Annotated in this window: 46 protein-coding genes, 1 tRNA gene and 2 pseudogenes (1 of these 49 only partly in view); 28 read left to right on the top strand and 21 right to left on the bottom strand. The window is 63.1% G+C overall.

The window, feature by feature from the left end; translation table 11 throughout:
- Positions 1 to 144 precede the first annotated feature (144 nt).
- On the bottom strand, positions 145 to 1,425 hold the full coding sequence (gene fabF, locus CR492_RS07300) for a beta-ketoacyl-ACP synthase II (RefSeq protein ID WP_102843094.1): 1,281 nt from the start codon (positions 1,423 to 1,425) through the stop codon (positions 145 to 147).
- 351 nt (positions 1,426 to 1,776) lie between these two features.
- Positions 1,777 to 2,739 (bottom strand): alpha/beta fold hydrolase, encoded by a 963-nt coding sequence (locus tag CR492_RS07295; RefSeq protein WP_245412000.1) that lies wholly within the window; start codon positions 2,737 to 2,739, stop codon positions 1,777 to 1,779.
- A gap of 119 nt (positions 2,740 to 2,858) precedes the next feature.
- Here CR492_RS07295 and CR492_RS07290 point away from each other — a divergent pair, with 119 nt between their 5' ends.
- Entirely contained in the window at positions 2,859 to 3,431 is a 573-nt protein-coding gene (locus CR492_RS07290; protein ID WP_102843070.1) for a TetR/AcrR family transcriptional regulator, read from the top strand.
- Between the two features lie 703 nt (positions 3,432 to 4,134).
- Here CR492_RS07290 and CR492_RS07285 read toward each other — a convergent pair.
- The 9 genes from CR492_RS07285 to CR492_RS07245 all read right to left on the bottom strand — a co-directional run bounded on the left by CR492_RS07285 (position 4,135) and on the right by CR492_RS07245 (position 15,297).
- Positions 4,135 to 7,272 carry an efflux RND transporter permease subunit gene (locus CR492_RS07285; protein ID WP_102843069.1) on the bottom strand — a complete coding sequence of 1,046 codons (3,138 nt, stop codon included), beginning with the start codon at positions 7,270 to 7,272 and terminating at the stop codon, positions 4,135 to 4,137.
- Positions 7,269 to 8,351 (bottom strand): efflux RND transporter periplasmic adaptor subunit, encoded by a 1,083-nt coding sequence (locus tag CR492_RS07280; RefSeq protein WP_102843068.1) that lies wholly within the window; start codon positions 8,349 to 8,351, stop codon positions 7,269 to 7,271. Before CR492_RS07280 ends, CR492_RS07285 begins: the two co-directional genes overlap by 4 nt.
- Before the next feature lie 75 nt (positions 8,352 to 8,426).
- Positions 8,427 to 9,038 (bottom strand): TetR/AcrR family transcriptional regulator, encoded by a 612-nt coding sequence (locus CR492_RS07275; RefSeq protein WP_102843067.1) that lies wholly within the window; start codon positions 9,036 to 9,038, stop codon positions 8,427 to 8,429.
- A 245-nt stretch (positions 9,039 to 9,283) separates the two neighbouring features.
- The gene (locus CR492_RS20435) at positions 9,284 to 9,805 is read right to left on the bottom strand and encodes a hypothetical protein (protein ID WP_146030194.1); all 522 of its coding nucleotides are present in this window, start codon (positions 9,803 to 9,805) and stop codon (positions 9,284 to 9,286) included.
- A complete protein-coding gene (locus CR492_RS07265; protein ID WP_102843065.1) occupies positions 9,739 to 10,179 on the bottom strand; it encodes a hypothetical protein in 441 nt (146 codons plus the stop codon). The genes CR492_RS20435 and CR492_RS07265 overlap by 67 nt, the downstream gene beginning before the upstream one ends.
- Positions 10,180 to 10,304: 125 nt before the next feature.
- The gene (locus CR492_RS07260) at positions 10,305 to 10,793 is read right to left on the bottom strand and encodes a transposase (protein ID WP_180982461.1); all 489 of its coding nucleotides are present in this window, start codon (positions 10,791 to 10,793) and stop codon (positions 10,305 to 10,307) included.
- A 97-nt stretch (positions 10,794 to 10,890) separates the two neighbouring features.
- On the bottom strand, positions 10,891 to 11,883 hold the full coding sequence (locus CR492_RS07255) for an HlyD family secretion protein (protein ID WP_102843064.1): 993 nt from the start codon (positions 11,881 to 11,883) through the stop codon (positions 10,891 to 10,893).
- Entirely contained in the window at positions 11,873 to 14,215 is a 2,343-nt protein-coding gene (locus CR492_RS07250; RefSeq protein WP_102843063.1) for an ABC transporter permease, read from the bottom strand. Before CR492_RS07250 ends, CR492_RS07255 begins: the two co-directional genes overlap by 11 nt.
- A complete protein-coding gene (locus CR492_RS07245; RefSeq protein ID WP_102843062.1) occupies positions 14,212 to 15,297 on the bottom strand; it encodes an HlyD family secretion protein in 1,086 nt (361 codons plus the stop codon). The genes CR492_RS07250 and CR492_RS07245 overlap by 4 nt, the downstream gene beginning before the upstream one ends.
- A gap of 395 nt (positions 15,298 to 15,692) precedes the next feature.
- Between CR492_RS07245 and CR492_RS07235 the strand changes: the two genes are divergently transcribed.
- The 11 genes and pseudogenes from CR492_RS07235 to CR492_RS07185 form a co-directional block, all read left to right on the top strand.
- A complete protein-coding gene (locus tag CR492_RS07235) occupies positions 15,693 to 16,664 on the top strand; it encodes a LysR substrate-binding domain-containing protein (protein ID WP_102843060.1) in 972 nt (323 codons plus the stop codon).
- A gap of 564 nt (positions 16,665 to 17,228) precedes the next feature.
- The gene (locus tag CR492_RS07230; RefSeq protein WP_102843059.1) at positions 17,229 to 18,182 is read left to right on the top strand and encodes a phosphate acetyltransferase; all 954 of its coding nucleotides are present in this window, start codon (positions 17,229 to 17,231) and stop codon (positions 18,180 to 18,182) included.
- Between the two features lie 2 nt (positions 18,183 to 18,184).
- Positions 18,185 to 19,381 (top strand): acetate/propionate family kinase, encoded by a 1,197-nt coding sequence (locus CR492_RS07225; protein WP_102843058.1) that lies wholly within the window; start codon positions 18,185 to 18,187, stop codon positions 19,379 to 19,381.
- Positions 19,382 to 19,425: 44 nt separating this feature from the next.
- A complete protein-coding gene (gene pflB / locus CR492_RS07220; protein WP_102843057.1) occupies positions 19,426 to 21,684 on the top strand; it encodes a formate C-acetyltransferase in 2,259 nt (752 codons plus the stop codon).
- Positions 21,684 to 22,538: a pyruvate formate-lyase-activating protein gene (gene pflA, locus CR492_RS07215; RefSeq protein WP_102843056.1), complete on the top strand. Its 855-nt coding sequence runs from the start codon at positions 21,684 to 21,686 to the stop codon at positions 22,536 to 22,538. Before pflB ends, pflA begins: the two co-directional genes overlap by 1 nt.
- Positions 22,535 to 24,118, top strand: coding sequence for an aspartate:alanine exchanger family transporter (locus CR492_RS07210; RefSeq protein WP_102843055.1), 1,584 nt, complete (start codon positions 22,535 to 22,537; stop codon positions 24,116 to 24,118). The genes pflA and CR492_RS07210 overlap by 4 nt, the downstream gene beginning before the upstream one ends.
- Positions 24,119 to 24,250: 132 nt before the next feature.
- On the top strand, positions 24,251 to 24,724 hold the full coding sequence (locus CR492_RS07205; protein ID WP_102843054.1) for a hypothetical protein: 474 nt from the start codon (positions 24,251 to 24,253) through the stop codon (positions 24,722 to 24,724).
- 283 nt (positions 24,725 to 25,007) lie between these two features.
- Entirely contained in the window at positions 25,008 to 27,332 is a 2,325-nt protein-coding gene (locus tag CR492_RS07200; protein ID WP_102843092.1) for a DUF3141 domain-containing protein, read from the top strand.
- A 46-nt stretch (positions 27,333 to 27,378) separates the two neighbouring features.
- Complete coding sequence (fabI, locus tag CR492_RS07195) at positions 27,379 to 28,155, top strand: enoyl-ACP reductase FabI (protein WP_102843053.1); 777 nt, start codon at positions 27,379 to 27,381, stop codon at positions 28,153 to 28,155.
- A 184-nt stretch (positions 28,156 to 28,339) separates the two neighbouring features.
- Positions 28,340 to 29,422 carry an alpha/beta hydrolase gene (locus CR492_RS07190; RefSeq protein WP_180982460.1) on the top strand — a complete coding sequence of 361 codons (1,083 nt, stop codon included), beginning with the start codon at positions 28,340 to 28,342 and terminating at the stop codon, positions 29,420 to 29,422.
- A 257-nt stretch (positions 29,423 to 29,679) separates the two neighbouring features.
- Positions 29,680 to 29,961 (top strand): annotated as a pseudogene (locus tag CR492_RS07185) (transposase); the annotation flags it as partial.
- On the opposite strand, the pseudogene CR492_RS07180 reads toward CR492_RS07185, so the two are convergent.
- Positions 29,924 to 30,830 (bottom strand): annotated as a pseudogene (locus tag CR492_RS07180) (IS630 family transposase). The pseudogenes CR492_RS07185 and CR492_RS07180 sit on opposite strands and share 38 nt — an antisense overlap.
- Before the next feature lie 257 nt (positions 30,831 to 31,087).
- Positions 31,088 to 31,163 (bottom strand) — tRNA-Glu (locus tag CR492_RS07175).
- Positions 31,164 to 31,299: 136 nt separating this feature from the next.
- Here CR492_RS07175 and CR492_RS07170 point away from each other — a divergent pair.
- Positions 31,300 to 32,697 (top strand): cytochrome P450, encoded by a 1,398-nt coding sequence (locus tag CR492_RS07170; RefSeq protein ID WP_102843051.1) that lies wholly within the window; start codon positions 31,300 to 31,302, stop codon positions 32,695 to 32,697.
- Between the two features lie 200 nt (positions 32,698 to 32,897).
- Here CR492_RS07170 and CR492_RS07165 read toward each other — a convergent pair whose 3' ends face one another.
- Positions 32,898 to 33,725 carry an oxidoreductase gene (locus CR492_RS07165; RefSeq protein WP_102843050.1) on the bottom strand — a complete coding sequence of 276 codons (828 nt, stop codon included), beginning with the start codon at positions 33,723 to 33,725 and terminating at the stop codon, positions 32,898 to 32,900.
- Positions 33,726 to 33,831: 106 nt separating this feature from the next.
- Between CR492_RS07165 and CR492_RS07160 the strand changes: the two genes are divergently transcribed.
- Complete coding sequence (locus tag CR492_RS07160) at positions 33,832 to 34,740, top strand: LysR family transcriptional regulator (protein WP_102843049.1); 909 nt, start codon at positions 33,832 to 33,834, stop codon at positions 34,738 to 34,740.
- A gap of 297 nt (positions 34,741 to 35,037) precedes the next feature.
- Here CR492_RS07160 and CR492_RS07155 read toward each other — a convergent pair whose 3' ends face one another.
- The 3 genes from CR492_RS07155 to CR492_RS07145 all read right to left on the bottom strand — a co-directional run bounded on the left by CR492_RS07155 (position 35,038) and on the right by CR492_RS07145 (position 37,168).
- Positions 35,038 to 35,448: a phasin family protein gene (locus tag CR492_RS07155; protein ID WP_102843048.1), complete on the bottom strand. Its 411-nt coding sequence runs from the start codon at positions 35,446 to 35,448 to the stop codon at positions 35,038 to 35,040.
- 472 nt (positions 35,449 to 35,920) lie between these two features.
- Complete coding sequence (gene thpR / locus CR492_RS07150) at positions 35,921 to 36,454, bottom strand: RNA 2',3'-cyclic phosphodiesterase (protein ID WP_102843047.1); 534 nt, start codon at positions 36,452 to 36,454, stop codon at positions 35,921 to 35,923.
- 117 nt (positions 36,455 to 36,571) lie between these two features.
- Positions 36,572 to 37,168, bottom strand: coding sequence for an arylesterase (locus CR492_RS07145; protein ID WP_102843091.1), 597 nt, complete (start codon positions 37,166 to 37,168; stop codon positions 36,572 to 36,574).
- Positions 37,169 to 37,338: 170 nt separating this feature from the next.
- On the opposite strand from CR492_RS07145, the gene CR492_RS07140 reads away from it, so the two are divergent.
- A complete protein-coding gene (locus tag CR492_RS07140; protein ID WP_102843046.1) occupies positions 37,339 to 38,046 on the top strand; it encodes an ABC transporter ATP-binding protein in 708 nt (235 codons plus the stop codon).
- Here CR492_RS07140 and CR492_RS07135 read toward each other — a convergent pair.
- Together CR492_RS07135 and CR492_RS07130 are read right to left on the bottom strand one after the other, a co-directional pair.
- A complete protein-coding gene (locus CR492_RS07135) occupies positions 38,043 to 38,534 on the bottom strand; it encodes a DUF302 domain-containing protein (protein WP_102843090.1) in 492 nt (163 codons plus the stop codon). The two genes, CR492_RS07140 and CR492_RS07135, sit on opposite strands and share 4 nt — an antisense overlap.
- 86 nt (positions 38,535 to 38,620) lie before the next feature.
- Positions 38,621 to 39,601 (bottom strand): GlxA family transcriptional regulator, encoded by a 981-nt coding sequence (locus tag CR492_RS07130; RefSeq protein WP_102843045.1) that lies wholly within the window; start codon positions 39,599 to 39,601, stop codon positions 38,621 to 38,623.
- A gap of 114 nt (positions 39,602 to 39,715) precedes the next feature.
- Between CR492_RS07130 and CR492_RS07125 the strand changes: the two genes are divergently transcribed.
- The 6 genes from CR492_RS07125 to CR492_RS07100 all read left to right on the top strand — a co-directional run bounded on the left by CR492_RS07125 (position 39,716) and on the right by CR492_RS07100 (position 45,396).
- Positions 39,716 to 40,288: a cysteine hydrolase family protein gene (locus tag CR492_RS07125; RefSeq protein WP_102843044.1), complete on the top strand. Its 573-nt coding sequence runs from the start codon at positions 39,716 to 39,718 to the stop codon at positions 40,286 to 40,288.
- A gap of 160 nt (positions 40,289 to 40,448) precedes the next feature.
- The gene (locus CR492_RS07120; RefSeq protein WP_102843043.1) at positions 40,449 to 40,871 is read left to right on the top strand and encodes a YeeE/YedE family protein; all 423 of its coding nucleotides are present in this window, start codon (positions 40,449 to 40,451) and stop codon (positions 40,869 to 40,871) included.
- On the top strand, positions 40,868 to 41,359 hold the full coding sequence (locus CR492_RS07115) for a YeeE/YedE family protein (protein WP_102843042.1): 492 nt from the start codon (positions 40,868 to 40,870) through the stop codon (positions 41,357 to 41,359). Before CR492_RS07120 ends, CR492_RS07115 begins: the two co-directional genes overlap by 4 nt.
- Positions 41,360 to 41,377: 18 nt before the next feature.
- Positions 41,378 to 41,698, top strand: coding sequence for a cupin (locus tag CR492_RS07110; RefSeq protein WP_102843041.1), 321 nt, complete (start codon positions 41,378 to 41,380; stop codon positions 41,696 to 41,698).
- 44 nt (positions 41,699 to 41,742) lie between these two features.
- On the top strand, positions 41,743 to 44,364 hold the full coding sequence (locus CR492_RS07105) for an ABC transporter permease (RefSeq protein ID WP_102843089.1): 2,622 nt from the start codon (positions 41,743 to 41,745) through the stop codon (positions 44,362 to 44,364).
- A 246-nt stretch (positions 44,365 to 44,610) separates the two neighbouring features.
- The gene (locus tag CR492_RS07100; protein ID WP_102843040.1) at positions 44,611 to 45,396 is read left to right on the top strand and encodes a Bax inhibitor-1/YccA family protein; all 786 of its coding nucleotides are present in this window, start codon (positions 44,611 to 44,613) and stop codon (positions 45,394 to 45,396) included.
- Positions 45,397 to 45,462: 66 nt separating this feature from the next.
- Here CR492_RS07100 and CR492_RS07095 read toward each other — a convergent pair whose 3' ends face one another.
- Positions 45,463 to 45,852 (bottom strand): DUF2794 domain-containing protein, encoded by a 390-nt coding sequence (locus CR492_RS07095; protein ID WP_102843088.1) that lies wholly within the window; start codon positions 45,850 to 45,852, stop codon positions 45,463 to 45,465.
- A gap of 282 nt (positions 45,853 to 46,134) precedes the next feature.
- Here CR492_RS07095 and htpG point away from each other — a divergent pair, with 282 nt between their 5' ends.
- Both htpG and prmC read left to right on the top strand, forming a co-directional pair.
- Positions 46,135 to 48,087: a molecular chaperone HtpG gene (htpG, locus tag CR492_RS07090; protein WP_102843039.1), complete on the top strand. Its 1,953-nt coding sequence runs from the start codon at positions 46,135 to 46,137 to the stop codon at positions 48,085 to 48,087.
- A gap of 26 nt (positions 48,088 to 48,113) precedes the next feature.
- Complete coding sequence (gene prmC, locus CR492_RS07085; RefSeq protein ID WP_102843087.1) at positions 48,114 to 49,004, top strand: peptide chain release factor N(5)-glutamine methyltransferase; 891 nt, start codon at positions 48,114 to 48,116, stop codon at positions 49,002 to 49,004.
- Between the two features lie 80 nt (positions 49,005 to 49,084).
- Here the strand turns inward: prmC and CR492_RS07080 are convergent, their stop codons facing one another.
- Positions 49,085 to 49,351, bottom strand: coding sequence for a hypothetical protein (locus CR492_RS07080; RefSeq protein ID WP_102843038.1), 267 nt, complete (start codon positions 49,349 to 49,351; stop codon positions 49,085 to 49,087).
- A gap of 94 nt (positions 49,352 to 49,445) precedes the next feature.
- Here CR492_RS07080 and CR492_RS07075 point away from each other — a divergent pair, with 94 nt between their 5' ends.
- The 5 genes from CR492_RS07075 to msrB all read left to right on the top strand — a co-directional run.
- A complete protein-coding gene (locus tag CR492_RS07075; RefSeq protein ID WP_102843037.1) occupies positions 49,446 to 50,447 on the top strand; it encodes a DUF4167 domain-containing protein in 1,002 nt (333 codons plus the stop codon).
- A gap of 148 nt (positions 50,448 to 50,595) precedes the next feature.
- Positions 50,596 to 50,844: a GCG_CRPN prefix-to-repeats domain-containing protein gene (locus tag CR492_RS21490; RefSeq protein WP_102843086.1), complete on the top strand. Its 249-nt coding sequence runs from the start codon at positions 50,596 to 50,598 to the stop codon at positions 50,842 to 50,844.
- A 271-nt stretch (positions 50,845 to 51,115) separates the two neighbouring features.
- Entirely contained in the window at positions 51,116 to 53,710 is a 2,595-nt protein-coding gene (gene clpB / locus CR492_RS07065; RefSeq protein WP_102843036.1) for an ATP-dependent chaperone ClpB, read from the top strand.
- Between the two features lie 551 nt (positions 53,711 to 54,261).
- A complete protein-coding gene (gyrB, locus tag CR492_RS07060) occupies positions 54,262 to 56,727 on the top strand; it encodes a DNA topoisomerase (ATP-hydrolyzing) subunit B (protein ID WP_102843035.1) in 2,466 nt (821 codons plus the stop codon).
- Between the two features lie 100 nt (positions 56,728 to 56,827).
- Positions 56,828 to 57,169 carry the 5' portion of a peptide-methionine (R)-S-oxide reductase MsrB gene (gene msrB, locus CR492_RS07055; RefSeq protein ID WP_102843034.1) on the top strand. Its footprint extends 60 nt past the window's final position, so only the first 342 of its 402 coding nucleotides appear in the window; the start codon lies at positions 56,828 to 56,830; the stop codon falls past the right edge of the window.

Raw genomic sequence — 57,169 nt, 5'->3', positions numbered from 1 at the left:
GCTTCAGCGCAAACGCGATCTGCTCCTCGCTGTACCTCGACTTCTTCATTTCCCAGCTCCTCGCCCGAAGGCTCAAAAGACCGGAAAACTCTCACTCAAAATGGATGAAAAAACAGGGGGGACGTCAATTTGTAACTACACAGTTCATTGGGCGAGTTCGTCGGTCCAACGTTGGCAGAGAATGCTAGCGTTGACGCCGCCGAAACCAAAGCCATTCGAAATCGCGTAATTCGTCGATATCTGCCTTGCATGGCCGATTACGATATCGATGCCCTCGGCTTTTGGATCAGGCGCTGTCAGATTTAGAGTTGGCGGAGCAATCTGGTCCCGCAGCGCGAGAATCGTGAAGATTGTCTCTAGTCCACCGGCGGCGCCCAGTAAATGTCCGGTAGCAGATTTCGTCGCGCTGACAGCGACGCCGCCGCTGTTTCCAAAAACGGCTCTGATCGCAGCGAGCTCAGCTCGGTCGCCGACTTGTGTAGAAGTCGCGTGGGCGTTGAGATGACCTATATCGGAAGGTCGAATTCCCGCTTGATCGATGGCCAGCTCCATCGCGCGGCGAGCCCCTTCACCGTCTTCGGATCCAGACGTAATATGATACGCGTCTGCTGTTGTGCCGTACCCGATGATCTCGGCCAAGGGACGCGCGCCGCGTGCAAGGGCATGTTCGAGCTCCTCGATCACGATAATGCCCGCGCCTTCGCCCATGACAAATCCGTCACGCCTTATATCGAAAGGCCGCGACGACATTTCGGGAACGTCGTTGAAGTGCGAAGAAAGACTGCGCGCTGCGGCGAAGCTTCCAAGGCTGACGTTGTTGATGCAGGCTTCTGCGCCGCCGCAAATCGCGACATCGGCTTCATTCGATCGGATCAGCCGTGCCGCGTCCCCAATAGCCTGAATTCCGGCGGCGCATGCCGTCACCGGCGCGCCGATTGGTCCTTTGAAACCGTGGCGTATGGAAATATGGCCAGCAGCGAGATTAACAAGAAACGAAGGAACCGTGAAAGGCGATAAGCGTCGTGGGCCGCGCTGATCGGTTGTTCGAACGGCGTCGGTTATGGCCAGGAACCCGCCAATGCCAGATGCTATGATTGTCGCGGTACGTTGTTTTCGGTCTGGCGTGACTGGCTTCCATCCCGATTGTCGAATGGCCTCCTCGGCCGCCACAAGGCCCAAAAGAATGAAACGATCCATTTTGCGCTGATCTTTTCGCACAACAATGGAATCAGCGTCAAAGCCGGCCAAGGCGTCTTCCGCCAGGCTTGGCGCCACGCCACCGACCTTGCAGTCGATATCCGCGACTATTGCTGGCGGCAGTGATCGCAGGCCGGACCCTCCGCCGAGGAGTCTGCTCCAGCTCATCTCGACGCCTGAAGCGAGAGGGCTGACAGCTCCCATTCCCGTTACGACAACACGACGCATGAAAGTTTCCAAACCTTGGTACAACCATTGCTTTTTGCATAGGAAAAGCGGTCCTGATCAATCGTCTCTGGTCACGCTCGATACATCTCACAATGTCTCAAAATGACGTCTCGGAGGCTGGCGCGATTTCATTATCTGATGCTGCTGGCGCCGCACGGCAGTTCCTTGCGGGTCGAGACGATCTCGAAAGCAATCGGACTGAAACCACGCGCCGCGGTCCGATCTTTCCACGCTTTGGGAAGTGGAGGATCTGGTTTTAGATCTCGCATGTCGTGAGGACGAGGACGTCGGCGCCCGCTGCCAGTTTGCTTTCAGTATGCTCAAGCAGAAATTGCCTGCCACGGATTTGGATCAGCCGGCGCGCCCCTCTTTGAATTTGGTTTGACTCAAAATCTGTACAAATTCATCCGCACGCTCCAAAGACGTGAAATGTCCAGCATTTGGCAGCGTTATCATTTTAGCCTGATGAATCAGAGATCGGACCGCTTCGCGTTCAGATGGCCGCGACCAATCATGATCTCCATAAACAAGCGTCACCGGGCTCGTTATAGATGAGTAGCGCGAGCGCGCGGCTACGAAACTCGGTAGAGCTTTGTAGACTGCGCGAGCTGCTCGTGAGTAGCCCGCGCGCTTGCCAACTCTTGCGAGTTCATCCACGAAATCTGAAGGCAATTTGCGCGGATCAAAGAATCCTCCCTTGACGATGCCGTTTACAATGTCTCTGTTTTCAAGCGAGGCGAAAATCGACCCGATCACCGGAGCCCGTACAGATTTGATAATGATCGATGCGAGAAGATTGGCGCGCTCCAATCCTGGTAAGTAATCATATGTATTGAACGCAACGACCTGACGAACACGGCTGCCAAGTTCTGATGCAGCCGTCAGAGCAAGAGTCGCGCCGATCGATTCCCCAGCTAGCGTAATATCGTCGAGCTGCATTTTTTCAATGAAGGTCAAGACATGCCTGCGCAAGGCAGGCTCCCGATAATCGGCGTCAGGCACGATTTCTGACCAGCCGAAGCCGGGGTAGTCAAGTGCATAGACGCTGAAGTCATTTGCAAGTTTTGGTATGACGCGCTGGAACAAATCCAACTGTGTGCGAACTGTGTGCAACAAAACAAGGGCGGGTCCTTGTCCAATTTGAAGGTATCGAACCGTGGGGCCCTTGTCTCCCAGTGTTATGAATTGGGGTGAGACAGGGAGCCATTGGCTGGTGTAATCGGAACTCTTTTGGTCGAGCATTGGCATTAGTCCTTCAGGTTTCGATAGTAAAAACTCATTAAAGTCTCGGCGCTTCCAGGAAATGTGCGACATATGGCGAGCCGCTCGATGCCAAAGGCGAACAATCGCTTCTGGACTTAGAATAACGATCGGTATATAGCGAACGCTATCCTATGTGTTGAAAGCGGTCAAGCACATTCGAGAGGTCATGCATGAGATATCCGACAGATCAGAAGGCGAAGGCCAAGAAATCAATTTTACAGGCAGGAGCCAAAGCGCTGCGGACAAACGGCTTCAATGGGATTGGCGTGGATGGTCTCGCTTCAACCGCAGGCGTGACGTCCGGAGCGTTTTATTCGAATTTTTCAAGCAAGGAGGAGCTGCTCAAAGAAGTTATCGATGCGTTTCTGGGAAACCCATTTATTGACGTTGGGACCGGGACTGCCGCGGAGCGCCAGGAGCGCCTGATAGACTACTTAAAAATGTACATCAGCAGCGGTCACCGGTCCGATCCTGCAAATGGATGCGTCATGCCTTCCTTAAGTTCGGATGTCGCGCGGTCCAGCGATGCCGTCCGCGAGGTCTATGAGCGCAAAATGACCGAGCTCATGAAAAAAATGTCGTCAGTGATGGGGGGATTGCCTGCTGAGCGAGAGACGAAGGCATGGACAATATTGATCGTCATGATCGGGGCGGTTTCAATCGCGCGGGCATTGCCGGCTGGTAAAAGCGCCGAGAAAGTTCTGAAGACAGCGCTGAAGGCTGCGATCGAAATGGTAAAATGACGGATCCTGGAACGATATGTCTAAAGGGCCTCGAAGCTTGGCCGATTGGCGCGTCGCTCGCGTGCTTCGCGTCCAGATTAATCAACGCATGAACTTCGAAGCGCAAAGGCGACGATCCCGACTGTGTCGAACACAAGGCGTATCGCGCAACACCAAAGTGGCTTTGGCGCGAAACCCGAAATCGACATCGGCGCGGCGATCGACGCCATGGCGATCGTCGCCGAGGAATGCCGCTAGACCGGTTTTTGCGTGTGGCGTCAGGAAGCTTTCTGCTGGCATCCGTAGTATACCGGCACTGAGAGCCTGCGCGCCTGACGGCCGTTTCTCTGATTGCAAACCATCGATCTCACGCGTCGATCGGCCTATAGCGCCGGCCATCCGTCCCACGGTGGCGCCTCCTTAAATTGCTTTGCGAGCACTTGCAATTTGCAAGCGTCTTTCTGACCGCGCGGGCAGCACCTGCTTTTTGCAAGTGCTATCGGCCAGAGATCTCAATAAATGTCGCCCTCTCAAAGTTCAGCCGGAGCGTCGCGACGCGAAGCGAAGCCCCTCTGCGAGACGGCTACAAAGGCTGTCGGATCGGGCGCTGCTCTGCAGTGGGATGAGCACGCTATCTCGCCGCGCGCCATGAAGTCGGGCTGCAAAGTCGTCGAGGACCATCAGCCATGTAGTGAAGACTTGGTCTGCCACCGGGAGGATTGCGCTAAACCGGCGCCGGCTCGGGCGTCTTGATGTGCTCGCGATCGCCGCCGTCGTGCTCCGGCGCCTGCGTCGTGGCGGGATCCTCGCCGCGTGGCGGCCTGACCTTGAACCATATTGCGTAGAGCGCCGGGAGGAAGACCAGCACGAGAAGCGTGCCGGCCGCCGTGCCGCCGATCAGCGTGTAGGCGAGGGAGCCCCAAAACACCGACGCGGTGAGCGGCGTGAATGCCAGAACGGCGGCGAGCGCCGTCAGCGCGACCGGACGCGCCCGCTGCACCGTCGCCTCGACCACGGCGTGGAACGGATCGAGGCCATCGGCTTCATTGGCGTGAATCTGGCCGATCAGGATCAGCGTGTTGCGCATCAAAATGCCCGACAGGCCGATTAGCCCGAGAATACCATTGAAACCAAACGGCTGGTCGAAGACGAGCAGCGTCGGGACCACTCCGACGAGCCCAAGCGGCGCGGTGAGCAGCACCATGAACATCGCCGCAAATGTGCGGACCTGGACGATCAACACCACCATGATGAGGCCAAGCATGATTGGAAACACGGGAACCAGCGCGGCGTTCGCCTTGGCCGATTCCTCGGTGTTGCCGCCGGTCTCGATCCGGTATCCGGGCGGCAGCGCCGCAATCAGCGGCTGCAAGGCGGCATCGATTTCGGCGGCCACTTGCGGCGGCTGTAGACGCTCGTCAATATCGCTTTGCAGCGTGATTGTCGGCACACGGTCGCGGCGGCGCAAAATTGGATCCTCCGGCCTGATCTCCACCTCGCCGATCTGGCTGACCGGAATAAGGCGACCGTCGCGATTGGCGATGGTCATGTCGGCCAGCCGCGCCGGATCGAGACGCTCGGCGCCGGATGCGCGGGCGATCAGATCGACCGTGCGGATGTCCTCGCGCACCTGCGTCACCGGTGCGCCCGTCAACAGTGCCTGCAGCTGCGTCGCCGCTTCCGCCGGCGTCAGGCCGAGGAGTTGCAGCCGGCTCTGGTCGAGGCGGAAATGCGCTGTCGGGGTGCGCTCGCCCCAGTCGACATTGACGTCGCGCGTGTTGGGGTTGGCGCGCATCACATCGGCGACCTGACGTGCAATGCCGCGCAGCGTGTCTGCGTCCGGCCCCATCAACCGGAACGCGAGCGGGAAATGCGAGTAGGGGCCGAAGACCAGCTGGGTGACCCGCAGCCGCGCCTCTGGCGCAAGGCCATCGGCGATTCGCTCGCGCAGGCGCAGTTTCAGCGCGTCACGGTCCGCCTCGCTGGCGGTCAGCGTGATGATCTTGGCGAAGGACGGATCGGGCAGCTCCGGATTATAGGCGAGCCAGAAGCGCGGTGCGCCGCCGCCGACATAGCTCGTCACGACTTTGGCTTCGGGCTGGCGGCGCAGCCAATCCTCGACGCGCCCGGCGGCGGCGGCCGTCGCCTCTATGCTCGAGCCCTCCGGCATCTGGATCTCGGCGAAGACCTCTGGCCGGTCGGATTGCGGAAAAAACTGCTTGCGGACCGAGCCCATCCCGACGATCGACGCGACGAACAACGCCGCCACCGCGCCGGCAACGCGGAATTTGCGCCGCACCGACCATGCGACGAGGCGACGGAAGCGATTGTAGCCGGGCGTCGCGTAAATATGCTGATAAGCGCCTTCGATGCGTTTGATGTCGGGCAACATCTTGACGCCGAGATAGGGCGTGAAGACGACCGCGACGATCCACGAGGCGATCAGTGAGAAGCCGACGATCCAGAAGATGTTGCCGGCATATTCGCCGGCGGTCGATTTGGCGAAGCCGACCGGCGTGAAGCCGATGATGGTGACGAGCGTGCCGGCGAGCATCGGCGCCGCAGTATGCGCCCAGGCATAGGAGGCGGCGGAGACGCGGTCGAAGCCCTCCTCCAATTTCACGACCATGATCTCGATCGCGATGATGGCGTCGTCGACCAGCAGGCCGAGCGACAGAATCAGCGCGCCGAGCGTGATGCGGTCGAAAAAGCGGCCGGTGCCGAGCATGATGAGCAGCACGGCGGCGAGCGTCAGCGGCACGGCGGCGGCGACCACGATGCCGACGCGCCAGCCAAGGCTGATCAGGCAAACGATCATGACGACGCCGAGCGCGACGAAGAATTTGAGCATGAACTCGCCGATCGACTCGCGAATATTCACCGTCTGGTCGGTCACCTTGGCAAGCGCCACGCCGACCGGCAGATCCGCGCCGAAACTTTTCTCGGCGGCTTCAAGGGCGAGCCCGAGCTTCAGCCCATCATAGCGCTCCTGCATTACGACGTTCAAAAGCAGCGCCGGCTTGCCATTGTGGCGGATGAGATAGGTCGGCGGATCCTCATAGCCTCGTTCGACCTCGGCGAGATCGGAGAGCTTCAGGACGCGGCCGCCGGCGACGATCGGCGTGTCGCGGATCTTTTGCAGATCGTCGAGGGCGCCGTCGAGCCGGATGAACACCTGCGGCCCGCTGGTCTCGACGGAGCCGGCTGCGGTCACGGCGTTCTGGCGCTGAAGGGCTGCAAAAATATCGCTGGCGCCGACGCCGAGATTGGCGAGCCGCGCATAGGAGAAATTGACGAAGATTTTTTCCGGCCGCTCGCCGGAAATGTCGACCTTGCGGACGCCTGGCACATGCAAAAGCCTCTGGCGCACGGTCTCGGCCTGCCGCAACAGCAGACGTTCCGGCAAGCCTTCGCCCTCGATCGCGTAAATGGCGAAGACCACATCGGAATATTCATCGTTGACGAAAGGCCCGAGCGCGCCCTGCGGCAGATTGTGCGCCTCGTCGCCGAGCTTCTTGCGAGCTTGATAGAATTGCTCTGGAACTTCGGCCGGCGGGATCGTGTCGCGTAGCGTCAGCGTCATCAACGCAAGACCCGGCCGCGTGAAGGTTTCGACGCGATCGTACCAGCGCAGCTCCTGCAGCCGTTTTTCCAGCGGATCGGCGACGAGATCCTGCATCTCCTGCGCGCTCGCGCCAGGCCAGGCGGCGGAGACGGTCAGCACCTTGACGGTGAAATTCGGATCCTCGGCGCGCCCTAGATTCATATAGGCGAAGGCGCCAGATATTATGATGCCGATAATCAGAAACAGCGTGACGCCGCGTTCCCGAACCGCCAGCGCGGAAAGGTTGAAGCCGCTCATTGCATGGCCGCCTTTTCGCCGATTATGCGCACGCGCTCGCCTTCGTGCAGCAGCTGGCCCCCTGTCGCAATGATGGTTTCACCGGCCTCGACGCCGCCGGCGAGCGCCGCCATGTCACGACCGATGCGGGCGACTTCGACGCGCCGCAGCGAAACCGTCGAGTTCTGTTTGTCGAGCACCCAGACGCCAGGGCCGCCGCCGTCGTCATAGATCGCGCCGATCGGCGCCTGGGTCGCCGCGTCCGGCCTCGGCGTCGCGATGGCGACCTTGACGGTCGCTCCGAGCGGCGGCGGATCGCCATCGCCCAGCACATAGCGCGCCTCATAGGTCCGCGTGCGGGGATCGGCGGCGTCGGAGAGCTGTCGGAGACCGGCCGAAATCCGCCGGGCGTCGCCGTAGAGGCTCACCTGCGCCTGCGAACCAAGCTTCGGCCGCAGCGTTTCCGGCAAATCTACCGCGGCCTCGCGTCGTCCGGCATGGGCCAGACGGATCACCGTCTGCCCGCGCGCCACCACCTGCCCCGGCTCGGCCAGCGTTTCGACGATCGTGCCGTCGGAGTCGGCGACAAGCAGCGAATAGCCGCTTTCATTACGGGCGACCTGGGCATCGGCTTCGGCCGCGGCGAGTTGGGCGCTCGCCGAATCGAGGGCCGCTTTGGCGGACTCGTATTTCTGCTGCGTCGACCACCCCGACTTGCGAAGGGTCGCGTAGCGCGCCTCGTCGGCGACCGCCTGCACCGCAATGGCCTTCGCCGCCGCCGCAGCCTTTTCCCTTGCGGCCACGGCGAGGTCGAGATCGTTGCGGTCGATGCGCATCAGCGGCTGCCCCGCCTTTACGGCGTCGCCGAGATCAACCAGCCGCTCGACCACCTTGCCGGCTACGCGAAAGCCGAGATTGCTTTCAACCCTCGCGGCGATCAGGCCGGTGAAGATGCGCTCGCCGCCCTCGGCCGGCTGCACGGTGTAGATCTGGACGAAACGCTCGGACTGGCGCGGATCTGCCTCCGTCTCCGGCGTGCAAGCCGCAAGCGCCAGCGCCACTGCGGCAGCGGCAAGAAACAGGAAACGGCGGCTTGGCATCGTTAGGCTCCAGAGCAGTCACTGGACCAAAGATGCATACGAGTGACTATATTGTCAATTAGTCACAGCCCAAAATCATGGCGCAAGTCCGCGCAGAACCAGAGTGGCGATGACCATGGCGTCGCCGTCGAGCGTGTCAAGATTATGCAAGAGGAGTGCTGGATGCTGGAACGGTTGCAGGGCCAGCATCACCGCCCGGCTGCTCTCGGCGAGCGGCATCCTGCGGTCGAACTCGCCACTATCTCGGCCTTCGCGCAGTAGCTTCTCGATCATGGCGAGAAGCATCGTCTCGTGGCGACTGGCAGATCCCCAGCGTTCCGAGAAACTGGTGGTGGCAAGATCATGAATCTTGCGATCATTCAAAAACATCTCGGCGCTCTCATGCGCCAAGCATTTGATTATACGTCTTAATCTATCAGATGCAGGTTTTTCTTCGGCAGCGATTTCGCACAACTTCGCGGCGATCTTTCCAAGACAGCCGCTGCACACCGCCTCGCCGATGGCCTGTTTCGATTCGAAAAACTTGTAAACATAGGCCTTGGAAAGCCCGATCGCCTTGGCTAGATCGGCGACCGTGGTCTTCTCGTAGCCATAATGGCGAAAATGCCGATTTGCCGCGGCCACGATCTGCTCCCGGCGCTCATGCTCGGCGGGGCCGCGCTGGCCGGCGAGGGAGGTATAAGACATAGCTTGTTTCGATTCCTGAATGTGCGGCGCTACTATAGATAGCCGTTCTCGCGCTGACAAATGTGACCAAAAGATATAATAGTCACCAAGTCCGCGACCCGCAAGCGGGGAAGATCGACAGATAGATCTCTTGGTTCAAAACTGTGCGCATCCCTTTGACTCCCGGCGCCCGCGGATAAACACGTGCGCGATTTTGCGGATTGAAGAGGATCGGCGCGGGACAGACATTTCAACCGCTCCGCTAACTATTGCGACCTCAGCATCGCGCCATATTGCCGAGCGGCTTCGAATGAGGTTGCACGAATATAGTGAGCTTCCGTGACGCGCGGATCTTGATGCTGGAGCAAACCCGCGGCGAGTTCTGGCATCCCAGCGCCCATCCAGGCGGCGGTCGTAGCGGCTGCGTATCGAAAGCAGTGCGGAGAAAGCGCCACGCCGATGGCTTCGCGCGTGCCGCAGCTTATGGCGTGGTGGATGCCGGAATAGGTCATCTGTCGACCGTAGCATGACATCCATAATGGGCCAGTCAACTGAGCGAGCGCATCGGAAGCAGCGGCCGCCGAACTTGTATCGCCGTTGAGGGCAATCTCATCACCCCGGCGCAGCAGACGGAAGTTTTGGTGCGCTGCCGACAGTTCATCGTCTGGCGATTCCCTTGGCGGTAAGTTTTCCCCGCGCAGTTTTGTGGGGTCCTGGCGTCTCAGAAGAAACGGGCGCACGCGCCGCAAATAAGTGTCGATCGCGATATTGAGAAAAACCGGGACCATTCGGCAGTCGGGGCGCCGGTTCTTTGTCTCGCTGCCCGGCAAGTCGATCCACCAGCATCCTCCCGACTGTCGCATCGTGCCTCCAAGGGAAGTCCGATAAGGGTTTTGGCGCGGATCGGGCAGGAGGCGAGCAGGGCGACCATGAATCCATCGCGGATATTAATCGCCGCAGGCAAATTCATCGGCGCACCCGCAACCACATATTGCGCGACGAGCGAGAGGCCGGCGATCAGCAGTTCCGATGCGTCGACGGCAGGCTTGTGTTTAGCGGGCGCGCCGTCCGCCTTGAGGTCGCCTGCCAGTTGGGCCAGCCATTTGAAGTCTTGTAGCGGCGCGAGGCGGCGCGCGATCTGGGCGAGCTTCTCGAGGGTCATGAATAATGTCGTTGCTGACCACTCGTGGCGCATTCGGTCGACCACAGGTGCGATATTGGTCGGTTTCAAGAGCGTCGCACAACACGCCGAGTCGTCGGCCTATACCTTCTGAAAGTGATATGTGTTTAGGCAAAGCACTGGCTTTTGATTTCATGAAGCGCCCCATCAAGGTCGCGCGAGACGAATTCGGAGCCCTGATCAACCCGGATCGTTTTCGGATAGCCGACGCTCCTGCAGATCTGCTCCAGCGTCAAGACGACGTCCTCGCCCCGATAGCTGAAGCGGGGATCAACAGCCGGAGAGAAGCGAGAAAACGTGTCGACTATAGTAAACACCCGAAACTTCCGGCCTGTCGCCAGTTGGTCATGAACAAAGTCCATCGCCATGTCGAGCGACAGGTCAGCGACGATCCGTTTCAGTTTGGCGTTTTCTTCCTCAAGCTGCCGCAGCCGCTTCATCTCCGACGGCGTCAGGCCAGCGTATGCCTTGCGCCAGTTGTAAAAGGTCGCATCTGAAATGCCCGCCTTGCGACAGACCTCGGCGACGGCGGCGCCGTTCTCAGCTTGCTTCAAAATGAAGGCGATCTGCACCTCCGTGAACTTGCTTGCTTTCATGGAACTCTCCTTGCTCCCGATCTGGGATCATAAATGGAAAATTCTAGGTCAAACCGGCCGAGTTTAAGGGGAGCAGGTCACAGAAACTGGATCTCGATTAGCCCTCGCCGCGATCGAGCCACACCGTCATTCCGGGTTCGAGCCCGTCGGTCGCCGAGACCGGCTCGACGCGAAGAAGGAAGCTGTTGAGGTCATGGTCGCCCACCGCCCGCGCGGCGCGCCAGACCGCGAATTCGCCGAGCGGCCGCAATTCGACGACTTTCGTTTCGATCCGCTCGCCTTTGGCGTTACGCAGCCACAGGGGCGCGCCAATGGCGAGGCCGTCCAGCGCATCCTCGCGGATAGTGAAGGTAAACCAGCGCTCGCGCCCGGCCTCCAGAGTCATGATCGGCTGACCCGGCGCAATGACTTCGCCCGGCGTTGCGACGAGGAGCCGCACGGTCCCATCGACTGGCGCGAGAATCCTCGTTTTGGCCAGCCGGGCCTCGAGATCGGCGACGGTCGCCCCGGCAAGCGCCACCTTCGCGTCGGCAGAAACGCGCTCCTCGATCGTCGGGCCGGCCGTATCGACGGCGTGGATGGCCTGGCGCAGCGCGAGACCGGCCTGCGCCCTGCTGACCTCGGCGGCGCCCTCGTCGAATTTCTGCTGCGTCGCATAGTCCTTGCCGGCGAGCGCTTCGACGCGCGCGAATTGCTGCTGGGCGAGGGTCAGATTGGCCTTTGCAATGGCGACGCCTTCCGCCGAAATGTCCACCTGCTCCTTGCGCGCGCCGGAATAAACATTGTTGCGCTCCGCGCGGGCATTGTCCGCCGCCGCCCTCGCTTCCACGACCGAGGCTTCAAGCTCGGGATTGCTCAGCGCCGCCAGAAGATCGCCCTTTTCGACGCTTTGGCCTGCCGACACGCGAAGGAACGCAAGGCGTCCGTTGGTCTCGGGCGCGATGCGAATTTCCGTCTCGCGCACGATTCCCAGCGGCTCCACGGCGGATTTGGCGACCGGGCGGGCGCGATAGGCCAGATAAAAGGCCAGGCCGGCAAGAACGGCGAGGCCGAGCAGCAGGGCCGGCCGCAGAAACGATCTACCGCTCATCGCGCATGCGCTCCCTGTTCAGTATATGTGTCGCCGCGACGGTGAGCAGACCATAGACGGCGGCGAGGACCCAGAGCGTCATCCAGTCGCGCGACACGTCGCGCAGGCTTGCGCCCATCTGGTTGATGCGGACAAGCCCGTCGATCGCCGACGTGCTTGGAAACACCCGGCTCCCGATGCGAAGGGCGTCCGGAATAGCTTCCTGCGGCCATGAGACGCCGACCAGGAAAAAGAGAGGCAGGCTGGTTGCGACAAAAACCAGCACGGCGGTCTCTCGCCGCTTGAACCACAGCCCGGCAAATTGCGCGAGAAAGCTCACCGCCAGCAGGAAAGGCGCCGCGAAGAGGAAAAGAGCGAGTGGCTGGCCCAGCGTCGAAAAACCGTAAAAGCGCGGCAGGATGATGAGGTAGAGAACGACGCCGGGCATCGCGAGGCAAAGATGCGCGAGCGCCTGACCGAGGATGAAGCGCGCGCCGCCGCGCTGGCGCCTCGCCTCGCGTCCGCCGCGCGCGAAGGCGACGCCGCCGAGGGTTGCGACGCCCATCAGAAGCGTCTGCTGCAAAATCAGCACAAAGGCCGCGGGCACGACATAGCTTGCATAGCCGCCCGTCGGATTGAACAGCGGCTCCGACACGACCTCGACCGGGGAGCTTCGGATCAGCGCCGCATGGGCGAGGCTCCCGTCGGCGCGCGCGCCGCCCGAGGCGATTTGCTGGCTGACGGCGCCGGCGGCTTCGGAAACGCCCTGAAGCGTTCGGTTATAAAGGAGGAAATAGGCGGAATCGACATAAGCGGCGATGCGGGCCGGATTGCCTTTCAGGATCTCCCGCTGCGTGCCCTCCGGAATTTCGAGGATCGCGAAGACCTCGCGTTTCGCCAGCAGGGCCTGCGCATCGGCCAATGTGCCGGCGCGCGCCGCGACTTTTACCGCCTCGTCCGCGTTCAAGGTCGAGACAAGCTCCCGGCCGAGCTCGGTCCCGTCCTGATCGACGACCGCGATCGGTATGTTGCGCAGCACCTGCCCGAGATAGGGCTGTGGATAGAATAGACCGTAAATAATCGGCGCCAGCACGATGAGGCTGAAGGCGCCGCTGTCGCCGAGAATACGGCGGCCCTCGGCGACCATCGCGACGCCGACGCCGCTATGCGGATCGATTTCAATCGCGGGCGCCTCTTTGACGCGGCGCGGCGGCTCCTTGGCGATCGACCGCAGGCGCAGCCAGGCGAGCGTGAAAGCAACGCCGGCAATGCTGCCGAGGATGGCGAAGGATTGCGCCGAAACCGACGTCGGCAAGCCGCGCGCCGCCTGATCGAACAGGATCTGAATGTACCAGCGCAGCGGCAGCAACGATCCCCAGACGCGCGCAAAGTCGCCCATGCCGAACAAGGGAAAGCCGACGCCGGCAAAACCAAAAGCCGGAGAACAGAAAATAGCGGTGAGGCTCAACCCGACCGCAAGTTTGCGGACGAGCAGCTGGAGCAGCGCGCCGATCGAAAGATAGGCGATGACGAGAAGGCAGGCGGAGGCGCCCATCATCAGAGAATCGCCGCGGAAAGGGATCTGGTAAAGGCCGTGGATGATGACGGCGGCGAGGACCATCATCAAAATGAAAATGCCGAACAGCGGCGCGAGCTTGCCGACGAGGGCGGCGAGCGGGCTGCCTCCCGCCGCGCGGAGCCAAGCCCGCGAGCTGCGGGACGAAAACTCCGAGCCGACGGCGTAACCGCCGGCGATGGCGACGACGACATGCAGCACGGTGGGGAGAACGGCGCGCAGCAAAAATTGCGCGAAATTCAGCGCCGGATTGGTGAGCACATATTGTTCGGCGACGAGGGCTCCCGGCTTGTATCCGGCGGCGGGGCCCATCGCCGGCAAGAGCGTCACAGTGGCCGCGTCGATCGCCTTGGTGATTGCGCTCGCGGCATTGTTGCCCGGCGTAAAGAACTGCCTGTTGTAGAAAACGATGATCTGGGGACGCTTGCGCGCCAGAAAATCGCGCTCGAAATCCGGCGGGATGTAGACGGCGGCGATGGCGGCGCCGGAGCGTATCGCATGCATGGCGCTCGTCAGGTCGCCAGATCGCTCGGCCACGGTCACGACTGGCGCGGAGGTCACCGCCTGCACATAGATGCGCGACGTCGCCGTCCGATCGGCGTCGACGACGCTGACCCTGAGATCGCGGACGACGGCGTTGCTGAAGGTTGCAGCGAGCAGCGCGAAGGCGAATAAGGGAACGCCGATCACGAGGAAAAGCGCGACCTTGTCCCGCGCCATCCAGCGCAGTTCGCGCGTCGCGACGGCGAGTACGCCGGGCGCGGCGAGGTGCTTCATCGCCGCCCGGCCGGCGCTTCGGCGTAGACGCTCATGCCCGGCCGAAGCTCTGGAATCGGCGCGACGGGATAGGCGCGCACCTCGAAGGTGCGGAGGTCGAAATCGCCGGTCGCGCGCGTCGCCCGCCAACCCGCATATTCGCCCTTTGTGGCGATGACGCGGATTTCCGCTTCGATTTTGCGGTCTCCAAGCGCTGGCGCGCGCATCTCGAAGCGATCGCCGAGTTTGAGATTCTTTACAAGATCCTCGCGGAGGTCGAAACGCAGCCAGAGGTCGCCGAGGTCGACGAGGGACAGCAATGGCGCGCCGGGCGAGACATATTCGCCGAGCTCCGCTCCGATCTGATAGACCTGCGCCGCGATCGGAGCCTTGACGACGAGCTCGTCGACCTGCGCCTTGATCGTTTCGATCGACGCCTTGGCCTTTTCAACATTGGCGCGCGAGACGGCGCGCTCTTCCGCCGTATAACCGGCGACGGCTTCGTCATAGGCCAGTTTCGCCTGGTCGGAACCCCGCTGCGCGACCAGCAGCGAGTTGGTGACCTCGTCGAGACGCTGGAGCGGCGCGTTGCCGTGTCCGGCGAGCTCCTTCACGCGATCGTAAGTCCGCTGGGCGAGGGTCATGTCGGCGACGGCGCTGTCGACGGCGGCCTTGCGTTGTGCGACCACTTCGGCGCGGGTGCCAACCTCGATGCGCGCGAATTCGGCGTTGGCGACGGCCAAAGCGGCCTCGGCTTCCCGCAGCTTGGTCAAGAGCTGCGGATTGTCAATCTCGATCAGCAATTGTCCCGCCGCGACATTCTCGCCCCGCGAGACCGGACGGCTGGCGACCCTTCCGTCGACCCGGGCGGCGATGTCGATGCGCGTCGCCGCCGCCTCGCCCTGAATGACGAGCGGCCGCGGCTGCGCCAGATACCAGAGCGACAGGCCGACCACTGTCGCGACGATGAGAGCGACGATGATGGCCGGGCCCCGGGCGGCGGATTTTGCCGCAGCGCCAGCGCTCGCCTTGAGGCCGTCTGAGGGCGAAGTCGAAGTCCGCGGCGGCGCGAGCGCATCTGCATCAGGGGGAGGGACCGCCATTCAATGCCTTCCTTTGGTCGCCTTATGTTGAACCAAGCACGGAGACGCGTCGATCTCCCCATGTCCCATTGGTAGAGGCCTGAAGCGGAACTGAAGGCGGCTCACGCTCGTCTCATGTTGTATGCCGGGCGGCTTGTCAACAGTGGAGCAACACCGGTTGCGCGCGCTGCGCGCCTGATCTCGCCGCCACCCGATCAGGCGGCCCTGATCTCGCACAGGCGACGTCGCGACGGCGAGATCGTCGTCGCCCTGGCGCAACGCCATATGTGGCAGCCCCGTCAATATGCCGCACCTCATCAGAACCGCGGCAACACTGCGTGCGCCTGGCCAGGAAAACCGGTAGATTGAAGCGCCGCAGCGCCTGAGGGCCGGCGCCGGAGGAAGCCAGCGAGGACATGGTGAGACTACGAACGATCGATCTCAATCTCCTGCGCGTTTTTGAAGCCGTCATGCGCTGCCGCAGCGTGATCAAGGCAAGCCGCGAACTCGGCGTCACTGCCTCCGCGGTGAGCCACGCTTTATCACGTTTGCGGCAGTCGCTCGGCGACGAACTGTTTATTTCCGGCGAGGCCGGCATGGAGCCGACCGCGCGAGCGCTCGAACTCGCGCCCGCCATCCACGAGGGGCTGCAGCGCATCGATCATGCCGTCAGCGCGCCCTCCTTCGTTCCGGCGGAAGATTTTCGGACCTTCCGCATTGCCGCCACCGACTACGTCGCCGCCGCGATTCTTCCCCACCTCGTCGGCCGACTGGCCGAAGTCGCGCCGCAGATCGACCTGCGAATTTTTCCGTTCAACCGCACCGACGTCGTCCGGCATCTCGACGAGGGCCGCATCGATTTCGTCATGGGCTGGTTTGGCGATCTTCCTGACCGCATGCGCCGCGCCACAATCGTCGTCGAGAAAGAGGCGATGGTGGTGCGGACCGGGCATCCTTTGACCGAAGGCCCGCTCACCAAGGAGCGGCTTTTCTCTTTTCCGCATATTGTCGTCGAGCTGGTCGGAACTGAGGTGGCCGCGGTCGATGGATTTTTTGACGATCGCGGCGTGTGGCGGCGCGTCTGGATCGAACGTCTGCTGATCGAGGCCGACGCCGATCAAGGGGAGGTTGGCCGCGTGGCTGTGTCGGTCCCCCACTATGCAGCTGTCCCGCCCATGGTTCGGGTCAGCGATATGGTCGCCACTTTGCCCGGCGCGCTCGCCCGCGCGGCCGTCGAGCAAGGCTCGCTCGTCATGCTCGATCTTCCTTACGAACCTCTGGCGGTGCCGGTCGAGATGGTTTGGCATCAGCGGACCGAACGCGACGAGGGATCCCAGTGGCTGCTCGGCGAATTGATCAGCGCCGTCAAACCGGCGGCCGCCGGCTGAGCGCGTCCCACGGCCCCGCCCCGTCTCGGGGCGTAAACAATGCGGCGGCATGAAGCTTGTTCACGAGCCGCGTGAGAAAATATCATCGCATCGCCTCCTTGACCGCCCTTGTGGAAGCGGAGACTGTAGCGTGGCAGATGACGAGGGGGACATGTGATCGGGCTTGGTCAAGCGTTGACCTCGTCATCTCAATAAGAACGATCATTTGGAACGGCTGTTGTGTAATTGTAGCGCGTCGGCCAGCTGGCCCCGGCGCGCTCCAGGCATGCAATTTTTTATCCGCCCTGTGGTTTCCCGAACCATGCGGGCGGACCCGGCGTAGGGATAGGGTCTGATGCTTTCAACAATCCTCTGATTGTTATCAAAGTAACAGCTCTGTGACACCTCCGGCTTTGTCTGCGGCGCTCCGCATACATTGGACTGAATCGATCGAAGAGAAGCAAATTGACGCGATCTTTTCCGAGGGATCGCGCGAAATCATCTTCTGCTGCGGCCGCAGCTCGAACCGCCTCGCAGACCGACCGGCCCTGAGGACGCAGTGACAACATGCCTGACAGGACTACGATGGCGGAAACTCCCCCCAACAAGCACGAAAAATACGAAATTCTGATTGCGGCGGCAAAGAAGCTTCGGACGCCCAAAGTCGCCGTCGCGCATCCTTGCGATCAAACCTCGCTGGAAGGCGCGATCGACGGCGCTCGCCTTGGGCTGATCGATCCGATCCTGGTCGGGCCCGCGGCGCGCATCGCCAAAGCCGCCGCCGAAGCAGGTCTCGATATCGCGGGATTTGAGGTCGTCGCTACGGAGCACAGCCATGAATCGGCCAGTCGCGCCGTGGCGCTCGTGCGGGAGGGCAAGGCCGAGGCCCTGATGAAGGGGAGCCTCCATACCGACGAGTTGATGAGCGCCGTCGTCAAGGCCGACGGCGGGCTGCGCACATCCCGACGGCTAAGCCATTGCTTCGTCATGGACATTCCGGGCCACGCCGACCCCTTGATCATCACCGACGCGGCGGTCAATATCTTTCCGACGCTGGCCGATAAGGTCGACATTCTGCAAAATGCGATCGATCTCGCTCATGCGCTGGGTTTTCCTGAGGCGCGCGTCGCCATTCTCTCCGCCGTCGAGACGGTAAATCCCAAGATTCCTTCGACAATCGAAGCCGCCGCGCTTTGCAAGATGGCGGATCGCGGCCAGATCACCGGCGCCCTTCTCGAGGGCCCGCTGGCGCTCGACAACGCCATCAGTCCTGAGGCGGCGGCGATCAAGCATCTGTCGCCGCCGGTCGCCGGCCGCGCTAACATCCTCCTCGTGCCCGATCTGGAGGCGGGCAATATGCTGGCCAAGAGCCTCACCTTTCTCGCCGGGGCGGACGCGGCCGGGATCGTGCTCGGCGCCCGCGTGCCGATCATTCTGACGAGCCGAGCCGATTCCGTGCTCTCGCGCCTCGCCTCCTGCGCCGTGGCCGCGCTGATCGTCGAAAGCCGCCGGGCCGACGCCGGCAAGGCTATGGTCTGACCATGACTTCAGGCAACGCCATCGTCGTCGTCAACGCCGGTTCGTCGAGCATCAAATTCTCGCTGTTTCGCGAGGACGGGCCGGATCTCTCTGTTTTTCTCAAAGGCCAGATCGAAGGTCTCGGCGCGGACGGCGCGCATTTTTCCGCCCACGACATCGGCGGAGAGCTCGTCGCCGAGAAGCGCTGGACCGGCGAGGCTGTCACGCATGACGACGCGATGCGGCGTCTCCTCGATTTCGTGCACGGGCATCTTGGCGCCTACAGGGTCGACGCTGTCGCCCATCGCATCGTCCATGGCGGCGCTGAATTTTCCGGGCCGATCCGGCTCACGGCCGAAGCGCTCGCCAACCTCGAGCGGCTGACGCCGCTTGCGCCCTTGCACCAGCCGCATAATCTCGCGCCGGTGCGGACCCTGTTTTCCATCGCGCCGCAGATTTCGCAAGTCGGCTGTTTCGACACGGGCTTCCACGCCAGCCAGCCGCCGCTCGCCCAGGCCTTCGCCCTGCCGCCGGAAATCACCGACCGCGGCGTCCGCCGCTATGGCTTTCACGGCCTCTCCTACGAATATATCGCCTCCGTGCTGCCGCGCTATGATCCGGCCCTTGCGCAGGCGCGGGTGATCGTCGCCCATCTCGGCAATGGCGCGAGCCTTTGCGCGCTTAAGGCGGGGCGCAGCGTCGCCAGCACAATGGGCTTCACTGCGGTAGACGGATTGCCGATGGGAACACGCTCGGGCGCGCTCGACCCCGGCGTCATTCTCTACCTGATCGACGAAATGAAGATGGGGCCGCGCGAGCTCGAACAGCTGCTCTACAAGCAATCCGGCCTGCTCGGAGTCTCCGGCGTGTCAAGCGACATGCGCAGCCTCGAAGCGAGCAGCGACCCGCGCGCGCGCCTCGCCATCGACCTGTTCGTCTACCGGATCGGCCGCGAGATCGGCTCGCTCGCGGCGGCTCTCGGCGGCCTCGACGCGCTCGTCTTCACGGCGGGGATCGGCGAGCACAGCGCGTCGCTGCGCCGGGCGGTCTGTGAGGACGCGGCCTGGCTCGGACTCGTTCTGGCCGAGACCGCGAATGAGGCCGGCGCCGGCAAGATCAGCGCGCCGGGCAGCCGCGTCTCGGCGTTTGTCATTCCAACCGATGAGGAATTGATGATCGCCCGCCACGCCAGGAATCTGCTCGCCGGCGAAGAGCCGTAACCCACGCCGTAGCGGCGAGCGATGTCAGAAGGATCAAGCCAGTCATGCAAGCAGCACAGAGCCTTTCGCAGGCGCCCCTCGATCCGTGGCGCGCCTTCGAGCCCGGGATCTGGACGCACAGGATCGACGTCCGCGATTTTCTCGTCAAGAACGTCACGCCCTACGAAGGCGATGAAACATTTCTCGTCGGGACGACAGCGCGGACCCGCGCGGTCTGGGCGGCGTTGCAGCCGTATTTTCGCGCCGAAGCCAAATCCGGCGTGCTCGATGCAGACCCCAATACGCCCTCGACGCTGACGGCGCACGCGCCAGGCTACATAGACAAGGCAAACGAGGTGATCGTCGGCCTGCAGACCGACAAACCGTTTCGCCGCGCCATCATGCCCTGGGGCGGATTGCGTATGGTCGAAAACGGCCTGCGGTCGATTGGCACGGAGGTCAGCCCCGCGGTCGCCGAGACCTTCAGCAAATACCGCAAGACGCATAATGACGGCGTCTTCGACGTCTATACGCCCGAGATTCTGGCGTGCCGCAAATCGCACATCATCACCGGGTTGCCCGATTCTTATGGCCGGGGCCGGATCATCGGAGACTACCGTCGTGTGGCGCTCTACGGCGTCGCGCGGCTCCTCGAAGTCAAAGCGGGCGAGCGCGCCGAGATCAATGACGAATGGCCAAGCGATGACATCATCCGCCTGCGCGAAGAACTGGCCGACCAGATCCGGGCGCTGCACGATCTCGTGACCATGGCCAAGTCCTATGGCTTCGACCTGCTGAGGCCGGCGGAAACGGCGACCGAGGCCGTGCAATGGACCTATTTCGCCTATCTCGGCGCGATCAAGGAGGCCAATGGCGCGGCCATGTCGGTCGGCCGGATCTCGAGCTTTCTCGATATCTACATTGAACGCGACCTCAAAGAGGGTCGCCTCGACGAATCCGGCGCGCAGGAGCTGATCGACCAGCTTGTCCAGAAGCTGCGCATCGTGCGCTTCTTGCGCACGCCCGAATATGACAGCTTGTTTTCCGGCGACCCCTATTGGGCGACGGAGTCAATCGGCGGCATGGACCTCGACGGCCGCACCCTGGTCACGCGCAGCAGCTTTCGTATTTTGCAGACCTTGCGCAATCTTGGCGCGGCGCCCGAGCCAAATCTTACCGTGTTGTGGTCTAGGCGGCTGCCACAGCCGTTCAAGCGTTTCTGCATCGCGATTTCGCGCGACACCTCGTCGCTCCAATATGAGAACGACGATCTGATGCGCCCGTTTCATGGCGATGATTATGGCGTCGCCTGTTGCGTCTCGGCGATGCGCATCGGCAAGCAGATGCAGTTTTTCGGCGCCCGCGTAAACCTCGGGAAATGTCTGCTCTATGCAATCAACGGCGGCCGCGACGAGATGAGCGGCGAACAGATCGCGCCGCCGGCGCCGGCCGTCATCGGCGATTTTCTGGTCTTTGACGACGTCATGGCCAAATTCGACTCGATGATGGAATGGCTGGCCCGGACCTATGTCCACGCCATGAATTGCATCCACTACATGCATGACAAATATTTCTACGAGCGGCTCGAAATGGCGCTGCATGATCGCGACGTGCTGCGCACCATGGCTTTCGGCATTGCCGGCCTTTCCGTGGCCGCCGACAGTCTTTCGGCGATCAAATATGCGAAGGTCGCCATGGTCCGCAACGATAGCGGAATCGTCGAGGATTACCGCATCGAAGGGGCCTTCCCGAAATTTGGCAACAATGACGATCGCGTCGACGCGATCGCGGCCGATCTGGTCTCGCGCTTCATGGCGAAGCTGCGCAAGCATCCGACCTATCGCGGCGCGACGCATACCCAATCAGTCCTGACGATCACCTCCAACGTCGTCTACGGCAAGGCGACCGGCAACACGCCCGACGGAAGGCGCGCCGGCGAGCCCTTTGCGCCGGGCGCGAACCCGATGCATGGACGCGACCAGATCGGCTGGCTCGCCTCCTGCCTGTCGGTCGCCAAACTGCCTTATGCCGATGCGCAGGACGGCGTCAGCTACACGGTCTCGGTGGTTCCCACACTGACGCGCTTTAACGAACAGGAAGGATTAGACCGCGCCGCCGGGATTTTCGACCTGTATTTCGGCCAGGGCGGATATCACATGAATCTCAATGTGGTCAGTAAGGAAACCCTGCTCGATGCGATGGAGAATCCTGACAAATATCCGCAGCTGACCATTCGGGTCTCGGGATATGCGGTCAACTTCGTCCGCCTCACCAGAGAGCAGCAGCTCGACGTGATCCATCGCACCTTTCATCAGACCGTCTGATGGCGGCTCAGGATCAACAGCCTGGCGGGCAAGACGCGGGCTTTGACGTCGCGGGGAGCCGCCATGATCTTGGCGGCGTTCTTTCCCCGGACGCGCCTGAAACGGAGACCTTCGCCAATGACCTTGGCGCCTTCGGTTTCGTGCACTCGCTGGAGACCGGCTCGACGGTGGATGGGCCGGGCGTCCGCGCTACGCTGTTTCTCGCCGGCTGCCTGCTGCGCTGCCAATATTGCCATAATCCCGATAGCTGGCATCTGAAATATGGCGCGCGCGTCGAAATCGAGACGGCGATCGCCCGGATCGGCGATTTCGCGCCGGCCCTGCGCGCGATCGGCGGCGGCCTGACGCTGTCGGGGGGCGAGCCCCTTGTCCAGCGCGGCTTCTCCCGGCGGCTGTTTGCCGCCGCAAAAGAGCTTGGCCTGCACACAGCCCTCGATACATCGGGGTTTCTCGGCGCGCGGGCCGACGCCGCCTATCTCGAAACGGTAGATCTCATTCTGCTCGACATCAAATCCGGCGATCCTTCGCTCTATCACCGGCTGACCGGCGCGGAGCTTGCGCCGACGCTCCGTTTTGCCGAAAGGCTCGCCGCCACCGGCAAGCCGGTCTGGATCCGTTATGTTCTCGTCCCCGGCCTGACCGACGATCCGGCGCATATTGATGCTGTCGCGCGCTTTGTCGCGCCGATGCGCAATGTCGAATGGGTCGAGGTTCTGCCTTTCCACCAGATGGGCGCCTTCAAATGGCGCGCGCTTGGGCTTGACTATCAACTTGCCGATACGGCGGCTGCGCCCGCAGATCTCGTGGCGCGGGTCGTGGCGCAATTCCAGCAACAGGGCTGCCAGGCACGATGAGCGACAATCTGCGTCATTTTCTTGAGGGCTCCCAGATCCTCTCCCTGTTCCTGGTCATCGGAGCAGGCTATGCTTTCGGCCGCATCGCCATTTTCGGCTTTTCGCTCGGTATCGGGGCCGTGCTTTTTGCGGGTCTTGCGCTCGGCGCCTTCGCCCCGCATGCCGCGCCGCCGGCCCTTGTCGGAACGATCGGCCTGCTGATGTTCCTCTACGGCATTGGCGTGCAATATGGCGACCAGTTCTTCAAGGGTCTTGCGGGCGTCGGGCGCAAGCTCAACACGCTCGCGCTGTTCGGGGTCCTGGCCGGCCTTGCGGTCGCGGTTGGCGGCGGCATGCTGATCGACATTTCGCCGGGCACGGCGGTCGGCGTTTTCGCCGGATCGATGACGAGCACCGCCGCCCTTCAGGCCGCGCTTGAGGCGGCCGGCAACCGCGATCCGGCAATCGGCTATTCGGTGTCCTATCCCTTTGGCGTCGTCGGTCCGATGTTGTGTCTTTATCTGATGAACCGCATCGTCAAGCCGGTCGTCCCGGCGCCGCCTCCGCCCGTGATTGTCTCGGAAATCACCATCGACCATCCCCATCTGATCGGTGAGACAGCGACGAAACTGGCGGCTTTGCTGCCGGCGGACGTTCATCTCATGGCGATCCGCAGACAACATCAGAATTTTCTGCCGATGCCCGACGTCATTCTCGTGGAAGGCGACGCCATCATGATCGCCGGGGCGGAGGCGGCGGTCGCCGCCGTCAGCGAAGCGCTCGGCCATGTCGATCCCGGCCGTATCGCCAAGGACCGGCGGGATTTCAACGCGCGGGAGTTTTTTGTCTCCGACGCGTCGATGATCGGCGTGCCGCTCGATATGCTGCAATTGCCCGCGGCGTTTTCGATGCATATCGCCTTTATCCGGCGCGGCGACGCCATCGTCCTGCCAAGCCCGCACACAACGCTCGAATATGGCGACCGCGTGACCGCGCTCGCTCCCTCCACGCGGCTCAATGAAGTGCGCAAATTGTTTGGCGATTCGATCACCGCGACCGCCGAATTCAGTTATGTTTCGCTCGGCGCCGGCATGGTTTTGGGGGTGCTGCTCGGCCTCGTGCCGATCCCCCTGCCGGGCATTGGCTCCTTCAGCCTCGGGCTTGCCGGCGGTCCCGTGGTCGTCGCGCTCATTCTTGGCCGCATCGGTCGAACCGGCCGGATCAGCTGGCGCTTGCCGCTTTCCGCCAATCTCGTCATGCGAAATTTCGGCCTGACGATATTTCTCGCCGCCGTCGGCCTGGCGTCGGGGGCGCCCTTTGTCACGCAGATCGCCCTCAACGGCGTTCCACTGCTGCTGCTTGGCTTTGCAACCGTGCTGACAGTGGTGCTGACCGTGCTGAGCGTCGGCTGGCTTGTCCTGCGTCTGCCGTTCGATGAGCTTTTAGGCATCGCCGCCGGCGCTACAGGCAATCCGGCGATCCTCATGTTCGCCAACAAGCTCGTTCCGTCCGATCGGCCGAGTGTCGGCTATGCGATGATTTTTCCCAGCATGACGATCGTGAAGGTCATCGCGGTGCAGGTCATGCTCCGCCTTTTCTGATGAAAGGCGGAGATTATTTCCGTTATGCATGAAGGCGGTTCTCTATCGTTCGGCCGGCGCGCGCCGCCTCGACTTTCTCGGAAACCCCCTCCCGGGTTCCCCTTTATGAACCTGTAGTCAAGGAGCACATCCATGAGCGAAAAAACCAACCCGGCTGCGCGCGTCGTCGACGACGAGACCTTCATGTCGGTCGCCGATCTCAAAGCCTATATCGCAGAGGTGGAGACGGCTAAAACCTCTCAGTCCTTCACCGCGCAACAGGCGGCCGAGCTGGCCAAAAAACAGCTGATCGACACATTATTGCAGCCGATCGAAATCACGCACGAAAAACTTGAATCGTTGAAGCGGCGCATTGAACTCGCCGCCGAGCGGGACGAGCATGAACTCATGATCCTTCGCTTTCCTTCGGAACTTTGCACCGACCACGGAAGGTCGATCAATCTTCCCGAGGAGGATTGGCCGGACTCGCTCGTCGGCGCGCCGCGGCAGCTTTACGAGGTCTGGAAGGACAAGTTCCAGGGGCTCGGCTACGGCCTTAAGGCGATGATCATCGACTGGCCGCGCGGCTTTCCGGGCGATGTCGGCATGTTTTTGACCTGGAGATGAGGCCTGCCGCGGATAACTTCGTCGTCGACAGCTTTCTCTAGCGAACTCCAGACCGGAAAAGCAGAGAAGAGTCCGCCGGACCGCGCTATATTATGCCGCTTTCCCGCCAGATGGAGTCATCTGGTTGGTTAACAAACCGGTCCAGATTCCGGGCATTTTCGAACACAAAGCCAGGCGCCCGCCCTGGCAGAAAATGCGCCAGGCCGCGCGGCGCCATCGGCTCCGAACTTCCGAGGGCGGAAGCCCCCAGCTTTGCGGCGCTCGCACAGAAGAGGAAATCGCTATGGATGACACGACCAAGCATGCTCCCGCAGAGATCTTCAGCGCGTTTTCGCAATTCTGGTCTTCCGCCCTTCCGTCGGCCTTCTTGCCGCCAGCGGGCGGCGCAGCGGAGGCGTCGCGGGGCGGGGGCAAAGCCGGCGCAAGCGTGTTTGGTCCCGCCGCCGAATATTGGCTGGATGCGTGGCAGCGCTCCATCCTGTTTCTCGATGTGCTGCGCCAGCGTGGCGACACCTATCTCGAGCGCACTGAGGAAATCGCGCCGAACGTCCTCAGTTTCAAGGCGAGCCTCGTCATGGACGGCCGCAAACTGCCGCGTCCGGTCAATTACGGGCTCGTACGCATCACTCCGCCCGAGGGAGTCGCGACCGATCCGGCCAAGCGCCCTTTCATCGTCTTCGATCCGCGCGCCGGCCACGGGCCGGGGATTGGCGGCATGAAGGCGGAGAGTGAAATCGGGCAGGCGCTGGCCGCCGGCCACCCCTGCTATTTCGTCGGCTTTCTGCCAAAGCCTGAGCCGGGGCAGACGATCGAGGACGTTTGCGCGGCGGAAGCGAGCTTCATACGTGAGGTCGCGGCCCTTCACCCGCTGGCCGAAGGCAAGCCCTGTCTTATCGGCAATTGCCAGGCGGGATGGCAGATCGCCATGACCGCCGCGGTCGATCCCGACCCCGTCGGCGCGCTGATCCTTGCGGGGGCGCCGCTGTCCTACTGGGCCGGCGTCCATGGCAAGAATCCGCTACGTTATCTTGGCGGCCTCCTTGGCGGCACATGGCTGACGGCGCTCGCCGGCCATCTGGGCGCGGGCATTTTCGACGGCGCTTCGCTTGTCGAGAATTTCGAACGGATGAGCCCCGCGAACACCTATTGGAAAAAGCCCTACAACGTCTATTCGAAGGTCGATACGGAGGCCGGGCGTTTCCTCGACTTCGAGACGTGGTGGGGCAATCCCGTGCTGCTCAACGCCGGGGAGATGCAATGGATCGCCGACAATCTTTTCGTCGGCAACAGGCTGACTTCGGGCGAGATCCGAACCTCGAACGGCGTCGAGGTGGATCTTCGCAACATCCGTGCGCCGATCATCATCTTTTGCTCGTGGGGCGACGACATCACGCCGCCGCAGCAGGCGCTCGGCTGGATCACCGACATTTACGCGAGTGACACCGAACTCGCAGATGGCGGACAGACCATCGTTTATGCGCTGCATGAGTCGATCGGCCATCTCGGCATTTTCGTCTCCGGCAAGGTGGCGACGAAGGAGCACGACAAATTCGTTAACTGCATGGAGGCGATCGAGCTGCTGCCGCCCGGTCTCTTTCAGGCGGTCATCACCGAGGTCGACAAGACTGTCGCCAACCGCGATCTCGTCGAGGGCCGCTATCTGCTTCGTTTCGAACCCCGCACACTCGCCGATATCCGCGCGCTCGGCGGCAATGACGCCGAAGACGACAGGCGGTTCGAGACGGTCGCGCGCGTCTCCGAGGTCAATAAGGCGTTGTACCGGAGGTTCCTATCGCCCACGCTGCGCGCCCTGAGCAATGAGCGGACAGCGGAATTCTTGCGCAAAACCGAGCGCAACCGGCTCCAATTCTCGGCTTTTTCGTCGAAAAATCCTTTCATGCAGCCGATTGGTGCCCTCGCCGAGACGATCCGCGCCAATCGCGCGCCCGTCAGCGCCGATAATCCGTTCCTTGCCGGCGAGCGCGCTTTTTCTGAAGCCGTGACGAACGGCCTTGAGGCCTTCGGCAGGGCGCGCGACGCGCTGACAGAGAACATGTTCCTCACTGTTTATGGCGCGCCCCTCGTGCAGGCGATGGTCGGGCTCGATCCGGGCGAGATCAGGCCGCGCCAGGGGATCGCGCGCGACCTCGCACGCGAGGCCGCGACGGCGCGCCTGCGCGCAGAGTTGATCGAAGGGCTGGAGCATGGCGATCATCTGGACGCGGGGCTGCGCGCGCTGGTCTATGTCTATCGCGGCCAAAGCGCGATCGACGAGCGGGCTTTTGCGGCGCTGATGCAGCTGCGCGACAGCCAGCAGCCGCAGGCGCGCCCCAGCATGGCGCGGCTGAAGGAGATGCTGCGGCGGCAGGCGCTGATCGTGCGCATGGACGAGGAGCGCGCCGTCGCCGCGATCCCGAAGCTTCTGCCCGCGTCTGCCTCCGACCGGGCGACTGCGGTCGCCGCGATCCGCAAGATCGTACTCGCGGAAGGCGATCTCTCCGAGGAGACGGCGCGCCGCCTTGCCCGCATCGAGGCGATATTCGGTCAGTCGCCAGAAGCCATCGCCTTGGCGCCGCAGATCACCACTCCCCGCCTCGCGGCCCAATGAAATCAGGCGCCGCCGCGCCGCCGATCACGAACAAGAGACTTCTTTGATGACCGACATCCCTTTGGTCCTGCGTAACCAGAAAGCCCTTGTCGTTGGCGTCGCCAACAGCGATTCCATCGCCTATGGCTGCGCCAAAGCCTTTCACGCAGCCGGGGCGGACATCGCCCTCACTTATGTAAACGAAAAAACGCGCGGCTACGTCGCTCCACTTGCGGAAGAGCTCGATGCCGCGATCTTCAGGCTCCTCGACGTCACGGCCAATGGTCAGCTTGAGGCTCTGTTCGACGAGATCAGGGAGCGCTGGGGCCGGCTCGACATTCTCGTGCACTCCATCGCTTTCGCGCCGAAGGAGGACTTACAAGGCGGCCTTCTGAACTGCTCCGCGGAAGGGTTCGCGAAAGCGATGGACGTGTCCTGCCATTCGTTCATCCGTATGGCGAAACTGGCCGCGCCGCTGATGAGCGAGGGTGGAACGATGTTCGCGATGACCTATCTTGGGGCCAATTGCGTCGTTCCGAACTACAACGTGATGGGACCCGTAAAGGCCGCTCTCGAGGCGTCATGCCGCTACCTCGCCTATGAGCTTGGCCCCTCTGGCATTCGCGTGCATGCGATCTCGCCTGGCCCGCTCAAGACGCGCGCGGCCGGGGGACTGAAAGACTTCGATACGCTGCTGAACGAGGCGGCGCACAGGGCGCCGGTCGGCGAACTCATCGACATCATGGATGTCGGCTACGCCTGCACTTATCTCGCGACCCCATTCGCCCGGCGCGTCACTGGCGGCACCGTCTATGTCGACGGCGGCGCGCATATTGTGGTGTAACGGACGCTGTCTGCCGGCAGGGGGCGACATCAGGGGCAAATGGGATGCTGAGCGTAAAGTGACCCGTTCAAAGGCCGCAATTTCAACGGGGAGATCATCCGCGTCCGTGTGGGTTGGCAATTGTAGCCCTCCCGCAGAGTTCCGACACTGGCCCCCGCTGCTGTTTCGGATGCGCATCTTCTTTTTGATCGGCTGCGGCCTCATGGTTGCGGCATGCGCCAGCCATCCTTCGAACGTTCTCTTGCCCACAGCCGCAACGGCTAAAGGCGCAGCGACCGTAAATATGCTGGTCATGTCAACCCGCTCCCGCAGTTCGGCTCCCGGAGAGATTTATGATGGCGAGCGCGCCGAGGGGAGGTCGCTGCTCAATCTTGTCGTGTCGGTGCCGCAAGACGGCGTGCGCAGAATTGGAGAGATCCAATGGCCGCGGAGCCAGCAGCCCGACGCACAACATGAGTTTGCGACGCTGGCGATTAACGACATCGCGCCCGAACAAGTAGATAAATGGTTCCTCAACGTCGCCGCCAAGCGCAGGAAAGTCCTCGTCTTTGTGCACGGCTTCAACAACAGCTTCGAGGAGGCTGCCTATCGGCTTGCACAGATCGTCCATGATTCCGGAACGGACGCTGCTCCTATTCTTTTCACCTGGCCTTCGCGCGACCGCCCATTCGAGTATCTTTACGATAAAGAGAGCGCCACCAACTCCCGCGATGCGCTGGAATATCTTCTGGCGCGGGCGGCCTCCGACCCAAATGTATCCGATATTACGATTCTCGCCCATTCGATGGGTAACTGGATCGCCGTTGAAGCGCTCCGCCAGATCGCCATCCGGCACGGCGCCGTGCCCTCAAAGATCAAGAATGTGGTCATGGCTGCGCCGGACCTGGACGTCGACGTGTTCCGCTCCGAGTATTCGCAACTTGGGGAGCCAAAGCCCCGGTTCACCATTTTCCTGTCGCAGGATGATAATGCGCTCTCGCTTTCGCGCCTTCTTGCCGGCGACAAGGATCGGCTGGGCGGCATCGACCCGGACATGGAACCCTACCGCTCCAAGCTGAGCGCCTCGAATATCGTGGTGATCGACCTGACAAAGCTCGCCAGCAACGATCCCTTCCATCATGGAAAGTTCGCCGACAGCCCGGAAGTAGTCCGCCTGATCGGAGCTCGGCTGATCGAAGGCCAGGCGATCTCCGGAAAAGACGTCTCGCCCGGCGAGCGCCTGATCTCTTCGGCGCGAATGAACGCGGCTGCAACGGCGCGGAAGTAGTCCCGCCCGACACGCAAAATGGAAGACCTCTAGCCTCTGGCTGTAGAAGAACATAAACAAGAACAACAAGATAGCCGCGCCGGTAAAATCCGTGCTGCGCGATGCGCGGGACCGCGTTCGAGCAGTACAAGGCATCCGCCGACTGCGCGGAGCTCGCTCATCTGCAGTTTGAGCTGATCAAGCTCCAGGAATCTGGGTAGGCCTGCTGCCGGTTTCGTGGACACAGAGAAAAGGTGTTTCATGAAGCTGGAGGTGCGATGGCGAGGCGAATATTTGGTCGGGAGTTTAAGGTCGAGGCTGTTCGTCTGGTCCGCGAACGGGGCGTGAGCGTCGCGCAAGCATGTCGTGACCTGGATGTGCATGAAAACGTTCTGCGGCGATGGGTTCGCGAATTGGGCTCCGATCCGAAGCAGGCGTTCCCCGGGTAAGGTCAGCAAAAGCCGGAGCAGCTCGAGATCGAGCGTCTGAAGCGCGAAGTGACGAAGCTGAAGGCGCAGCGTCTTAATCCGGGTCATATCCAGCGGCGGCGAAGAAGTTTGCGAGAGATCGACGATGTGGCCGATTGCTCGCCATAGGCCGTCGACGGTTCGCTCGGCGGCCTTGCGCAGATGCGCTTTCAGCTTGGAGAAGGCGTTCTCGATCGGATTAAAGTCGGGGCTATAGGGCGGGAGATACAGAAGTGCGGCGCCCGCCGCCTCGATTGCCGCACGCACGCCGGCGCCTTTGTGGCTGCCGAGATTGTCCATGATCACGATGTCGCCTTGCCTCAGTTCGGGGATCAGGACCTGATCGACATAGGCCTGGAACCAGACGCCGTTGTTCGGTCCGTCGAGAACCATCGGCGCCGTCATGCCGGAAAGCCGCAGCGCACCGACGAAGGTCGTGGTTTTCCAGTGGCCATGCGGGATCGCGGCGCGCAGCCGCTCGCCTTTCAATGCGCGCCCGCGCAGGCGCGCCATGTTGGTTTAGGTCCACGTCTCGTCGATGAAGGCGCGTTTTTCCGGGTCGAGGTCGAGCTGGCCTTCGAACCAGTCCTCGCGCCGCTTCAGGATGTCCGGGCAGTCCTGCTCGCTCGCATGAGCGGACTTTTTTTGAACGTCAGGCCGCAGCGGTCGAGGAAGGTCCACAGCGTCGCCCGGCTCGCCATCGCGCCGCGTTCAGCCACAAGCCGCTCGACGAGCTCGCTGATGGTCAGGTCCGGGGTTTGCGCGATCAACTCGAGGAGATAGTCGCGGTGCGGATCGAGCTTCGAGCGGCGCGGCTGGCCCTGCTTGCGCGCCGCGCGTTCGTCGTTCTCGCGGGCCCGGCGCACCCACACGATCGCCGTCGCCAAGCCGACGCCGAACCGCGGCGCCGCCTGCCGCGCAGAAGTCCCCGTCAACGCGGCGTCGATCACCCGGTCAAGCAAATCCTGACTCTAAGCGCGCGCCATTTTTCCCTCCGTCATACGCATGACGCAAGGAATCAGCCTTTTAACGATTTGGGAATCCCGCTCGAATCGGAAAATGCGAAACAGGCTCAAGCTACGCAAACACCGCTGAGCGGATTGGCGATCAGCGCATGAATGACCATCGGCGAACGCCGAAGTTCGCACGCATACTTTCCGTATAATTTCCGTACGAACGCCGAGGCGCCCGGCTGAAATGGTTAACCGCCTGTTTTATTTGGCGCTCCCTAGGGGAATCGAACCCCTGTTTTCGCCGTGAGAGGGCGACGTCCTGGACCGCTAGACGAAGGGAGCGTTCAGTGAATGGCGGGTTCTAGCCCGGACCGGGCGAGCCTGCAAGCGGGTCGCTATCCCGATTTGAAGCCGGCGGCCGCCACGTGGGCGCGCTCTGCCGGCTTGCGTGTGGCGTGGCCCGGCCTAGATTGGCGCAATGACAAATTTTTCCCCTGCCGCCGCGGTTTTGCCCCGCCCTCCTGCGCCGGCGCCGCGCAAGGGCCCGCTCGGCCCGCTCCAGACCATGTGGGTTCTGCGCAAAAACCCGATCGAGACCTGGACCCGTGCGCATTTCGAACTGCCGATCCTCGTCGGACCCACAATTCTCGGGACCATCGCGGTGGTGAGCGAGCCGGCCGCCATCCGCCGATTCCTCGTTGACAACGCCGCCAACTATCGCAAGGACGCCCTGCAAAAGCGCGTGCTGGGGGAGGGACTGCGCGAGGGGCTCCTGTTGGTCGAGGGCGACGATTGGCGCGTCCAGCGCCGCACGCTGGCGCCCCTTTTTACGCCCAAAACGGTCGCCTCTTTTGCCCTGGCGATGAATGAGGCCGCTGAAAGACTCATCGCGCGCTGGACGAATTTCCGGGAGGGGCGGCTGTTCGACATCCAGCCGGAAATGGCGCGCGTCACCCTCGATGCGCTGGGCCGCACCCTGTTTTCCGACGGGCTTGGCCGCGATCCGGGCGAATTCACCACGGCCTTGACCCGCTATTTCCGGACGCTCGGAACGCTCGATCCGTTTGACCTTCTCGATTTCCCCGATTGGGCGCCCCGCTTCGGACGCAGCGGCGGCCGGAAGGCCCTCAGCTTTTTCGAGGATATCGTCAATACGCTCGTCGATCGGCGCAAACGGCTCATTGCTCAAAACGCGGGATCAGCGCCGCGCGATCTCCTGACCCTGCTGCTCGAGGCGCAGGATCCGGAGACGGGCGCGGGGCTGACGGGCGCTGAAGTCCGATCGAATATCGTCACCTTCATCGGCGCCGGCCATGAGACGACCTCGAATGCGCTGATCTGGGCGCTGTTTTTACTGTCGATGTCGCCTGAATGGCGGGTGCGCCTCGCTGCGGAAGCCGACGCCGTTCTGCCCGGCCCGGTCGAGCAATATGCCGAGCGCCTCGTTGAGACCCGCGCCGTGATCGAGGAGGCGATGCGGCTTTATCCGCCTGTCGCCAGCATTAGCCGCGAGGCGATCGATTTCGATACGCTGGCAGGCCGGCGCATCCGCAAGGGAACGCTGGTGATGGTGTCGCAATGGGTGCTGCACCGACACAGGTTGTTGTGGGATGAGCCGGACGCCTTCGATCCGCGCCGCTTCCTGCCGGGCGCGCGGGAAAAAATCGACCGCTTCGCCTATTTGCCGCTCGGCGCCGGGCCGCGCATCTGCATCGGCGGCGCCTTCGCGCTGCAGGAGGCGGCGATCATCCTCGCCCATATCATGCGCTCTTTTACGCTTGAGACGCGCAAAGGCTATGAAGTGAAGCCGGTGCAACACATCACGCTGCGGCCGGAAGGCGGCCTGCCGATGATCTTGCGGCGGCGGCGCGACTAAGCCCTCGGGAAACATTTGGCGCTCCGGGCGTGCGCCCCTCCTTGTGGGGCGCACGCGCCGTCACGCTGCGTATGATGCGCCGCGCCGACCGCACCTCTCCGGTTGCGAGGAAGCACCGACCGTTTCCACGGTTCGCGTTGCCTCAGGAATGCCGCCGTCCCGGCGCGCGCCGAACTGCGGGCGATCGCCGTGAGTCGATCTCACTTCGCGGGAAAGTCGGTGCTGCGCGTCAGTTTCTCCCACCGATCCATATCTTTGGCCGTGGCGTCCATCTGTTCCCGCGCGCGGCGGAGGGCGTCGGACCCAAGCAGAAGATGAAGCGGCGGGGAGTCCGCATCGACGACCTCGATCATCGCCCGCGCGGCGCGCGCCGGGTCGCCGGCTTGCGACCCCGCCATCGCGTCGAAGGCCGCGAAGGCGCGACCGACGGTCGGCGCGTAGGCGTCGCCGTCCAGCTCGCTTTTCCGGAGGGAATGGGTCGACAGGAAATCGGTTCGGAACGCGCCAGGCGCTACGGCCGTCACCTTGACGCCAAAGGGCGCCGCCTCCTGAGCTAACGACGCGGACAACCCTTCGAGCGCGAACTTGACCGCCGCGTAGAGCGCCGAGCCCGGTCCAGGCGCCCGACCCGCAATCGATGTGATGTTGAGGATGTGTCCGGATCTTTGCGTCCGCAGATGGGGCAGGGCGGCCCGAAGCAGACGGATAGGCCCGATGATATCGACGTCGAAGAGGCGCTCCACTTCGGCGTCGGTCGCCATTTCGAGCGGGCCGAGCTGGCCGTAGCCGGCATTGTTCACGATCACATCGATGCGCCCCGCCAGCGTGAACGCTTCTTCCACAGTCGTCTGGATCGCTGGCCCGTCCGTCATATCGAGCGTCAGGACGTGAAGCTGACCGGCGTCCGACGGTAGATCCGGCCGCCCCTGCCGCACGGTGCCGATGACGCGATCTCCCCTTTCGAGCGCCGCCCGGGCAAGCTCGAGGCCGAACCCTCGCGAAATGCCGGTAATAAACCATGTCTTCATGCTTGATCTCCTTCCGTCAGAGATATGGAGGAAGACGGGCTGGTTCATAATAGCGCCGTTTCTGATATCGGTTATAAGCTGAGCTAAAAACTGAGAGTCAAAACGAATGGATACCCTTCTCTCGGGCAGCGACTACAACCAGCTGCGGGCCTTCGTAGCGGTGGGCGAGTTTCTCAGCTTCAGCCGCGCGGCCGAGGCGCTGGGGGTGTCGCCGTCTGCCCTGAGCCAGACGGTGCGGGCCTTCGAGGAACGTGTCGGCGCCAGATTGCTCAACCGGACGACGCGTAGCGTCGCGCTGACCGATGCGGGGGAGATCCTGCTCAGTCGCGTCCGGCCTGCTGTGACCGAGTTGGGCGACGCGCTCGTCCAGACGCGCTGCTCGGGCGAGCGGCCGACCGGCCTCGTTCGCGTCCATTCTTTCCGTTTGGCGGGAGAACGATATCTGGAGCCGATACTGGGCCGGTTCGCAAAGGACTTTCCCCAGGTGGTGCTCGACCTCACTCTCGACGACGCTGTCGAGGACGTGGTCGCCGGCCGCTATGATATCGCCATCCGGATCGGGGAAGTGATCGAGCGCGATATGATCGCCGTGCAGCTTGGCCCCGCTCTACGCCAGATTGCGGTCGCCTCCCCGGCCTATCTTGAGCGCCACGGCAAGCCGGAGCACCCTCGCGACCTGCTCCAGCATCGATGCGTCCGCTGGCGCTGGCCGGGCCGGGCGACGCCTTATGCGTGGGAATTTTTCGAAAATGGCGCTTGGTTCGAGGTGGCGGTCGATGGGCCATTGATCGTCAATGACAAGAACCTGGCCGTTGCCGCCGCTCTGCAGGCCGCGGGAATCGCCTTCGCAGTGGAGGACGTCGTCAGGGAGCATGTCGGCTCCGGCGCCTTGATCTCCCTTTTCGACCCGTGGTGCGCCGACTTTCCGGGATACTTCCTCTGTTATTCCAGCCAGCGCCAAATGGCGTCGGCCGTGCGCGCCCTTATCGACACGGTTCGGAGCGCCGCCGTGTGACGCTGGAGGATGCGGGGCGGCGATCTGAGTTGCCGAGCCTTCGGCGTCGGCGCGCCGGAATCAAAGCGGCGGATGCCCGCGCGGTCGGTCGCTGAAGCCTGAACGAGTGACCGCTTCAGCATCCCGGCTCGGGCCGGGATACTCGTGACAAGCTGCGCGATCCGAGCGAGATGACGACTCTCAGCGTATTTGCCCGCGGCAATCGCGCTTTCGATGAAATCGTGGCGGGATCTCCGCGGAGATCCCACGCATGCGCAGCACGACACAGCATACTGCCTGTTTTGTCGCTCTAAACCTTTAATGGACTGCCGGTTCAAGTTGTTTGTCTTTGCTGGTTTGAACCTCGGCGACGACCTGAACGGGTTGCTTGTCCCTGCCTATTTGAGCCTTGGCGACCGCGGCCTCGATCGGCTTGAGAGCTTCTTTGGAGAGGTTGGAATAGAGTTCGCCGACTTTCGTCAGATATGCAATGAAGTCTACGAAAAATGTCTTGGTATATTCGGACTGGATATGCATAGCGCTCTCGAAAGACTTTGCGCTGCGCAGCTCTTCGATCAAGGTCGAGACCTTTGCGATTGATTGCGTGGAATAAGCTGTCGCTTCTTCAGAAATGGTCTTCAAGTTTTTGACAAAGGCGGACGACGAGGTGGTCGCGGCCTCGAGTTGCGCTTTGCTAAACTCTTGAAACTCCGGCGAGTTATTAGCCATCGAAGCCTCCAATGTCGAGAATAAGAATGGTCAGGCCTCTTGACTTGAGGCACCCAAGTACAAAATTTATCGCGTAATGCGAAGTAGGTCAAGTTTATATTAAGTTCAGTCTAAGTTTATTACAGGTTAATATCTGATTTATGCTAAATCTATATTTAGTTCATATTTCAATAAAGTTTGATCTGAAATAAATTTTCACCAAATTACGATGACGGCCTGTCACATCAATTAAGGCAACCACCATCACAAAGGAGTGACGCCTCAACCCCCATCATCGAGATCAACCTGCATCATTGAGACAAAGAGCGGCGAAATCAGCGAGGAACGCGGCGGTGCGCTTGGGCGCAACCATGCGAAAGCGGCCACGGCGTTGGAGCAGCGTGGCCATGCGACGTAGCGATCATGGCGGCCGGCGCCAGCGGCGCCGAGCGTTGGATCTATCCGCTGGCGCGCGGGCGCCCGCAGGATTGCGCTATCCCAGCGGGTAGGCCGCCTCCACGACATAGGGCCCGCCGCCCGTCGAGGCGCGCGAGGAGAACAGCACGAAGCGGCTGGCCTCGAAGCGGCGCGAGAAGAAAAACCCGCGCGTCGACAGATAATCGGCGACCGCCATGGATGAGGCCGCCCGGAGCCGCGCGAGCGTGACATGCGGCGTGAATTTGCGCGGCTCCGGCGCGATGCCGATCCGACGCAACAACCGCTCCTGTTGCGCCTGCAATTCGACGAGCGGGGCCGCGGGCTTTGCCTTGGCGACGATCGCGCGAGGCTTGTCGCCGCCAAAGGAGCCGAGCGCCTCGAGCGTCACCTCGAAGGGTTTTCGGCGGATCTGCTCCAGCGCCGTATGCACGTCATCGGCGGACGACTCGTCGATATCGCCGATGAAGCGCAGCGTGATGTGGTAGTTTTCGACGTCGATCCAGCGCGCGCCATAAATGCCGCCGCGCATCAGGGCCAGATCGGTCGCGACTTCCGGCGGAATTTCGATTCCGGTGAAGAGGCGAGGCATGGTTCCTCCCGTGTTGGAAGAAAAGAGCCGAATCGCGCGGCGAAACGCCGAACAGCCATTGTCTAGCAAATCTCTCTTGCGCCGGAAATGCGCCTTATGCTGCGGGCGCGAAAAAACTCACCCCGGACCCGGCTTGTCCCCAGAAGGCGCGGGCTGGCCGAGCTCGACCAACAAAGCGCGAACGCTCGGCAGAATATTGCGCACGATCTCATCAACGCCAATTGCATTGGGGTGCATTCCGTCAGCGAGCTTCAACTCGGGCCGCGGCGCGACCCCCTCTAGGAAAAACGGATATAGAATGGCGTCATATTTCTTGGCGAGGGCGGGATAGATCGCATTGAAATTTTCACGAAACGCCGCGTCGAGATTGGCGCTCGCCAGCATGCCGGCGAGCAGCGTCCTGACGTTCTTCGCCTTGAGCTTTACGAGGATCGCCTCGATCGCCGTTTTGGTAATGGTTGGGTCGATCCCGCGCAGCATGTCGTTCGCGCCAAGTTCGACGATCGCGCCGTCGGCGCCGTCTCCGAGAGACCAGTCGAGTCGGGCGAGGCCGCCCGAGGCGGTGTCGCCGGAAACGCCGGCGTTGACGATGCTGACCCGGTAGCCCTCTTTGCGCAGCGCCTTTTCGAGCACGGCGGGAAAGGCTGCGCTCGCCGGCAGCAGATAGCCCGCAGTAAGGCTGTCGCCGAGCGCGAGCAATTTTGTCTCTTTCATCTCTTCTTTCGGCGCTATGCCCGTCTCGAGCGCGAACCCGGCCGACGCGCTCAACGCCGCGCAGGCGAAAGCCAGACCTTGGAGAAAGGCCCGGCGCCCGCCATATCTCGAATAACCTGCCGCCCTTTGCGCATCGCTGCCGAGGGCGGCCGACTCCCTGGATATCGTCAATGTCTGAGCCCGCGATTAAATTGCAAAATATACATCTGAGCCTCGGGCGCGGCGCGGCGCGCGTTCACATTCTGAAGGGCGTTTCGCTCTCGATCGCGCGGGGTGAGAGCGTCGGCCTCGTCGGCCCTTCGGGCTCCGGCAAATCGACCTTGCTGATGGCGCTGGCCGGCTTGGAGCGGCCGGATTCCGGCTCGATCACCATCGCTGGCGAAAGCCTCGACGCCCTTGGCGAGGATGCTCTGGCGCGGTTTCGCGGCGCCAAGATCGGCATCGTGTTTCAATCGTTCCATCTGATCCCGACCATGACCGCGCTGGAAAATGTCGCCATCCCGCTGGAGCTCGCCGGCGCGCCAAACGCCTTCGCCCGCGCCGCCGATGAGCTTTTGGCGGTCGGCCTCAAAGATAGGGTCGCGCATTATCCGGCGCAATTGTCGGGCGGCGAGCAGCAGCGCGTCGCGCTGGCGCGGGCGCTGGCGCCGTGTCCCTCGATCCTGCTCGCCGACGAGCCGACCGGCAATCTCGATGCGGCCACGGGCGAAAGCATCATCGACCTCATTTTCGCGCTACGGCGGGACCGCGGCGCGACGCTGGTTCTCGTCACGCATGATCTTGGCCTCGCCGCGCGATGCGACCGCACGATCGCCTTCGAGTCCGGGCGGATAGTGTCTGGCGCGCGGGGTACTGAGGCGGCGCAGGCTGTTTCCTAGCCGGCGGCGCCGAGCAGGGCGGCTTCCAGCTCTTTGTCGAGATCGCGTCCAACGCCGGCGACGCGTTCGTCGCCGAATTGGCTGAAGAACGAGGACGGCCTGTCATATTCAAAGACGCCGCGGCCCTGTTCGTCCTCATAGAGAACGACGCGCAACGGCGCATAGAGCGCAGCGGCGAGCCGATGACGGGTCATCGTCGAGGCGGTCAGCGGATTGCCGATTTCATATTGGAGCGCGTTGCGGCGCTTGCCTGCAATCTGCAGCAGCGCGCCATGATTGCGCTGCGCGAAGATCGAGAGCTTTGGGCCATGCTCCCCATAGTCCTTGGCGCGGATCTGGTCGCCTTCGCTCAACGACGCCACGATTCCCGGATCAAGCTGCGGGACGCTCGCCTCCAATTTGCGGCGAACCTCGTCAAAGGATTGTGTTGACCGGATCGTGATATGATCGATTGCGATCACCGCAGACGTCGTCGCAGGCTCCGGCATGGCGGTCTCCCCGGTTTTCTTGAGTCGACGTCCCGCGGCGGCATAGGCGGCCGGCGATTCCGATCTGATCGGCTTGACCGATGAAGTCAACGGTTCGCTGGTCGCGCCGCGCTGAAACGCGTCCGATAGTGTCCGGGTGAAAGTCCCACCACTTTCACAAACACCTTGCGGAAGGCGCCGGGGTCGGCATAGCCCACCGCAAAAGCGATCTCCTCGACGGAGCGGCCCGTAAACTCAAGCATTTCGCGCGCCTTGCCGACGCGCAAATGCTGGCAGTATTCGACGGGCCGCAGCCCTGTCGCTTTGCTGAAGCGGCGCAAGAAGGTGCGCTGCTCGAGCCCCGCCCGGGCGGCCATGGCGGGCAGGCTTGTCTCGCGCGCGCCCTGCGCCTGCAGCCAATGCTGCACCTTCAAGATGGCTTCGTCGCCATGGCGCAGTTTTGGCGCGAAATGGCTGTAAAAGCGCTGTTCGCGTCCGGGCGGATCGACCAGAAGAAAACGCGCCGTTTCCGCCATGATCGTCGGACCGAGCAGGCGGTCGATCAGCTTCAGCCCGAGGTCGGTCCAGGCCATGAGGCCGCCCGCCGTGATGATGTCGCCGTCGTCGATGATGAGCTTGTCCGTATCGACGATGATCTGCGGATAGCGCTGCTGCAGCGTCTCGGCGTAGACCCAATGCGTCGTCGCCGCGCGCCCGGCGAGCAGTCCCGTCTCGGCGATGAGGAAGGCGCCGGCGCAGACCGAGCCGAGCGTCGCTCCGGCCGCATGCTGCGCCTTGAGCCAGAGGGCGAGCGGCGCCATCGCTTCGCGCGATTGCAATTCGCCAAGGCTCGGCGGCGCGATGAGGATCGCTGGCGCGCCCGGCGCATCCGGGTTTGTATCGAAAACGCGCGCGGCGCTCCCGGCGGGCTCCTCCAGCCGCCAGTGGCTGACCCGCAGGACGCAGGTAGAATTGCGCTCCCGCGCCAGCCGATTGGCGACTTCAAAGAGGTCGGTCAGGCCATGCACCGCGGCAAGCTGCGCGCCGGGATAAAGCAAAAGGCCGATCTCGATCAGCGCGCCGGCCATCTGTCAGTTTCGCCTCGGACTATGTCGGTTCCGCCAATCGGCAGCATAGGCCGGCCCCTGTATCAACGCCACAGGAAGGCGAGAGCTTCCGGCAACCAAACAGGAGAGACTGAAATGGCCAGGCGCGCGCTGATCGTCGTCGATCTTCAGAATGATTATTTTCCCGATGGCAAATTTCCCCTGGTCGGGATTGAGGCGGCCGCCGGCAACGCTGCGCGCGTGCTCGCCGCCGCCAGAGCTGCGGGCGATCTCGTCATCCATATCCGCCATGAATTCGCGAGCGCCGGCGCGCCCTTTTTCGAGCCGGGGTCGGCGGGGGCGCAGATTCATGAGAGCGTGTTGAATGAGCTGGGCGAGACGGTCATCGTCAAGAACCACATTAATTCCTTCCGGGAGACCGGCCTCAAGGCGGCGCTTGAGCGCGCTGGCGTCGAAGAAATCGTCATTGTCGGCGCGATGAGCCATATGTGCGTCGACGCCGTCACGCGCGCCGCAAACGACTTCGGCTATAAGGTCACGGTCGTGCACGACGCCTGCGCGACGCGCGATCTCGAATTCAACGGCGTGCGGATCGAGGCGGCCAAGGTGCATGCGGCCTTCATGGCGGCGCTTGGCTTTGCCTATGCGGCGACGCCCTCGACCGACGTCTATCTCGCCGCGGCCGCCAGCGAAAAGACCGCCGCCTGAGCGGCAAACGCGCCATCCTGGCCGTCGGGCGCAAAAGCCTCCTTGCGCAAAAGTGACTTGGGGCGGCGTGGCGCGCTCTGATAAGGAATCGGGCTCGCTCCGAAAATTTGCGGTTGGCGCGTAGCCTTAATGCCGAGCGCCGGCCTGGGATGTTTAATCGATGTGGCCGATCTATCTGCAATCGCTCGCCGGCGGCGCCTTCATCGGCCTCGCGGCGGCGCTCTATCTCATCCTCGACGGCCGCATCGCCGGCGTCAGCGGCATTCTTAGCGGGGGGCTGTCCTGGCCGGCGGCGGGGAGCCTGCGCAATCTCGCCTTCGCGCTCGGGATTTTCGGCGGCCCCTTTATCTACCGGCTGGCCTTCGGCGCCTGGCCGGCCTCGCATATTGACGCCTCGCTTGTCGTTCTGGCGCTGGCTGGGCTCCTCGTCGGCTTTGGCGCGCGGCTGGGATCGGGCTGCACCAGCGGCCATGGCGTCTGCGGCCTCGCCCGCCTGTCGCCGCGCTCCCTTGCGGCCGTCGCGACATTCATGACGACCGCCATTGCGACCGTCGCGCTGATGAACGCGCTGGGGCTGACATGAACGTCCGGCGCGAACTCTCGCAATTCTTGGCGGCGCTTGGCTGCGGCGCCCTCTTCGGCTTTGGCCTTGCGCTGTCCGGCATGATCGATCCTGCCCGCGTGCGCGGATTCCTCGATATTTTCGGCCGCTTCGACCCGAGCCTTGGCTTCGTGCTCGTTGGCGCGGTCGCGGTCTCGTTCTTCGGGGTCAGGCTGTCGCGTCGCCTGCGCCATCCGTTGCTTGCCGAAAGTTTTCATGTTCCGGCGGGCAAAACTATCGATGCGAAATTGCTTGGCGGCGCGGCCCTGTTCGGGATCGGCTGGGGCATGGCGGGATTATGTCCCGGCCCGGCGATCGCCGCGCTGGCGCTCGGCAATGGCGGCGTCTTTGTCTTCGCTTTGGCGATGGCCGCCGGGATTTTGATCCATGACCGCTGGCGCGGCGGGACCGCAGCAAAGCCGGTGGGGGCGCCGGGTCCGGCTGTAACAGCCGAGCCGGCCGATGCCTGACCGCGACGCCGGCCGCGCGTGAGCGAAAATCTGTTCGATATCGTCGGCGTCAATCCAGCCGCCGAAGAGTTTCGCTCCCTGCTGGAGGCGCCGGGCGTAAGAATCGAGCGCATCGTCTCGCATGGGCAGGCGAGCCCGCCCGGATTCTGGTACGAGCAGGCGCGCGCCGAATGGGTGCTGCTTCTTGTGGGAGCGGCGGGGCTTCGCTTCGCCGATGAGGACGAGGTCCGCCGCCTCGCTCCGGGCGATCATCTTTTCATTGCGGCGCTGCGCAAGCATCGCGTCGAATGGACCGCCGCCGGCGCGGCGACGATCTGGCTCGCCGTCCATTTCGGCTGAACAGGTTGCGCAAACATGCGCGCGCCGCGCAGAAAGTTGATTTGATGGAGCAACTCGACGTCGCCGCCGGCTCGGCCCCCGCGCAAACCCTGGCGCGGCGCGGCTGGCGCGCGCCGCTCGCCCTGAAATTCGCCTTGCGTGATCTGCGCGGCGGCCTGTCGGGCTTTGTTATTTTTCTCGGCTGCATCGCCGTCGGCGTCGCCGCAATCACCGGCGTCGGCTCGCTGTCGCTGTCGCTGAAGGACGGCCTCGCGCGCGAAGGCGGCGCGATCCTTGGCGGCGACGTCTCCTTCGATCTCGCCCAACGCGAGGCGAGCGGGGCTGAGCGCGCCTTTCTTGCCGGAGCGGGCCGCGTCTCCAGCGTCGTCCTGATGCGGGCCATGGCGCGTCCAGCCGGCCAGCCTGGCGGCGAAGCTGGCAATGTGGCGATGGTCGAAATCAAGGCGATCGATGGTCTTTATCCGCTTGCGGGGACGATCGGTCTTGAGCCGGCGACCCCGCTTGCCGACGCGCTGTCCGAGCGGGACGGCGTCTTTGGCGTCGCCGTCGATCAGGCCCTCGCGCCGCGTCTTGGCGTTTCGTCCGGGGAGGAAATCCGGATCGGGCAGGGCCGCTACCAGCTTCGCGCAATGCTGACGAAAGAGCCGGATCAACTTGCCGGGGGCGTTGGCTTCGGACCGCGCGTGCTGATGAGCGAAGCGGGACTGCGCGCGAGCGGCCTTTTGCAACCGGGCGCGCTCGCCCATTTCGTCTATCGCGTCGCGCTTGGACAGGCAGAGACGCCGGCGCCGGACGCCGCCGTCGAGGCTTTCGCCGACCGCGCCCGCGCGGAGGTTCCGGGCGCAGGCTGGGAAATTCGCACGCGCAAAAACATCTCGCCGCAGTTTTCCCGCAACCTCGATCGTTTCACGCAATTTCTGACGCTGGTCGGCCTCTCGTCGCTGATCGTCGGCGGCGTTGGCGTCGCCAATGCGGTCCGCACCTATGTCGCGCGCAAGCGCACGACGATTGCGATCCTGAAATCGCTCGGCGCCAGCGGGTCGCGCGTTTTCGCCGTGATGCTTATCGAGATCATGCTCGTCGCCTTGATCGGCGTCGCGCTGGGGGCCGTCGTCGGCGCTCTTCTGCCCTATGTCGCCGCCGCCGCCTTCGGCGATCTGCTGCCGTTCCCGCTCGCGCCCGCGATCCATCCAAGGCCAATGTTAGAGGGCGCGCTCTATGGGCTTTTGACCGCGCTCGCCTTCGCCGCCCTGCCGCTCGGGCTCGCCCATGACGTCCCCGCACAGGCGATTTTTCGCGACGCGATCGAGATCGTCGCAAGCCGGCCGCGCGCGCGCTATATCGCCATCGCTTTCGCGGCGGCCGCTGCGCTGCTCGCCTCGGCCCTGATCCTTGCCGGCGACCGCAAGCTCACGCTGATCTATGCCGGCGCGACGCTCGCCGCGCTGGCGGCGCTGCGGCTCGTCGCCTTCCTGATCATGCGGATCGCGCGCAAGCTGCCGCGCGCGCGATGGCTGCCGCTGCGCCTCGCCATCGCCAATATTTATCGCCCCGGCGCCCTGACGCCGTCCGTCGTATTGTCGCTTGGCCTTGGCCTCGCGCTGCTCGTCGCCCTGGTGCTGATTGACAATAATATCCGGGGCGAATTGAAAACGGCGGGCGCGGGCGAGGCGCCAAGCTTCTTCTTTCTCGATGTGCCGAGCGCGCGCGCCGATGAATTTTCGCAATTCGTCAAGCAGAAAGCGCCGGACGGCAAGCTTGCGCTCGTGCCGATGCTGCGCGGCCGCATCGTCGAACTGAAAGGCGTCGCGGCGGAAAAAGCGCAGCCGAAGGAGAGCGCCGCCTGGGCGCTCCAGGGCGATCGCGGGATCACCTTCGCCGATGCGCCGCCGCAGGGCTCGACGCTGGTCAAAGGCGAATGGTGGCCGAAGGATTACGCCGGAGCGCCCTTGATTTCCCTTGAAAGCCAGATCGCCGACGGCCTCGGGCTGAAAATCGGCGACGACATCGCCGTCAATGTGCTGGGCCGGATCATCACCGGCAAGGTGGCGAACATCCGCAAAGTCGACTGGCGGGTGATCGGCATCAATTTCGTGCTGGTGTTCTCTCCAAACACCTTTGCCGGCGCGCCCTATAATGATCTTGCGACGCTCTCGCTGCCGGGCGCCGGGCCGGCGCGCGAGATGGCTCTCGCCCGCGACGTCGCCGCGGCTTTTCCGGCGATCACCAGCGTGCGGGTCAAGGATGCGCTGGAATCGGCGGCCGCGATCGTGTCGCAGCTCGCCAGCGCGGTGCGCGGCGCCTCGAGCGTGGCGCTGGTGGCCGCCATCCTGGTGCTCGCCGGCGCCGTCGCGGCCGGGCAGCAGGCGCGCATCCATGACGCCGTCGTGCTGAAAACCCTCGGAGCGACACGCGGCCGGCTGCTGACCGCTTTTGTCGCCGAATATGCTCTCATCGGCTTCGCGACGGCGTTGTTTGGCGCCGCCGCCGGAACGGCGGCGGCCTATGGGATCGCCAAATCCGTGATGAGCATCGATTTCACCTTCTTCTGGCCGCAGGCGCTGGGAGCGGCGGCGGCGGCGCTGCTTTTCACCGTCCTGCTCGGATTGGTCGGAACCTGGCGCATTCTCGGCCGCAAGGCTGCGCCCTATCTGCGCGATTTATAGGGCGGCGCGGAATTTGCGAGAATGCTTGTCTTCTTGTTCTTTAAGTATTTTCCTATCGCGAACGTTTTGGTGAGGCGATCCAGGATTCTCGTGTCTGGCGCAGGCCCCGCATGGCGCAAACCTTAAGTATTGTTCATGTTACACTCTCTTGTACGCCCTTCGCCACTAGGCCATATTGCAGCTACGACCGCCTTCGTTGGCGGCAGCAGGAGGCGCCGTCGCCTCGCTAACTTTCAGAGGAATCTCATGTCCGACTTTGACCGCAACGCAAGCGCCCGCTGGGGTCAGGGCGTCGCGCGGGCCGGCCGCGCCGAAATTGATCAGGGCCTTCGCACCTATATGCTGGGCGTTTACAACAACATGATGGTCGGCCTCGCGCTGACCGGTCTTGTCGCGCTCGGCGTCAACATGCTTGCTGTTGCAGGCGATTCTTCGCAAGCGGTGGCCCAGATGGGCCGCATTCCGCTGACCGCCTTCGGCGCGACGCTTTACGGCAGCCCGCTCAAATATGTCGTGATGCTGGCCCCGCTGGCTTTCGTGCTGTTCTTCTCGTTCCGAATCAATCAGATGTCGGCGTCTTCGGCGCGCATCATGTTCTTCGCCTTCGCGGCGGCGATGGGCCTGTCGATGTCGTCGATCCTGCTGGTTTATACCGGCGCGTCGGTCACGCGGGCCTTCTTCGTCACCGCCGCAGCGTTCGGCGGATTGAGCCTTTACGGATATACGACCAAGCGCGACCTCTCGGCGATGGGTTCGTTCCTCGTGATGGGCCTCATCGGTCTCGTTATCGCGAGCGTCGTGAACATATTTGTCCAGAGCACGGCGTTCCAGTTTGGCCTGTCGATCCTCTCGGTTCTGATCTTCTCGGGTCTGACCGCCTGGGATACGCAGGCGATCAAGGAAATGTATTACGAGGGCGACGGCTACGAGGTCGCGACCAAGAAATCGATCAACGGCGCGCTGATGCTGTATCTCGATTTCATCAATATCTTCCAGTCGCTTCTCTTCCTCAGCGGCGACCGCAACAGCTAAGTATTCTGTGACATGATAGGGAGAAGGCTCCGCTCAGGCGGGGCCTTCTTTCATTTTGGCTTCCGCTCAGCTGGAGACCAGCCGCAGCCGCTTGTCGAGAACGGCAAGGACGCGGCGCAGATCGCCGCCGCGCTTCAGCACCAGTCCCCCGGTCGCGACGACCGCATAGGCGCCCTGCTTCCTGGCGAGCTTCGGCGTCTTCTCGATCCGGTAAAGGGCGCATTCGCAGGCGCGGCGGTAGACCGAGAATATCGCTTTCTGCGCGGTGAAATCGACCGCATAGTCGCGCCATTCGCCTTCGGCCACCTTGCGGCCGTAGAGGTTCAGGATCTCGCGCAATTCGGACCGGTCGAAGGAAACGGGCGCTTGAGTTTGCGGCGCCGCGCGGAACGCGAGCGCAGGAGCCCGCATCTCGGCTGCCGGATTTGCCTCTTCGGAGGTCTCCAAATCGCTCATGCCGTTTTCTGTTTTTCGCCCCGATGTGGCATCATTGCGCGCCGTTCCGCCTTCATCAAGGGCTTTTCTGACGGTTTCGCGACAGAGCGAGCGGTCTCTGTCGCCCTTGGCCGCTCTTGCGCGAGAGCTAAGCAAAGGCGATATCTGCGGCTTGGAGCGAGCCGCTAGCCTCTTGGCGAAGGAGCGGCGGGCGGGTCGTTCGCAAACGCATTTACAGCGCGTCGCGGGCCGGCGAGGATCGGCTCCGAAGCGCGCGAAAAATTCCTGGAGCATCCTGTTCAAATGACCGAAGCCGCTGGACAATCCCAAGCATTTCAAGCCGACGTCGCAAGGCTGCTGCACCTCATGGTGCATTCGATCTATTCCGATCGCGACATTTTCCTGCGCGAGCTTTTGTCCAACGCCGCCGACGCCTGCGAAAAGCTGCGCTACGAAGCCCTGGCGAATGCCGAATTCGCCGCGGCGCCGTTCAAAATCCTGATCGCGCTCGATAAGGAAGCCGGCGTCCTCAGCGTTGAGGACAATGGCGTCGGCATGACCCGCGAGGAGCTGGCCGATTCGCTTGGCACCATCGCGCGCTCGGGCACGCGGGCTTTTCTAGACCGGCTCGGCGCGCGGCCGGAGTCGGCGGAGGCCGGCGACGATGCGGAAGCGCCGGAGACGGAAGCCGGCGCGGAAAAAAATCCGCATGTCGATCTCATCGGCCAGTTCGGCATCGGCTTTTATTCGGCCTTCATGGTCGCCGACCGCGTCGACGTCTATTCGCGCCGCGCCGGCTCGAATGAAGCCTTTGTCTGGAGCTCCGATGGCAAGGGCGCTTTTACCATCGCGCCGCTCGTCCTCGATCAGGCGCCCGAGCACGGAACGCGCGTCGCGCTCCATATCAATGACGCTTCCAAGGAATACCTCGACCCTTACAAGATCGAGCAGATCGTGCGCGAACATTCGAGCGCGCTCGCGGCGCCGATCGATCTCGTCGAAAGCCCAGGCGCCGAGCCGCGCCGCCTCAGCGACGGGCAGGCGCTCTGGACCAAGCCGAAAAGCGCGATCAAGCCCGAAGAATACGCCGATTTCTACCACACGATTTCCGGCCAGTTCGACGAGCCCGCGCTGACCGTCCATTGGCGCGCGGAGGGACGGCACGAATATACGGTGCTGGCCTTCGTGCCTTCCTCCCGGCCGTTCGACCTGTTCAATCCCGAGCGCCATGGCCGCGGCAAGCTCTATGTGCGCCACGTCCTCATCAGCGATGACGCCGAGATCCTGCCGAGATGGCTGCGTTTCGTGCGCATTGTCGTCGATTCGGCCGATCTGCCCCTGAACGTCTCGCGCGAGATGATCCAGGAAAGCCCGGTGTTTGGCGCGATCAAGAAGGCGGTCGCCAATCGCCTCTTGCAGGAGTTGGTGAAGCTCTCGGAAAGCGATCCGGCAAAATTCGCCGAGGTGTGGGAACATTTCGGCGTCGTTCTCAAGGAGGGCCTCTATGAGAGCCCGGAGAAGCGCGCCGCCTTGTTTGATCTCGCGCGCTTTGCCAGCTCGACCCATCCCGAGGGCGCTCGCACGCTGAAGGAATACGTCGCCGGCCTCAAGGAAAACCAGACCGCGATCTATTATCTGCTGGGCGATGATCTGAAGCGCCTCGCGGCGAGCCCGCAGCTCGAGGGTTTTGCGGCGCGGGGCGTTGAGGTTTTGTTGCTGCCCGATCCGATCGACGCCTTCTGGGTTGGAACGGCGGCGGGCTATGACGGCAAGCCATTCAAATCAGTCACGCAGGGCGCGGCTGATATCGCTTCCATCCCGCGTCTTGACGCCAAGGCCGACGCCGAGCCGGAGACGAAGCAGCCGGCCAATCTCGCCGTTCTGTTCGCGCTGATGAAGCAGACGCTGGAAGGCGCCGTCGAGGAAGTGCGCGCCTCCGAGCGGTTGGCGCAAAGTCCGGCCTGCCTGATCGCGCCGGACCGCGGCCCCGACCGCCGGCTCGAACAATTGCTGGCCGAGCACGGCCAGCTCGGCGCGGCGACCAAGCCCATCCTCGAGATCAATCCAAAGCATCCCCTGATCGAGGCGCTCGCGGGGCTGATCGGATCGTCCGACAAGCAGAAGATCGAGGATATTACCTGGCTGATTTTCGACGAGGCGCGGCTGATGGAAGGCGAGAAGCCGCAGAATGCGTCGGATTTCGCCGCGCGGCTAACGCGCATCCTCATTGAGGCGGCGGCGCGGCCGGCGGCGTGAGCGGCGCGCGCGAGGCGCCTCAGCGTATGACGCGGCCGCCCGGCTTCGACGCAAGGACGCCGCGCGATCGGGCGCGACGCATCCTTGCCGGCGCCCTTGTCGAGGCGGGCGTTTCATCGGCCGATCTTGACGCCCGGCTGCTTGTTTGCGCCGCGAGCGGCATCGACCATGCCGGGCTGCTGCGCGATCCTGGCGCGCTGCTCGGCGCGTGCGGCGCGCAAGCGCTCGAACGCATGGCGGCGCGGCGGCTCGCCCGCGAGCCGGTCTCGCGCATCCTCGGCGCGCGTGAATTTTGGGGCGCGCGCTTTGATCTCGGCCCCGCGGCTCTCGACCCGAGGGCGGACACCGAAACGCTGGTCGAGGCCGTGCTCGACGTTGTCGGCGCCGATACGGGCAGGGACTGGCGCATCCTCGATCTTGGCGTCGGCTCCGGCGCACTTCTTTGCGCGCTGCTCGCCAGCCTGCCGAACGCTTTCGGGGTCGGCGTCGATCTCGCGCCGGCCGCTTGCGCGATCGCGGATAAGAATCTCGCTGCGCAGGGGCTGCAAGGCCGGGGCAAGCTCATCTGCGCAGATTGGGCCGCTCCGCTGGAGGGGCGGAGTTCGGCGCGCTTCGACATCATCGTCTCCAATCCGCCCTATATTTCGCGCGGGGATATTGCTCGTCTCGAGCCGGAGGTGCGCATCTACGATCCACTGCTTGCGCTCGATGGCGGCGAAGACGGTCTCGACGCCTATCGGGCGATCATTCCAGCCGCGGCGCGGCTGCTCGCGCCGGATGGCCTCGTCGCGCTTGAGATCGGTCAAGGGCAGGGCAAGGACGTCGACGCTCTGCTTCGGGAAGCTTCCTTTTCGGCGCGCAATTTCAGACTTGACCTCGGCGGCGTCGAACGTATTATCCTCGCCAAATTCGCCTGAGACCTGACTCGGCGCGCTGAGCGGGACGCTCCTTGGCGGAGATAATTTCCGGACCTATTTCTGCAAAAGCGCTTGGCGTTTCAGGCGAAAGCGGCTAGTTTCACCAAATAAGGATTGCCTTTTCGCTTATGTAAAGCTGCGGTCAGCGTCGAGATGTCGTCGTCTTCGCCCGATACGCGGTGTGTGAAATAGGTTAGTCCGTTTCCGGCAAAGCTGAGACGCTCGGCTAAACCGAGGTAAACGTCCCAAAGCTCCAAGATCCTGTTGCTCCAGGATCGAAGATTGATGCCGCGAAATTTCGCGAGTATCGCTACCGGCTGGAGAGCCAAGACATCAGCTTGCGCCATTGCTCTTTGGCTTAATGGTTCGATAAGGACCGAAAACGACGTTGCTTTGGCGACGGTCGGGGGTTGCGGCTACGGCGCCACTCAAGGATCATCGATGAGACCTGGACAGAACAACAAACAACGCATGCGTGGCCGGCCGAACAATAATCGCAAAGGTCCCAATCCGCTGACGCGCTCCTATGAGTCGAGCGGTCCCGACGTCAAGATTCGCGGCACCGCCCACCATATCGGCGAGAAATATCTGCAGCTTGCCCGCGACGCCCAATCGTCGGGCGACCCCGTCACTGCGGAAAGCTATCTGCAGCACGCCGAACATTATTTCCGCCTGATCGCGCTCGCTCAGGCGCAGCAGCAGGGATCTGGCTATCAACGGCAGCCCGGCGACGCCCTGGCGGAGGAGATCGACGGCGATGATGATTTCGCCGCCCTGCCGGATCGGTTCGCCTCGCCGATCGAGCGTTTCCCCGCGCCGCAGCCGGCATTTGCGCCGCAGCCGCCGCCGGGCGGTGGCCCGCAGCCCGTGGCCGACCGGCCTTTCTACCCGACCAACGGCCAGGATCGGCAGCCGCAAGGACCGCGCGTTGCGCCTTATCAGGAGAGACAGCAGCAAGAGCCGCGCGCCTATGCCGAACGCTCCCCTCAGGACCGCCAGGATCGCAGCGGCGGGCAGGAGCGATACAGCCAGCCGGAACAGCGCGGCCCGAGAGATCTGTCGCGCAACCAGCCCGGCTCGCCCGATCAGGACAATCGCACTTCCCGTCGCGGCCGCGAGTTTCGCAGCGATCTTCCCCGCGACTCACGGGCCGAACGGGCGCCCGTCGAAGAGGTTCAGCCGAACGGGCTGCCGGCCTTCATAACGGCCCCGGTGCGCCAGCCCTCCGAGACGCTGCCCGAATCGCTCGATCCGACCGTGGCGCTCGACAGTCTCGTTCCGATCAGCGAGGACCGCGTCGAGGTCGACCGCGAATCGAATGGATTTCACCTGCGTCCGCGCCGCCGCCGCCGCAGCAAGGCCGAAATGGCGATCGATCAGGCGAACGAGGCGCATGATTCCAACGACGAACAATCGAGCGCCAAGGATCCTGTCGGAGACTGAGGGCATCGGGTTTCTCGCTTTCGCCGCTATGCAACGTTTCGGTAGCGTCCCTGCCGCCTCGTTCAAATCGTCGGTGAACCCCGTCATCTGTCTTGCGTTGGACTACGCGCCGTTGTTTCGTCTGGCGCGAAGGCCAAACAGGTGAGTGATGAGAACAAGAATTGCGATTGCCGCTGCGGCGATTTCCATTTCGCTGACAGCTTTCGAGGCGCAGGCGTTTCCGGCTCCGCCGTCTCCTATGCCGTCGCTTTCCGAGGTGACGCAGGCGCGCGCCGGCTGCGGGCCGGGGTGGGCGCGGGACCGCTGGGGTCATTGCCGTCCGATCCGGCGGGTCGCGCCGGGGCCGCGCTGCTGGTGGCAGCATGGGCCGTGGGGATCGCGGCGCGTCTGCCGCTAGCGAACGCTCGGTCGGAGCCTCTTCGGGCGGCTCCGAATCGATCTGATCGTTCAGGTTGCGCCCAACAATGAATAGGTCGCGCGGCGCCCGGGCCAAACCGCTGCGCGGCAAATTTGTCTGGCCGAGTTTTAGCCGGGATAACGGGCAAAACCCTTCCGCCTACGCTTTTCTTTCCTACATTTGACAAAGAACACAGCCCCGGTCGCGGGGCCCAGTCAAGTCAAGCCGTGGGGTCGCCGACAGGGGCGTCACAGGCGGGGGAGATACAACAATGAATTTTGAAAAATATACGGAGAGGGCGCGCGGATTTGTCCAGAGCGCGCAATCCCTTGCGATGCGCGAGGGCAATCAGCAGTTCACGCCCGAGCATCTGCTGAAAGTGCTGCTCGATGACGAGCAGGGGCTGTCCGCTGGCCTGATCGACAAGGCGGGCGGACGTTCGCGCGACGCGCTCACCGCGACCGAACTGGCGCTCGCCAAATTGCCAAAGGTCGAGGGCTCCGGCGCGGGACAGGTCTATATCACGCCGACGCTGGCCCGGCTGTTCGACAATGCCGAGAAGATCGCCGAAAAGGCCGGCGATTCCTACGTCACCGTCGAGCGGTTGCTGCTCGCGCTGGCGATGGAGAAAAACTCTGAAGCCGGGAAGATTCTCGAGCGCGCCGGCGCTACCCCGCAAAATCTCAACAAGGCGATCGAGGAACTGCGCAAGGGCCGCACCGCCGACAATGCGACGGCCGAAAACGCCTATGACGCTTTGAAAAAATACACCCGCGACCTCACCGAGGCGGCGCGGGCAGGCAAGCTCGATCCGGTGATCGGCCGCGATGAGGAAATCCGTCGCACCATTCAGGTGCTCTCGCGGCGCACCAAGAACAATCCGGTGCTGATCGGCGAGCCCGGCGTCGGCAAGACGGCGATCGTCGAGGGTCTTGCGTTGCGCATTGTCAATGGCGACGTGCCGGAGAGCCTGCGCGACAAGAAACTGCTTGCGCTCGACATGGGCTCGCTCATCGCGGGCGCGAAATATCGCGGCGAGTTCGAGGAGCGGCTGAAGGGCATTTTGACCGAAGTCACCTCGGCGGCCGGCGGCATCATCCTGTTCATTGACGAGATGCACACGCTGGTCGGGGCCGGCAAGGCCGATGGCGCGATGGACGCCTCCAATCTCCTGAAGCCGGCGCTGGCGCGCGGCGAGCTGCATTGCGTCGGCGCGACGACGCTCGACGAATATCGCAAACATGTCGAGAAGGACGCCGCGCTGGCGCGACGCTTCCAGCCGGTCTTCGTCTCCGAGCCGACGGTCGCCGACACCATCTCGATCCTGCGCGGCCTCAAGGAGAAATATGAGCTGCACCATGGCGTGCGCATCACTGACGCGGCGATCGTCGCGGCGGCGACGCTGTCGCATCGCTATATCGCCGACCGTTTTCTGCCGGACAAGGCCATCGACCTGATCGACGAGGCGAGCGCGCGGCTGCGCATGGCGATCGATTCGAAGCCGGAAGAACTCGACGAGTTCGACCGCCGTATCATCCAGCTCAAGATCGAGCAGGAGGCGCTGAAGAAGGAGACCGATTCGGCGTCAAAGGACCGGCTGCTCAAGCTCGAAGGCGAACTCGCCGATCTCGAGGAGAAATCGGCCGCGCTTACCTCGCGCTGGCGCGCCGAGAAGGACAAGCTTGGCTCCGAGCAGAAATTCAAGGAGCAGCTTGAGGCGGCCCGTACCGAGCTGGCGCAGGCGCAGCGGCGCGGCGAATATCAGCGCGCCGGCGAACTGACCTATGGCGTCATTCCCGAGCTTGAGCGCAAGCTGGCCGAAGTTGAATCGAAGCGCGCCGGCGTTCTCGTCGAGGAGGCGGTGACGCCGGAGCATATCGCGCAGGTTGTCTCCCGCTGGACCGGCATCCCGGTCGACAAGATGCTGGAGGGCGAGCGCGAAAAGCTGCTCAACATGGAAACCTCCCTCTCCGCCCGCGTCGTCGGGCAGGAGGAGGCGGTCAAGGCCGTCTCAACGGCGGTCCGGCGCGCGCGCGCCGGATTGCAGGACCCCAATCGCCCGATTGGCTCCTTCATGTTCCTCGGGCCGACGGGCGTCGGCAAAACAGAACTCACCAAGGCGCTCGCCGCTTTCCTGTTTGACGACGAGAATGCGCTGCTGCGCATCGATATGTCCGAATATATGGAAAAGCACTCGGTCGCGCGGCTGATCGGCGCGCCTCCCGGCTATGTCGGCTATGAGGAGGGCGGCGCCCTGACCGAGGCGGTGCGGCGGCGGCCATACCAGGTCGTGCTGTTCGACGAGATCGAGAAGGCGCATCCGGATGTTTTCAACATCCTGCTCCAGGTGCTCGATGACGGGCGCCTCACGGACGGGCAGGGGCGGACGGTCGATTTCCGAAATGTGCTGATCATCATGACCTCGAACCTTGGCTCCGAATTCCTCGTGCTGCAAAAGGATGGAGAGGATTCGAGCGCCGTGCATTCGGAGGTGATGCAGGTGGTCAGGGCTCATTTCCGGCCGGAGTTTTTAAACCGCGTCGACGAGATCATTCTGTTCCACCGGCTGCGCCGGCAGGATATGGGCGCGATCGTCGACATCCAGCTGAAGCGGCTCGACAAGCTTCTTGAGGATCGCAAGATCACGCTCGAGCTGACGTCGCAGGCGCGCGACTGGCTGGCCGAAAAGGGCTATGACCCCGCCTATGGCGCGCGGCCGCTGAAGCGGGTGATCCAGAAGGCGCTGCAGGATCCGCTCGCCGAGGCGATTTTGTCCGGCAAAATCCATGACGGCGAGCAGGTGCGGATCGGCGCCGATGAGAAGGGGCTGCTCATCGGCGAGGACGCGATCCGGGCGGCGGCTTAGGAGCTGGCGGCCCGCGTTGTATCGCGGCCTTCATCCTTGAGGAGCGCCTTAACAGGCGCTCCTGGAAGGATGGGCTCAGCCGTGGCGGCAAACGCCTTCGTATCCTGAGTCCTGCCGAAGGCCGAGACGATCGCTGCGCGATCGCCTTGCCCATGAGGGCTTCACGCGGAGGCCCCGGTCGAAATCGATCAATTCCGCGCTAAAATAAGGCGTTGTTCAGCCTCAACGGCGGCGTCGAGCCAAACGTCGTGTTAACAATCATCCCCTGAAATTTACTTAAGCTTTGCCTTTCTAACTGGCGCGATCTTTCGGCTCAAGCCGCAAACCCGACGGGCCGGACGTTTCTCGTGTCGTTTTGGCCGTTTCCGCTCAAATTCGCTGCTCCAGATTTCGCGCGAAATCAAGATGTGGAGAGGGCGCTAAAATCGCCTAAAATCCATTAAAAAACATGACCTTCGCTGGCGCTTGGTCTATAAGAAAGCAACCGCTGCGCCCGGCTTTGGCGGGTCGCGTGAAATTCCTGCAAAATCAACGGAAAGTCTCTCTCATCCATGGTTGAACCCGCAGCCGCGTCGCCGGCCTTCATCCCCGCCGAGGCGGAAGCCTACTATGGCGCCGACTCGATCAAGGTTCTGCGCGGCCTCGACGCGGTCCGTAAACGCCCGGGCATGTATATCGGCGACACCGACGACGGTTCGGGCCTGCATCACATGGTCTATGAGGTCGTCGACAACGCCATCGACGAGGCGCTTGCCGGCCATGCGACCCGCGTCACGGTGACGCTCAACGCCGACGGCTCCGTCACCGTGACCGATGACGGCCGCGGCATCCCGACCGACATTCATAGCGAGGAAGGCGTTTCCGCCGCCGAGGTCATCATGACCCAGCTGCATGCGGGCGGAAAATTCGACCAGAACTCCTACAAAGTATCGGGCGGCCTGCATGGCGTCGGCGTTTCCGTCGTCAACGCCCTGTCAAGCTGGCTGAAGCTGCGCATCTGGCGCGACGGCAAGGAACATCTGATCGAATTTGCCCTTGGCGACGCGGTGACGCCGCTCAAGGTGACGGGGCCGGCGCCGACCCACGACGGCAAGCCGAAGCGCGGTACCGAGGTGACCTTTCAGGCCTCGCCCGAGACCTTCACCAAGATCGACTATGATTTCGCGACGATCGAGCACCGCTTGCGCGAACTCGCCTTCTTGAATTCGGGCGTGCGCATCGAGCTGACCGACGCGCGCGGCGCCGAGGTTCGCTCGGAGACGCTCTATTATGAAGGCGGGCTCGAGGCTTTCGTGCGCTATCTCGACCGCGCCAAAACGCCGCTCATCGCCAAGCCCATTCTGATCAAGGGCGAGCGGGAGGCCATCACCGTCGAAGTCGCGCTCTGGTGGAACGATTCCTACCATGAGAATGTGCTGCCCTTCACGAACAACATTCCACAGCGCGACGGCGGCACTCATCTTGCCGCCTTTCGCGGCGCGCTGACGCGGCAGATGACCGGCTATGCCGAGCGCTCCGGCCTCCTGAAACGCGAAAAGGTGGAGCTTACCGGCGACGACTGCCGCGAGGGCCTGACCTGCGTCCTCTCGGTCAAGGTGCCTGACCCAAAATTCTCCTCACAGACCAAGGAGAAGCTTGTGTCTTCGGAGGTGCGGCCTGCGGTCGAGGGGCTGGTCAATGAAATGCTCGGCTCCTGGCTCGAGGAGCATCCGCAGGAGGCCCGCACCGTTGTCGGCAAGGTCATCGAGGCTGGTCAGGCGCGAGAGGCGGCGCGCAAGGCGCGCGAGCTCACCCGCCGCAAGGGCGCGCTCGACATCTCGAACCTTCCCGGCAAGCTCGCCGACTGTCAGGAGCGCGATCCGGCCAAATCCGAACTGTTTCTCGTCGAGGGCGATTCCGCCGGCGGCTCGGCCAAGCAGGGCCGCAACCGTGAATATCAGGCGGTGCTTCCCTTGCGCGGAAAAATCCTCAATGTGGAGCGCGCCCGCTTCGACAAGATGCTGTCCAGCCAGGAGATCGGCACGTTGATCACGGCGCTCGGCACCGGCATTGGCCGCGACGATTTCAACGTCGAGAAGCTGCGCTACCACAAGATCATCATCATGACCGACGCCGACGTCGACGGCTCGCATATCCGCACGCTGCTGCTGACCTTCTTCTTTCGGCAGATGCGCGAGCTGATCGAGCGCGGCCATCTCTTCATCGCGCAGCCGCCACTCTACAAGGTCAAGCGCGGCGGGTCCGAGCAATATCTGAAGGATGAGCGCGCGCGCGAGGATTACCTCATCGGCAACGGGCTTGAGGGCGCCGTGCTGCGGCTCGCCGACGGCGTCGAACGCTCCGGCGCGGATCTCCGCGCCATCGTCGAGGAGGCGCGCACCGTCCGGCACGCGCTGAGCGCGACGCACTCGCGCTATGACCGCGCCGTCGTCGAACAGGCGGCGATCGCCGGGGCGCTGCGGCCGATCGGCCCCGAGGACGAGGCGGGCGCCGAGGCGATCGCCTCGGAGATCGCCGCGCGGCTCGACGCGCTGGCCGATGATATGGAGCGCGGCTGGAGCGGCCGCGTCGTCAATGGCGGTTATGTGTTCAGCCGGCTGGTGCGCGGCGTGCGGCAGGCTGCGACGCTCGACGCCGGACTGCTCGCCTCCAGCGAGGCGCGCCGTCTCAACGAACATGCAGCTTCGCTGCATGACGTGTTTGCGCTGCCGGCGATTTTTCTGCGCCGGGCCGATGAGGTTCAGGCCTCGGGGCCTGGCGAGCTTTTGAGCGCCGTGATGGCGGCGGGCCAGAAGGGCATCTCGCAGATGCAGCGCTACAAGGGGCTCGGCGAGATGAACCCGGAGCAGCTCTGGGAGACGACGCTTGATCGCGATGCGCGTTCGCTGTTGCAGGTCAAGATCAAGGAAGGCGACGACGCCGACGATATTTTTGTGAAACTGATGGGCGACGTCGTCGAGCCGCGCCGCGAATTCATTCAGGAGAATGCGCTGAGCGTGTCGAACTTGGACGTTTAGAAGCCGCTCCGCCCTGAAGGCTGCAGCGGCGCACTTTCGGATCCGGAAAATGCGCCTACATAACTGGCTGTCATTAGGACCCTGGCGTGGAGCGCAGCGCATGGATGTGAAAACTTTTCCGGTCACCCATACCGAAGAAGAATGGCGTAAGATTCTTGACCCCGAGCAGTACCGCATCATGCGCGGCCATGGCACCGAGCCGGCCGGAAGCTGCGCGCTGAACTACGAGAAGCGCGCGGGCGTTTTTTCCTGCGCCGGCTGCGACCAGAAGCTTTTCGCCTCGCACGGCAAATTCGAGAGCGGCACCGGCTGGCCAAGCTTTAACGATCCGCTGCCCGGCGCTGTCGAGACCTCGGAAGACCGCAGCTACGGCATGCGCCGGACCGAGTGCCATTGCAGTCGCTGCGGCAGCCATCTTGGCCATGTTTTTCCCGACGGTCCG

It is taken from the genome of Methylocella silvestris, from assembly GCF_002891535.1.
GTDB lineage: Bacteria > Pseudomonadota > Alphaproteobacteria > Rhizobiales > Beijerinckiaceae > Methylocapsa > Methylocapsa silvestris_A.
Note: the sequence above shows the minus strand (reverse complement) of the source record. Positions and strands in the feature narration are given on the sequence as shown.

What these genes read in the sequence shown, in the direction of transcription:
- thpR (WP_102843047.1), bottom strand. Translation starts at nt 36,454, where the DNA reads ATGCCTCGCCTCTTCACCGGAATCGAAATTCCGCCGGAAGTCGCGACC.
- fabF (WP_102843094.1), bottom strand. Translation starts at nt 1,425, where the DNA reads ATGCGTCGTGTTGTCGTAACGGGAATGGGAGCTGTCAGCCCTCTCGCT.
- gyrB (WP_102843035.1), top strand. Translation starts at nt 54,262, where the DNA reads ATGGTTGAACCCGCAGCCGCGTCGCCGGCCTTCATCCCCGCCGAGGCG.
- CR492_RS07170 (WP_102843051.1), top strand. Translation starts at nt 31,300, where the DNA reads ATGACAAATTTTTCCCCTGCCGCCGCGGTTTTGCCCCGCCCTCCTGCG.
- CR492_RS07095 (WP_102843088.1), bottom strand. Translation starts at nt 45,852, where the DNA reads ATGAGCGATTTGGAGACCTCCGAAGAGGCAAATCCGGCAGCCGAGATG.
- CR492_RS07295 (WP_245412000.1), bottom strand. Translation starts at nt 2,739, where the DNA reads ATGTCGCACATTTCCTGGAAGCGCCGAGACTTTAATGAGTTTTTACTA.
- CR492_RS07280 (WP_102843068.1), bottom strand. Translation starts at nt 8,351, where the DNA reads ATGCCAAGCCGCCGTTTCCTGTTTCTTGCCGCTGCCGCAGTGGCGCTG.
- CR492_RS07155 (WP_102843048.1), bottom strand. Translation starts at nt 35,448, where the DNA reads ATGGCTAATAACTCGCCGGAGTTTCAAGAGTTTAGCAAAGCGCAACTC.
- CR492_RS07130 (WP_102843045.1), bottom strand. Translation starts at nt 39,601, where the DNA reads ATGGCCGGCGCGCTGATCGAGATCGGCCTTTTGCTTTATCCCGGCGCG.
- CR492_RS07200 (WP_102843092.1), top strand. Translation starts at nt 25,008, where the DNA reads ATGGATGACACGACCAAGCATGCTCCCGCAGAGATCTTCAGCGCGTTT.
- CR492_RS07100 (WP_102843040.1), top strand. Translation starts at nt 44,611, where the DNA reads ATGTCCGACTTTGACCGCAACGCAAGCGCCCGCTGGGGTCAGGGCGTC.
- CR492_RS07075 (WP_102843037.1), top strand. Translation starts at nt 49,446, where the DNA reads ATGAGACCTGGACAGAACAACAAACAACGCATGCGTGGCCGGCCGAAC.
- CR492_RS21490 (WP_102843086.1), top strand. Translation starts at nt 50,596, where the DNA reads ATGAGAACAAGAATTGCGATTGCCGCTGCGGCGATTTCCATTTCGCTG.
- CR492_RS07135 (WP_102843090.1), bottom strand. Translation starts at nt 38,534, where the DNA reads ATGCCGGAGCCTGCGACGACGTCTGCGGTGATCGCAATCGATCATATC.
- CR492_RS07235 (WP_102843060.1), top strand. Translation starts at nt 15,693, where the DNA reads ATGGTGAGACTACGAACGATCGATCTCAATCTCCTGCGCGTTTTTGAA.
- CR492_RS07265 (WP_102843065.1), bottom strand. Translation starts at nt 10,179, where the DNA reads ATGACCCTCGAGAAGCTCGCCCAGATCGCGCGCCGCCTCGCGCCGCTA.
- CR492_RS20435 (WP_146030194.1), bottom strand. Translation starts at nt 9,805, where the DNA reads ATGGTCCCGGTTTTTCTCAATATCGCGATCGACACTTATTTGCGGCGC.
- clpB (WP_102843036.1), top strand. Translation starts at nt 51,116, where the DNA reads ATGAATTTTGAAAAATATACGGAGAGGGCGCGCGGATTTGTCCAGAGC.
- CR492_RS07165 (WP_102843050.1), bottom strand. Translation starts at nt 33,725, where the DNA reads ATGAAGACATGGTTTATTACCGGCATTTCGCGAGGGTTCGGCCTCGAG.
- CR492_RS07080 (WP_102843038.1), bottom strand. Translation starts at nt 49,351, where the DNA reads ATGGCGCAAGCTGATGTCTTGGCTCTCCAGCCGGTAGCGATACTCGCG.
- pflB (WP_102843057.1), top strand. Translation starts at nt 19,426, where the DNA reads ATGCAAGCAGCACAGAGCCTTTCGCAGGCGCCCCTCGATCCGTGGCGC.
- CR492_RS07230 (WP_102843059.1), top strand. Translation starts at nt 17,229, where the DNA reads ATGGCGGAAACTCCCCCCAACAAGCACGAAAAATACGAAATTCTGATT.
- CR492_RS07225 (WP_102843058.1), top strand. Translation starts at nt 18,185, where the DNA reads ATGACTTCAGGCAACGCCATCGTCGTCGTCAACGCCGGTTCGTCGAGC.
- CR492_RS07250 (WP_102843063.1), bottom strand. Translation starts at nt 14,215, where the DNA reads ATGAAGCACCTCGCCGCGCCCGGCGTACTCGCCGTCGCGACGCGCGAA.
- CR492_RS07105 (WP_102843089.1), top strand. Translation starts at nt 41,743, where the DNA reads ATGGAGCAACTCGACGTCGCCGCCGGCTCGGCCCCCGCGCAAACCCTG.
- CR492_RS07285 (WP_102843069.1), bottom strand. Translation starts at nt 7,272, where the DNA reads ATGAGCGGCTTCAACCTTTCCGCGCTGGCGGTTCGGGAACGCGGCGTC.
- CR492_RS07260 (WP_180982461.1), bottom strand. Translation starts at nt 10,793, where the DNA reads ATGAAAGCAAGCAAGTTCACGGAGGTGCAGATCGCCTTCATTTTGAAG.
- pflA (WP_102843056.1), top strand. Translation starts at nt 21,684, where the DNA reads ATGGCGGCTCAGGATCAACAGCCTGGCGGGCAAGACGCGGGCTTTGAC.
- CR492_RS07205 (WP_102843054.1), top strand. Translation starts at nt 24,251, where the DNA reads ATGAGCGAAAAAACCAACCCGGCTGCGCGCGTCGTCGACGACGAGACC.
- CR492_RS07120 (WP_102843043.1), top strand. Translation starts at nt 40,449, where the DNA reads ATGTGGCCGATCTATCTGCAATCGCTCGCCGGCGGCGCCTTCATCGGC.
- CR492_RS07290 (WP_102843070.1), top strand. Translation starts at nt 2,859, where the DNA reads ATGAGATATCCGACAGATCAGAAGGCGAAGGCCAAGAAATCAATTTTA.
- CR492_RS07115 (WP_102843042.1), top strand. Translation starts at nt 40,868, where the DNA reads ATGAACGTCCGGCGCGAACTCTCGCAATTCTTGGCGGCGCTTGGCTGC.
- CR492_RS07140 (WP_102843046.1), top strand. Translation starts at nt 37,339, where the DNA reads ATGTCTGAGCCCGCGATTAAATTGCAAAATATACATCTGAGCCTCGGG.
- CR492_RS07160 (WP_102843049.1), top strand. Translation starts at nt 33,832, where the DNA reads ATGGATACCCTTCTCTCGGGCAGCGACTACAACCAGCTGCGGGCCTTC.
- CR492_RS07255 (WP_102843064.1), bottom strand. Translation starts at nt 11,883, where the DNA reads ATGAGCGGTAGATCGTTTCTGCGGCCGGCCCTGCTGCTCGGCCTCGCC.
- fabI (WP_102843053.1), top strand. Translation starts at nt 27,379, where the DNA reads ATGACCGACATCCCTTTGGTCCTGCGTAACCAGAAAGCCCTTGTCGTT.
- CR492_RS07275 (WP_102843067.1), bottom strand. Translation starts at nt 9,038, where the DNA reads ATGTCTTATACCTCCCTCGCCGGCCAGCGCGGCCCCGCCGAGCATGAG.
- CR492_RS07145 (WP_102843091.1), bottom strand. Translation starts at nt 37,168, where the DNA reads ATGAAAGAGACAAAATTGCTCGCGCTCGGCGACAGCCTTACTGCGGGC.
- CR492_RS07125 (WP_102843044.1), top strand. Translation starts at nt 39,716, where the DNA reads ATGGCCAGGCGCGCGCTGATCGTCGTCGATCTTCAGAATGATTATTTT.
- prmC (WP_102843087.1), top strand. Translation starts at nt 48,114, where the DNA reads ATGACGCGGCCGCCCGGCTTCGACGCAAGGACGCCGCGCGATCGGGCG.
- CR492_RS07210 (WP_102843055.1), top strand. Translation starts at nt 22,535, where the DNA reads ATGAGCGACAATCTGCGTCATTTTCTTGAGGGCTCCCAGATCCTCTCC.
- htpG (WP_102843039.1), top strand. Translation starts at nt 46,135, where the DNA reads ATGACCGAAGCCGCTGGACAATCCCAAGCATTTCAAGCCGACGTCGCA.
- CR492_RS07245 (WP_102843062.1), bottom strand. Translation starts at nt 15,297, where the DNA reads ATGGCGGTCCCTCCCCCTGATGCAGATGCGCTCGCGCCGCCGCGGACT.